The sequence below is a fragment of the Paraburkholderia nodosa DSM 21604 genome (assembly GCF_000519185.1).
Taxonomy (GTDB): Bacteria; Pseudomonadota; Gammaproteobacteria; order Burkholderiales; family Burkholderiaceae; genus Paraburkholderia; species Paraburkholderia nodosa.
On sequence record NZ_JAFA01000010.1, the window covers coordinates 226,814 to 282,769 of the forward strand.

The following is a 55,956-nucleotide window of genomic DNA, read 5'->3' on the forward strand; positions in this document are numbered from 1 at the left end:
CGAGCGGCACGTCGCATTCGCGCAGTTCGCTGATCGCGTGCTCGTAGCCGTGGCATGGAATGATGATCATGCCCGCCACCTGGCGCGAGAGGACGAAGCGGATGCGTTCCGCTTCGCGCTCCGGGTCCTCCTGGGCATGCGCGAGGATGAGCCGGTAACCGGATTCGAGGGCATGGTCTTCGAGCGCGCAGACCAGTTCGATGAAGAACGAATTGGTCAGGTCGGGCACGACAAAGCCAATCGACGTGGAGCGGCAACTGCGCAATTCGGCGGCCAGACTGTTGCGCCGGTAGCCGAGCTTGCGGGCCGCTTCCCAGACCTGGCGCTGGCGCGCTTCGCTCACGTTTGCGGCGCCCGCGAGCACCTTCGACGCCGTGCCCAGCGAGACTCCCGCCGCGTTCGCGACGTCCTTGAGTGTACTGGCACTTTTCTTGCGGTCGTCCATGCTGGTCTGTCCGCCCGAGGAGATGCGCTTGAGGTTACCCGCCCGAACTGAAACGTTTCATAGAGTAGGAAATGGTTTTTCAGGCTTCAAGGGAGGGTTTTTCCGGGTCGCCGGCAGAGAGAGCGCGGACTAGCGGTAATTCACGAAGTTGATGATGTCGTTGAGGAACCACGGAAGAATCAGTTGCGTGTCGGGATCGCTAACGCCCACGGTGAGCCTCGGCGGCTTCGAGGTGGGTGAGCCGGGCTTCGGGCCATCGGGGGTGTGCAGCATGTAGGTGTTGGTGTCGGCAGCGGGCGGCGGCGACGGCGAAGCACAACCGGCAACGAATAAGGCGAGGAACGCTGCGCAGCACAAGCGCTTCATGATAGGCAATCTCCAGCCACGTGATCTCGAGAAGCCCAAGCGTACCATTGGCCCCGCCGCAATCGTGCGGAGCTGTGCACACACCTTGCTTGCCTGACAGGCTATCAATAGCCGAATTGAGTTCGTTAAGAACCAGAATATTTGTCGCATGCCATCTCCCTGTTTTATGCAAAAGCCAATCAATCAAATGCGGCCGCGACCCGCGATTTTCGGCTTCGTTTTGACCTCCATTGACACGTATCAACGGGAACAACGCTTATTGACCCATGCACCTACGCGATCGAATGAGCACGAGATATTCTCTGCCGACTTATCCAGGCCACTATGGGAAGAGTCTTCCATGAGAATCAATCGCTTCGTTTTTATTCCCGCCGCAATAGTGATCGCGGGAACGGCATTTCCAGTTCTTGCGCAGCAAACCGTCGTGTACCCGTCGAAAGGCCAAAGCGCCCAGCAGCAAAGTTCCGACGAAGGTGCCTGCTATGCGTGGGCAAAACAGAAAACAGGCATTGACCCAGCGGTCGCGGCAAACGCTGCGCCGCAAGCTCAAGCGCCGAATGGCCAACGCGTCCGGGGCGCCGCCGGAGGCGCGGCCATTGGTGCCGCCGCTGGTGCAATCGGGGGCGACGCCGGCCACGGTGCGGCCATCGGCGCCGTGGCCGGCACGGTTGCCGGGGGCGTAGCGCACCGGCGCCAGGGGCGTGCCGCGGCGGCGCAGAACGCACAGATCGAATCGGCGCAACAACAGGCGCTCGCCAGCTATCGCCAGGCGTGGGAGGCTTGCATGCAGGGCCGGGGCTACTCGCTGCGTTAAGCGCTGACGATATCGAAGAGAAACGAAGAGAAGAATCGCGACGATGGAAAGGCCACGTTGCACGAAATGAATACGTGCAACGCAGCCCTCCCGAAAGCAAGAGGCGCGCTTAGCGGAAGCCGTAAACGAGAACCTTCTTTCCTTCGAATTGTTCCTGCACACCTTGATCGCAATTCGGCGGACACGTCGTGCCGTCGGCGGTAGGACCGGACGCGGGCGAATACGCCTTGTAGACAACGGATTCGATGAGCGTCCCGTCGTCGGAAACCACGATCTGCAGGTCGGTCTCGACGCCGGCCGGCACCGGTCCGCCGCTGCCATAAACCAGTTTCATGATCCCCGTGCAATCGGAGTTCACGGTGTACGTGCCGCTCTGGTACGGGTTGAAGGCAGTCTGCCCGCCTTTCGGCAAGCCATTGATCATGCCGAAGTCGGTGCGAGTGAATTTACCTGAGCCGTCAAACGTCACGATGGCCACGTCATCGAGTGTCGACGGTGAGGCAAACAGGTGCAGCTTGTTGTTGCTGTCCAGCAAGCCAAGAATTTCTCCATGACCGTGAAATCCGTAAGCTCCCCTTAACGTTGCGTTCGAGCAAAGGCCGCCGTCGGCCTGCGCGACGCCACTGAGCGAGAGAAGTGCAAAGGCTGTTGCCGACAAAATTCTTGAATGCTTGATCTTCATGGTCATCTCCTTGTCACCATAGCAGGCGTCTGGCTTCATGACGCGCAGCGGGCCGAAAGCAGTCGTCGACGGAGGCCCTGGCTCGTGCCGACTAGCGCTCCGCTTTCTAAGCCTATGGAACCGCGCACGCTTGCGCCTCCATCGTTTGATGGAGAGAGCGAGCCAGTGGGAGATTTCGTGTGCAGACAAATTCGATGAGAACGGCGTTACGGCTTCACTGCGTAACGCACCAGTTCGATTGCGTTCGTCGCGGGCGCGCCCCTTCCGGCCAGACGGCCCTGAAACTCTTCGCGCACCACGCGCTTGACGCTCGGGGCATACCAGAGCGTCTCCTCCATCGGCCCGCCGCCCGCGCCATACTGCGGCTGCCAGACACCGCTCATCGTGATCTTGATCGCGGAGAAAGCGCCCGCCTTCGTGTTAACCGTCTCCACGCCGTCCACTTCACATTGGGCCCGGCGCTGCACCCTCATGCCCGAAGGGGCGGTGGCCATGCAGTCCGCCTCATAACGCGCGCCGGCTCGCAGCGGAAAATGCAGCGCGATTCCGCAGGCACGCGCGTCGACGCCATTGGGAATCACATTGGCTTCGGAGGTGAGTTCGAGACGCCCGCCGCCGGGGCCGATCAGAAGCGATGCGCTGCCATCGGCGTGGACGGACGTCACGGTTTGCGTGAAGGTTCGCCGCTGACCGGACAACGGGTCGGACCGCTCGAAGGTCCAGTTGTCTCCCACCCTGTAGTGCGGCGCGTCCTGAGGCAGCACGACGGCAGCGGCGTCGAGCGCGAAACTGGCCCGGGCGCCCGCCCCCGCCGCCAGCACGCCCACGACGCCGATCACTACCGTGCGACAGAGTTGCGGCCTCATTGGCCCTGTTTCTGCAGATATTGCCGCACGTCGCTCATCGACACCCTGCCCGTATGCGCCGTGTCGATCTGATCGAAATGCTGCGCGATATACCCGAGCCCGTTGCTTTGCGCCTGAGCCTTCGTGATCGAAGCGCCGTTGCTCAATGCGGAATTCGCACCGAGGCGAGCCTCAACCCGCTGCTGCGCCTCTTGCTGCAATTGTGTACCGGTGGAGGGTGTGAGCGGCGCCGGCCGGCTCGACGGGAAAAATGGGCCATCCACACCGTGGCCGCCCTTCGGCAGCTGAACAGGCGCCACCGCTTGCGTTGCCGCCTGGGCATGGCCTGTCGTGACCGCAGCCATCGCGCAAAGCGTGAGCGGAGCTACGCACCACAGCTTTTTGAAAGTAGACATGATCGCTCGCCTTCAATGAGTGAGGAGTGGGCCTCAATCGGCTATCGATGATCGATGCTCGACGAAGGCCCCGGCCTGTGACGTTATTGACCCGCTGCCGCGACTGCCGTGGAGGTCGGCGTACCCGCGGGACTCTCGTCGGGCCACGGCTGCGGAAGCGTCCAGAGCGAAAGCGCCAATGGTATGGGTTGACCACCATAGTAGCTCACGAGATCGGCCTTCATCTTCGGGCGTGCCACGTCGTCCAGATAAATCATGTGTCCGCCCTGGAAGAAGTTGACCTGCAGATTCGGGCTCAAGCCGGCCACCGTTTGCAGACGGGCGAGTTGCTTCTCCGTATTGAAGAACGGCGTAGCGAGATCGTGAAAGCCGTTCTCCGCAAGCACCTTCAGCTGCGGATTGAGCTGGATCGCGCCGAGCAGGTCGGGCAGCGTATCGGGCAACGGCTGGCCGTCGTGCGAGAAGTCCCAGACTCCGATGATGTTGTCGTTCAGTGGCATATACGTCGCATTCGGCGCCGTGTAGCCGAGATAATCGGGCATCTGCGTAGCGAGTGCGGTCGTGAACGGCTGCGAGATGAGGATGTCCGACGGGTCGCCGTCGCTCTGCAAGCGCGGATCCGAATTCGGCAGCGACACGCGCCCGTCGTAACGGCCGATCGTCGTGCCCGGGATCAGTTCGTTACTGAACGGGTTCACGTTGAAATAGCCATTGAGCGCCTGCAATGTGAGGCTCGAAGGCCAGCGCCACGAATCCAGCGTCTTCTGGGGCGGAAAGACCGGCTTGCCCAGCGCGTCGGGAATACCGAGTTGACTCAGCACCCACGATTGCGCGTATTTGCGGAAATGCTGGTACTGGCCCGTCGCGAAGATCTCCGACTGCAACGCGAAGAGGCCTTGATCGATCAATGGCGGCGAAACCAGATTGAAGTAGGCAGCCACCTCGGCGTAGCCGGGGTAATAGCCCGCGAGTGTATCGGTATCGAGCACCAGGCCGGCCGTCGAATCCGTGATGGCCGTCGCTTCGATCGCATCGGCAAAGTAGTTCAGGATGGACGACTGAAGCACGATGCCGGTCAACTGCACGCCCGCCGCCTCGAGCGCGAGCGCAAGCATGTCGGTGCGCGGCGTGCCATACGATTCGCCGTAGAGATAGATCGGCGAACTACTGCGGTTATTCACGGCCAGATAGCGCTTGATGAAATCGCGCATTACGTTCACATCCGGATCACAGCCCCAGAACTTCTGGTTGGTGTTCGGCAGAATCGCCTCCGAGAGCCCCGTGCCCGGCGGGTCGATGAACACCATGTCCGTCGTATCGATCAGGCTCTCGGCATTGTTGACGAGCGGAAAGTTCGGCCAGTTGGTGAGCAGCGGATCGGGGGTGGCGACACGCGTTGGCGCAAACGAGCCGAGACGCAGCCAGATCGACGACGAACCGGGTCCGCCGTTATAGATGAACGTCACTGGCCGCGGCGAACCGTTCGTGGCCGGCGCAGTATAGGCGACATAGGACATCGTCGCCTCCGCATTGCCGCTTGCGTCCGAAGCGGTCAGATGGCCGGTTGTCGTCGTGTAGTTGAGCGTCGTTTTGCCTGAGGTCCACTGGTAATGCATGATCGCGGCTTTTTCGGCGGCCTGCGACGCGGCAAGGCCATCGTTGGCGTTCGGCGAGTAGGCGATCGGGTCCGTATAGGGCTGGTTGGCGTTTGGCGAGTTCGGCGTTTGCGCGGCGGCTTTCGCGCTCGCCGAAACCTGGTTCATTGCGCTCGCGGCAGGCGATGACGGGCTATCGCCACCACCGCAACCCGCGAGCATCAGCACGCCAATGGCGATTGCGCCTGCATGGCGCAGCTGGCACCGGCTGCGGCTCAAGCCCATGCTGGGTTTACTGTCCGGATGCATTGTTATACCCCTTCGAATGATGACGTCGCACTACGCGGGGACCGCGTTCGCCGGTAATAACGCCTTGAAAAAGGCATCGAAATTCAAATGCAATTACCGGCAGGAAACGGCTGACATTTAACTTTCCATTCCTGACAAAGTCGATTCAGTTCAAGCGTCATTTTTTACTATGGATGCCTAAATAATCCATAGAGCATGGGGCGAAACTGTTGAGTTTCGCCGACGAGATTGCGCTGGAAATATTTTGTAATGAAAGATGGCAGAGGAAAAATAGGAGGCGCCGCAGTACTTTGTCAAGGGATAGTTTCTGAACCTATGCGCGATGATTCGTTGCGCACGCAGCAATTGCTTCGCGCATGAAACGGTCGCGTGCATGCGGGTCGGCGATGCGAGATCTCGCTGCAACGCGACCGCGAGCGCAGGAAGAACGGGATGCCCGGCAATGCTCTACAGGTTGTCCGAATGATTGCAATCCGTGGCTTGCGCGCGTCGGCCGACGCACCCAATTGGGGACATACTTCTCGTGCGGTGCGTGACGGTTGAGAAGCACGTCCGCACATTTAGCTACTCTTATAAATAAAACCCTGCACGGTAAAAAATTCCGCAACTCGATCTTCGCCAGAACACAGCCAACACGCATATGTGCGCTGGGCAACAAGGGAGATTGACGCGCTGTGCGAAATCAACCATATTTTGACCAGACGGCTGCGCTCGGTCCGGCCCCGTCGCTTTCCTTCGCATGCAGATCGTGAGTTCCGCGAGGCCTTGCCCATCGCTTCAACGACGATTCTGAGCATGCCGAAATGGCTTTGCCATAACGGTGGGACGACATCATGTCCGCTCAGATTGGTCGCGACCATAATTTCCCCGCGGCGTGCAAGCGTTGCGGCGGACTGCTGTACGAAAACTTCGAGTTCTGCCCTTACTGCGGCACGGATTGTCCACTCGACAAAGTCGCGCTGGGCACCCATCCGAAAGCCACGTTGACACCCCTCGGCGCCACGGCGGCGGCGCCCCCCGCGCCCGCGGCCGCGAAACTCGTGCAGGCGGGCGTACCCGCGACTGACGGGCCGTCGCTGAACACCGACTACCAGCCCGCGCAGCACGCCTTAGCGCTTACACACGGGTTGCGGATTTCGCACATGGGGCAATGGATCTTTCCGAGGGGCCTGTTTGTTTTCGCTCTCATACTTGCGTTCGCGTACGGCACGTATCTGCTGTTCGGTACCAACCGCCAGCGGGAAGGCACAGCCAGCGAAGAGACCCTGCACTCTTCGGGCGGTTCGGTTTCGACCAATGCGTCTGCGCAACAGTCCGATGAGACGCCCCCCGCTGCCGGCAAGCAGACCCGCGCGCAGCCGCAATCGCCCCCGCCGAATGCACACGCCGCGCCGCAGTTCGCGGACGTGGCCGACGGTCTGCGTGTCGCGCGGACCAGCCTTGCGGAAAACAACCTGTTCGACGCGAAAGCCGCGGCTAATGCCGTGCTCGCGCGCGACGGGGACAACGAGGAGGCGCGCGCGCTTCAAAGCGAGATCGCGGCGCGCGAGCAGCGGCGCGATAGCGCGTTGCAAAACGCGGACCGCTGCGTCGCGCAGCGTGCCTGGGCCTGCGTGCAGCAACAGGCTTCGGAAGCGCTCGCGATCGATTCGAGCAGTCAAGCCGCGCAATCGTTGATGGAGCGCGCCATCGTATCGACGGCGTGGAAGCCGCTCAGCCCGCCCAATGGCGCCCCGCAAGTGAACGCGGCAGCGGCGTTGCCGCGCGGCGCGAACACCGTGCGGCTACCGTCGTCGCAGGACTGGAATACGAGCGCATCGCCGCCTCCACTGCCCGGCGCGATGAACACAGCGAACGCGACGAATGCCACGAATGCGACAAACGCGGCGAACGTCGCGACGGCCGCCAGTCCCGCCGGCGGCGACAACAGCGTCGACGCCCAGGAGCGCGCGATCGTGCAAAACGGCTGGAAGCATACCGCGCCGCCGGGCGCCACGCATTGAACAGGATTCCATAACATAACGAAGTCTGCCGTACATCGCAAACAAGGCGGGAGAGAGACCATGCTGAAATCGACTCTAGCGGGAGTGGCGGCGCTGATCGCGCTGCTTTTCTCAGTGCTCGCCGTCGCCGCCGAGGTCGACGCGCACTACCGCATCGTGACCGGCCCGGAGCGCGGGACGTACATTCAGATCGGCCAGGACCTGGCGAAATGGGTCGCGCAGCCGGCGGGCATCGACCTCGAAGTGATCCCATCGAAAGGCTCGGCCGAAAACGTGCAGCGCATGCGTTTCGAGCCCGGCGTGAAGCTCGCGCTCGTGCAGTCCGACGTCTACCAGGCCTACGTCGACATGGCCAATTCCGGCAACGAAGAGGCCGGCACGCTGATACGGCCACTGCGGCTCATCATGCCGCTCTATGACGAAGAGATTTACTTCGTGGTGCGTAACGACTCGCCGATGAAGGCGATCAACGAGATCAAGGACAAGGTGATCAGTGTCGGCCTGATCGGCAGCGGCACCGCGCAGTCCGCGACCACGCTGTACCGCCTCATGTTCGGCCAGCCGATTCCCGAGCAGAACGCGCAGCACCTGAGCAACGAAGACGCGTTGGCCGCGCTCATCGTCAAGAAGATCGATGTGGCGATCATCGTCGCCGGGCAGCCCGCCAAGCTCTTTACCGACATGAACCCCGAGCTGCTGCAGCAGATCCGCTTCCTGCACGTCGATCCGAACGCGCCGGAAACGGCGCGCGCAAAGCAGACCTACTATCCCGCGACGATTCACGTGTCGAGCTACCCGAACTGGCTCAAGGAAGACGTGCCGACGTGGACGGTCAAGGCCTTTCTCGTCACCTATGACTACAACCTGCGCGATACGGTCGGCAACCTGAAGCGCTTTGCCGATTCGCTCTGCGAGAACTTCGACAACCTGCAGGAGCATGGCCATCCGAAGTGGAAACAGGTGAAGCTCGAACTGCCGGGGCTTGGCAAAGGCTGGCAATACTATCCACCCGTCGAGCGGCGCCTGAAGGCGTGTTTCGCGCATCGCGCCGCGATGAAGGCCCCCACGGGTTCGACCGCGGCGCAAGGCGCCCCCGCCGCGCAACGAGCCGATGGGCGGCCATGCTCGGATCAGGAGCGCCTGCTCCTGCTCTGCAAATAAACCCGCAAGGAATCCGCCAGCCGAGCGCGGTCCCCACCGCGCGTGAACAGCAAGCAAGTGGGCCCTTCCATCGCCAGTACGAGGTGGAAGGCGATCCCCTTGTGCCCGCATGCAATCTCTCCTGGTATCTGCTTTCAGGATGTCCTAATGTCCATGGGTGCCGAGATGCCGGCACGTCGAAACGGTCTTCCCGATGCAGTGCGTCCTACCCTAACAACAAACAAGGAAACACCCATGAGAGATACCCCGTTCGCAGTCCGGCGTAGAACGGCACGCCTCAGCGTCGCGATCGCCATAGCAGGCGCGGCGCTCGTGCCCGGCGCACACGCTGCCGAGAACAACGCCAATCACTCAGCATTAAACAGACTGCCATCGTTCGTGGTGGCGAGCAGTCTGCAAACCACCAGCTACGATGGCGTCAGCGACGATCTGTTGACCGCCGGGCTCGGCAAAACCGGGCTTGCCGGGGCGCAACCGGCCATCGCGAACCCCGCGGCCCCGACGGCCGCGGAACTGCGCCGGCTCGCAATCTGGTCGAACTATCGCGCGCTCGTCGATATCAGCGCGAACGGCGGTTATGGCCGCTTCTGGGGGCCCAACGTCGATCTTTACGGCAACGACACACTGGGTGAAGGCAAAATCGCCGGCACCGAATATCTCGCGTTTGCCGACGACGGCAGCGGCCGCCAGAATGTCAGCCTGCTCGTGCAGGTGCCAACCAGCTTCGATCCGGCGAACCCGTGCATCGTGACAGCCACGTCGTCGGGTTCGCGCGGCGTGTACGGCGCGATCTCGGCGGCCGGCGAGTGGGGACTCAAGCGCGGCTGCGCGGTCGCCTATACCGACAAGGGCACAGGCAACGGCGCAGAAGAACTGATGAGCGGCCTCGTCACATTGATCGATGGCGTCACGGCCAACGCCGCAACGGCGGGACGCACGAGCATTTTCACCGCGAACGTGCCGGCGGGCGCGCTCGCCGCCTACAACCAGAAGTTTCCGAACCGTTATGCGTTCAAGCACGCGCATTCGCAGCTGAACCCCGAAGCGGACTGGGGCAAGGACACACTCGAGGCGGTCCAGTTCGCGTACTGGGTGCTCAACCAGCAGTTCGCGCCGCGCGTCGACGCATCGAATCGCGGCGTACGCTACGCGCCCGGCGACATCACGACGATCGCGGCTTCCGTGAGCAACGGCGGCGGCGCATCGCTCGCCGCAGCCGAAGAGGACACGGGCAAGTGGATCACGGCGGTGGTGGTCGGCGAACCGCAGATCAACGTGCGCATGCCCGGTGACGCGCAAGTCAGGGAAGGCGGTCAGCGCATTGCCGCGGCCGGCAAACCGCTGGCCGACTACATGACGCTCGCGAACCTGCTGCAACCCTGCGCCGCGCTCGCGGACGCCGCCGCCGGTGCGCCCTATCTCACGGCGCTGCCCGTGGCGACCACGACCGCGATTCGCCAGGCGCGCTGCACCTCGCTCGCGGCGGCAGGCTACATCCACGGCGGCGACACGCAGGCGCAGGCGAACGACGCGCTCGCGCGCCTGCATGAGGCCGGCTACGAAGCGGACTCCGATCTGCTGCACGCGCCGATGTGGGATTCACAGGCCGTGCCGGCTGTTGCGGTGACCTACGCCGATGCCTACACGCGGTCGAGCGTGCTCGACAACCTGTGCGGATTCAGCTTCGGCACGACGAACGCTTCGACGGGCGCCGCGGGCGTTGCGCCGGCCGTCTCGCCCATGCTGACGCTCTTTGGCGTGGGCAACGGCGTGCCACCGACCAATGGCGTCAATCTCGTCTACAACGTCACGCCGCCAGGCGGCGCCGACCATCGGCTCGCCACGCCCGATGCCAGCTTCGCGGGCGCGGCATGTCTGCGTGCGTTGTGGACGAAGGGCGATCCGCGCATGCGCCAGAGCGTCCAGGCGATCAGCGTGAACGCGAACCTGCACGGCAAGCCCGCGATCATCGTGCAAGGTCGCAGCGACGCGCTCGTGCCGATCAATCATGCTTCGCGCGCGTATCTTGCGGCAAACAGCGAGCGGGAAGGTTCGCGCAGCCACGTGTCGCTGTACGAGGTGCTGAACGGACAACACTTCGATGCGTTCCTCGCCGTGCCGGGCTTCGATACGCACTTCGTGCCGGTGCACTACTACAACATCGCGGCGCTCAATCTGATGTGGAGTCATCTGAAGAATGGCACGCCGCTGCCGCCTTCCCAGGTCATCCGCACGATCCCGCGCGGCGGCAGCCCGGGCGCCGCGCCGCCGCTGGGTCTCGCGAACCTGCCGGCCATCGTGGAGAACCCGGGCAGCAATGCGATTCGCGCGAACGACGGCGTCGTGAACGTGCCGCATTGAGGCGCGCAGCACGCCGGCGCGGCAGCCGCATCACACCAGCAGTTGCCGCGCCAGCACTTCCCTCGCTTGTGCCACGGTGTCCCGTTCGCCGGGATGCGGCGGCACGAGCGAGAACACCGCGTCGGGCAGGACCGGCAGCCGGTGCTTCGGGCCGAGCCGCACGAGGCCCTCGCCGATTGCCGATGCGCACAGGCATCCCACACCCAAACCGGCTGCGAGCATGGACTGCAGCCCGGCCACGCCCGACGCGCTGTGAACGAGCACGTAGGGTATGTCGCTTTCTTCGAGCGAGCGCACCGCGACCTGGTGCATCATGCAGTCGCCCGGCAGCAGCACGAGCGGCAACGCTTGCGGCAACTGCTCGGCGAGCGTCGGCGACGCGACCCAGTAGAGCGGTTCGCGCAGCAACTCCCAGCGCGCGTCCGCGTCGGTGGCCGCAGGCCGGAACGGGCCGCTCGACAGATGCATGACCACGCCGAGATCGACCTGCCGCTTCGCATACGCGACCTCGATATCGGCGCTCTTCATCGCGCTCACGTGCAAGCTCAGCTGCGGATAGCAGTCGCGCAGCCGCACGAGCAAACCGGCCACCTCGTTGGTGCGGAAGTACTCGGTGATCGCCACGCGCAGCTCGCCCTTGATGGCCTGGCCGCGCACGTCGTCGAAGGCGGCTTCGTTGAGCGCCACGAGACGCCGCGCATGTTCGAGCAGACGCGTGCCCGCGGGCGTAAGCTCCACGCCACGCTTGCTGCGCACGAAAAGCGGCATGCCTGCGCGCGCCTCGAGCTTGCGCACCTGCTCGCTGATCGTGGATTGCGAAAGATGCAGCAGCGGCGCCGCCGCCGAAAGGCTGCCCACGTTCGCCACGGCCGCGAACGTCTTCAACTGGTCGAATTCGAAGCCACGCATGACATTCCACTACCCATCGAGTAAGTCGATGGATAGTACCATCAATTCCCGCTTTTCCGTCAGATCGAGGTCGACCACAATGTCGACTGGACGCTCACGCTGCGCGTCCATTGGATAGCGCAGCCTGACGAAATCCGGCCCTTTATCGCTGAGCACACTCATGTCTGACAATACGTACGCGGCCTGCACCGTGGCGTCCCGCGCCACCATCGATGCCGATGCCAGCCACGGCCATCACGGCTGGGCGCTGGTCGTTTTGCTGGTGGGCGCGATTCTGCCGCCGCTCGACTACTTCATCGTGAACCTCGCGCTGCCCGCCATCCGCGACGGACTCGGCGCGAACGCGTCCGAACTCCAGCTGGTCGTCTCGGCCTACGCGTGCGCGAATGCCGTCATGCTGATCACGGGCGGGCGCCTCGGCGACCTGTACGGCCGCAAGCGCATCTTCATGGTGGGCATGGCGGGCTTCGTCGTCGCCTCCACGTTTTGCGGCCTCGCCACCAGCGGCACGGCGCTCGTCGCCGGGCGCATCCTGCAAGGCCTGTTCGCCGCGACCCTCGCGCCGCAGGTGCTGGCCACGATCCGCAGCGTATTCACGCCGCACGAGCAGGTGCGCCTGATGGGGCTTTATGCCTTCGTTTTCGGCGTGGCCGCCGTGATCGGCCAGCTGGGCGGCGGCGCGCTCATCAGCCTGCACCCGTTCGGTCTGGGCTGGCGCGCGATCTTTCTCGTCAACCTGCCTATCGGCGTGTTCGCGCTCATCGGCAGCTGGCGTTTCATCCCGGAAAGCCGGCCGCCGCGCGGCAAGCGCATCGACGTGCCGGGCACCCTGCTGCTGTCGCTGTTTCTGCTGATGCTCGTTTATCCGCTCACGCGCGGACGCGAGTCGGGCTGGCCGTTGTGGATGCTCGCCTGCCTCGCCGGCTCGCTGCCCATGCTCGGCCTGCTGCTGCGCGTGGAGTGGCGCAGCCTCGTCAATGGCAGGGATCCGCTGCTCGACGTGCGCCTTTTCCGCAATCCGGTCATTGCGCTCGGCCTCGTGCTGGCGTTCCTCTTCTATACGATGAGTGCGTTCTTCCTGACCTACGGCATTTATCTGCAAGGCGGCCTGCATTGGACGCCGCTCGCTTCGGGACTCGCGATCCTGCCGTTCGGCATCGGCTTCCTTTCCAGCCCGCTGTTGATGCCGCGCCTCGTGCACCGGTTCGGCGGCTACCGCGTGCTAACGCTGGGCTTCGTGATGCTCGCGGGCGGACTCGCGATTGCGGCTGCGCTCGCGGGCGTGGCGGAGCCCGGCGCCGGGTTCTATCTGGGACTCGCGGCGATCGGCATCGGCCAGGGGCTCGTTTTGCCTTCCGTCGTGCGCATCGTGCTGGCCGAAGTGGAGACCGAGCGCGCGGGCATCGCCTCGGGCATGGTCACGGCGACGCTGCAAATCGGCGCCGCCGTCGGCGCGGCGACGCTAGGCGGCCTGTTCTTCTCGACGCTCGGCGCGGCGCCCGGCGTCATCGACTACGCCCATGCGTTCAGGACGACGATGTTCGCACTCGTCGCGATCCTGCTGCCCTGCGCGCTGCTCTCCACCGCGCTGGGACCGCTGCATCGACGCACGCATGCGAACGATCCCCGCACGTAAACCAATGCGAGCGCTGGCTGGATTCCCTGCGTACCCTGGCTAATGCGCGACGGCCTTGATCGTCAGCGCATTGTTGACCATCGACACACCGGTCACGCCCTGAGCGACTCGCGTGGCGGCATCCACCTGGCCCTGCTCCGGCACCGAGCCGAGCAACGTCACGGCGCCGTTGCGCGCTCGCACGTTCACGTTGGTCACGTCCACGGCTTTGTCCTTGCCCAGCGCCTTGCGCACGGCCTTTTCAAGCGTGTGGTCCGCCTTGCGGACGGCCTTGGCCGATGATGCGGCGGCCGCTGGAACCAGGGAAGCGGCGGGCTGCGCCTGCACGTTGAGCGCAGCCAACGCCGCGGCAGCGCCGACAATAACGGCGAGCTTTTGAATACCCATGGTGGTCATGTTGCTCCGTTTTGGTTGTTGGGCGTCGCCCGGATCAAAAGGTCGTGCGAATGCCAACGTTGCCGCCGACCGTCGTGCCCGGCGGCAGGCCGAGACCTTCGGCAGCCAACCCGAGACCTTGCAGCCCCCCCACGCCACTGCCGCCGCTCTCGACGGAAAGACCCGAACCGAGGCACACACCGTTGTGCGCGCACGTGTTGTTGACGAGGCCAACCTGCGCATATAGCGCCGTGCGTTTCGAGAGGAAGAACTGAGAGCCGATCGCGCCCATCACCGAGTGCCCCCCGGAGTTCACGCGGTCCTGCTGGTAGTACACGCCGGCATTCAGATCGAGGTACGGCAGCGGGAAATAATCGAAGCCACCGCTATAGATGTTCACACTGGTATTAGTCGAATACATCAGTGCCGGGTTCACGGAGACCGGCACGCTGTTCGCCCTGAAGTTGGCGAACGCGGCCTTGGCAATCAGGCCGCCGAATTTGTAGCTCATCCCCGCGGTATAAGCGCGGACGTTGATCGGATAGAGTTCGCCGATGCTCGCGAGTGCACTATCGGCTGCGTTGTTGGCGCTGATGTACGCCGCCGCGGCGAGGAACGTGCCGTTGGTGTACCTCGCGCTGACCGACCACGCGCGGCCGGTCTGGAACGAACCCGCCACACCGCCCAGTGCGAACAGGCCCGCCGCCTGGAACCCGCCTATGTCGGGCGACGTATAAGACACCGCATTGGGCATGAAGACGGCGGCGATCAGACTGTTTTCGCTGACTGGAGTAAGAATGCTGCCGAATTCGCCGGCACCGCGCGGATCGAGGGCGTAAATGATGTTGAAGAACGGCGAGATCTGCAGGCCGGCCAAGACCGTACCAAAGCCGCCCGACACACCGACCTCGGCGATACGGTTGAACAGCCCGTTGTTGCCGCCCGGGTTATCGAAACCGCCGTTGGCCAGATTGATACCGCTTTCGAGCTTGAATTCCGCCTTGACGCCGCCGCCCAGATCTTCCTTGCCTGTCAAACCCCACAACGAAGGCGAGTAGCCCGCGTTGGTGAGCTGGAACACGTGGCCAGTCCCCGTCCCGCCATTGAATTCCGGAGTCGAATGACTCAGATACATCATGCCGACATCGGCGATACCGTACAGCGTCACGCTCCCGTCCGCATACGCCGCGCTTGCCGCGCAGAGTGACGCGGCGGCCACACCTGCCTTGAGTGGCCATTTCCATTGCTTCGCCATCTTCATGAGTCTCCTGCCTTTAGATAGGGTCTTTAAAATAGTTATTCGCGGTCTCGCTGATGACTAATCCGGAACATTAATTTCGGATTCCGTAACATCTATCATTTGAGCGTCGTAAGAGCCCGGCGTTTTATGTCCCCGCTACGCTTTCTGAATGCAACCTGGCGTCGTCTCTAAGCGGTTACGTCCGAATCACCTTCGGAAAGTCCGGCGACGGCCTGCCAGGCCACGACACGCATCTGCCCGAGAACCAACCCCTTCCATTCGTCGTTGTCGCAGTAGAACGCATCCTTCAGGTTTTGCCGGATCTGCGCGGCGGCGGCCCCGGTTTCCGGGTGACGGTGGAGCCAGTGATCGGCGCGCAGCGCCTGCAACACGTGCAAGGGTTCGTAAGTGCCGAATTCGAGGCCTAGCGTCGTCTTTTCGACGCCGGGGAACTCGTCGTACGAAAGCGTGATGATCGGGCCTTGCACGTCGGCCGAAATCGAACCCGGTTCATGGATCGGCTTCACGTCGTTGCCCCACCAGCGCCGTGCTCTCTGCAGTTCGGCGCGATCCGTGCTCATGAAGATCTTTTCACCGTGACCATACGGGCCCAGTCCCGTATGAAGATCGATCCACGCAAACCGGCGATAGCCGCCGGCGTGCGCGCGCAGCACCGAGTGAACGGTCTGCGTGCTCCAGCTCGTTTGCGCCCCGCCGTAGAACATCCCGTCCGGCACGGCGTACTGTCCCTTCGACACCGTATTGCGCAACGCCTCTTCCCCATGCGTCTGAATGTAAGCCCCGAGAGCGGCCTGGTTGGCCGCGTCGGGCGGCCAGGATGCCGGCAGCAACAAGGGATCGAGTTCTCCGTACCCGGGATTCGAATCGGCCAGCGCCGAATAGTCCGCGCTATTGCGATTCAGATCGACGTTGTCTTCGTTCACCCGGCGCAGATGCGCGAATCCGTAGGGGTTGACGCCGTGAATCATCAACAGCGCGACGCCGCGCCGTTTCGCTTCGGCAAGGAAGGCCGCATCCTCGAGCAATCCGACCTGACAACCCGATCCGCAGAAACCCTCGACCCCATGCGTGCCCGACGTGACGATGAGCAGCGCACGAGTGTCCGCAGGCGCGTGGATCGCGAGATCAATCGACAGGCTCCCGCCATCTGGACCGAGCGCCGTGGGATGCACGATCTGCTTCAGTTCGAACCCGCCAGCGCGCGCCGCCTCCGTGAATCTCTTGCGCGCCTGCGCATAGGAAGCGGAGAAATATTTTTTTATTACCATGCGGTGACCCCGATGAGATGCACGCGAGGCGTGCGTTCGGTCACAATGATCATGACTAACGCACACACGCACAAGGCAATAAAAAAACGGCCTTGATAACGTTTTTTTATCCCATGGAGCAGAATGAAACTTCGTCAATTGCGGGTATTCCTGAGTGTCGCCGAGCAGGGCAGCTTGCATGGCGCCGCGCGCGCGCTGCGTTTGACGCAACCCGCCGTCACGGTCACGATCCGCGAGCTGGAAAGGACACTAGGCGTGCCGCTCGTCGTGCGATCGGTCAACGGCGTCGCGCTCACCGAATATGGCGTCGTGTTTCAGCGCCGCGCGCGCATGCTGGTCAACGACGTGCGGCACATTCATGAAGAACTGTCGACCATGCTCAGCGGTGCGGGCGGTGAGGTCGCTGTGTCCGTCTCGTCGGCCGTTGCCTGTGCCTTGCTGCCCCAGGCGTTTGGGCAGTTTCGCGCGCAGAATCCCGATACATCGGTTACTGTTCGCGAATTGGCGCTGCCTGCCGCACTCCACGCGCTGCGTGACGGAGATACCGATTTCGCGGTCATCACGGCTGTCGCGGACACGCAATGGCCCGATTTCGTCGAGCGGCGAAAAATCATGTCGATGCCGCTGCTGGTCGTGGCGCGCCAAGGCCATCCCCTCGCGCAGGCACGCTCGATGTCGATGCTGCATACCGCGGAATGGCTCGTGCCTTGCGAGCCCGGCGACCAGATCGACAAGGGGTTCAGCGCCTACTTCCACTCGCTGGGTCTGTCCGCACCCAGCAGGATCATGCGCTGCCAGGCATTGGCGCCGTCCGTCGCCTTGATCGCGAAGACCGATGTGATTTGCGTGGCCACGTTGCCGACGTTCCAGCTCGAGATGAAGCGCCGCAGGATCCGTGAGCTGAAGATTAGCGAGTCGTTTCCCGACATGGACGTCTACGTCGTGCAAAGGCGCGAACGCCCGCTCACCTCGGCGGCCTCGCGCTTTCTCTCCTGCCTCGAGGAAGCGGCGATGCGGTGAAGCGCTTTCGTTTATATTGGATACCTAACTATATTTTCCGCCTCACTGCCCCTGGTCACCCACGGGAGGAAATACATTCCAGTAACCGTCGTCGTGCTGAAAGAAGAACAGCGCGTGAAATCCCGTTGTCTGGCGCGTCTCTACGCACACGTAGCGCGCCCTGCCCGAAGGGGTATGGCCAAACGCGGTGACATGCACCGGCGAGGTCGGTGCGAGCCATTTTTCGACCTGATAACGCAGTGACTGCGTCTTCGTGCGTCTCATCTGGTCCTCCCAGAGATCGGTTAGTTTTGCAGCCTCTTCGCCGGAAACCGCGAAAACACCCTGCACAAACCGAACGTTCTTGATGCAGGGCGCAATTCTTACCGCGTCGCATCAAGTGTTTGAGAAAGCACTTTAACTATAGCCAGAAAAGCCTTTCGCAACATCGATTTCAGCAAGATAGCAACAAAACAACAGAACCGGGAAACGCGCGTCCGGCCGCATCGGGCGACCCTGGCTGATGCGCCGCACCAGGCTGTGAAATGAATGGAAACGTATGCGACGTGTGAGGCGCGTCGTCCCGGCGTATCCTGATTCCATGGCAGCTGGCAACCGGGATCTTTTGACTGGCGATCGAAAAGATGAGACACGTGTACGTTGCGATTTACATCTTGTTGTTGATAGCCGTTGTCGTCGGCGTGGATATTATTTTCCTCAAAAATCTGTTCTGGCTACGACTGGCCGTGAACATCGGCATTGTCGTGGTGTTTGCCGCCGTCTACTTCGCACTATTAAAGAATCTGTAAGCCAGCGATCGCGGGTAGAGGAGGGAGACCCAGCACCGCGCCCCAGACACCAACGGCACACACAACCGCACCCACGAAAATAACGAGCCACAGATAAACCCCGCGAGGCCGATACCGTTGCGGGAGCGCGGTGAGGCTCAGGGCGACGAGCAACCCCAACACGAGCGGCAACATCAGCGTATTGACCACCTGCGCCGCAACGTTCAGGGAAACGAGGTCGGGCGCGAGCCAGACAGCCCAGGCACTGCCTGCAACGGCCAGCGCATACGCGCCGTAGAACCAGGGCGCGCGGTCGGGACGGTCCTCGAGCGAGGCCCGGTACCCGAACACATCGCCGAGACCCCATGCCAGCGCGAGTGAACTCACGATGGCTGCCACCAGCGCCGCACCGAGCACGCCCGCGCCAAATAGCAGACGGCCTGCAAACGGGCCCGTTACGGCAACGAGCGCATTGCTGATTTCGCCGATGCTGTCGAGGGAGCGCGGCTCGCCATGCGCCGAAAACGTCGCCGCCGCAGCGACGAGCACCGCTGCCGTCAGCAATTGCGTGAGGACCGCACCGACCGCCGTCTCGACTCTGGCCGACGCGAAGTCCTTCGCCGTGAGGCTGTCCGCGACCGCCGCCTGCTGATAGAACACCATCCACGGATTGAACGTCGCGCCAATGAGCGCCGCCGCCAGATAGCCGGACTCACGGCCGCCCGCCGCGAGGTGAGTCATTTGCGGGACCATGACCTGGAGTTTGTGGCGCGCACTCCATGCGACGGCGAAGAACGTCAGGTCGAATGCGCCGATGGCAATGGCGATCCGGTCCACGCGCTTGTGCGAGCCCGTGAGCACGATGCCGGTCAACAGGATGACCGCGAGCGGCAGCGTGACGGCGCGCGATACGCCATACATTTCCCCCACGCCCGCAACGCCCGTGAACTCCGTCACGAGCGACCCCAGCACGGCCACGACCAGCCCCGCCGCGGCCAGCGCCGCCCAAACCGGTCCGAAGCGCGAGCGGATGAGTTCGCCATAACCCCGCCCGGTGAATATGCCGAGGCGAACGGTCAGTTCCTGAACCATGTAGAGCAGCGGGACCAGCGCAAGCAGCACCGGCAAGAGCCGCAGCCCCGTTTGCGCGCCGGCCTGCGCGGCCGTCACGACGTTGCCGGCGTCGCAGTCGGCCAGCATCACGAGGAGCCCAGGGCCCCACAGGGCGAGCCGCCGTAGCCCTCGCGAAACGGTTTCTTTGAGCGTCGGGAGACGGGTCATGCGTCTGAAAGGATGCGCCTGTAGTATCTGTCGCGCGATTGTAGCGTGCGAGTCGGGACCCGCTGTTCCTGCGCGCAATCGACCACACTTTGGGGATACGACATGACGACGACCTGGCTCCTTCTGGGTTGCGGCTTTGGTGGGGGCCTTCTAATTGCAATCTGGGGGATCTGGAGCCTCAGGCAACCGGACGCCCACGACAATCGCGCGGACATAGCAGCGGTGGCGCCTGCCTCCCGATCGCAGCCTTGAGGCCGCGCTACCCCCATCAGCCGCAAGACCAGGCCTGACGTTTGTGCTCCGCAGCCCGTCCCGAGGGACGTTGAATTTCATTTTCCTTACCCATGGCCTCCATATCCGCGCGTTCATCCAGTCAAACTACAGACGTCCCTCCCGCCCTGATTCTGGGTGCCATAGGCGTGGTTTTCGGCGACATCGGAACCAGCCCGCTCTACACCTTGCGCGAATGCCTGAAAGCCGCCGGCGGAATTAGCCAGACCAACGTATTCGGGATCGTGTCGCTGATCCTCTGGTCGATCATCATTGTCGTGACGCTCAAGTACGTGAGCTTCGTCATGCGTGCGGACAACGACGGCGAAGGCGGCATTCTCGCGCTCACGGCACTGGCCGCTCGCGTGGCGCCCGTGCGTCTGCGCACCGTGCTTCTGACGCTCGGCGTGTTCGGCGCCGCGATGTTTTATGGCGACTCGATGATCACGCCGGCGATTTCGGTCATCTCGGCAGTGGAAGGCGTCGAACTCGTGGATCCTCATCTGGCCACGTGGGTCGTGCCTATCTCACTCGTTATCCTGACCGGCCTGTTCAAGCTTCAAAAACACGGCACGGCCACGGTCGGAAAAGTCTTTGGACCGGTCATGATCGTCTGGTTCCTGACGCTCGCCGTACTTGGCGTCGCTCATATCGCGCACAACCCCGGCATATTGCGCGGCGCAATGCCGTCTTACGCATTGAGCTTCGTGGCGCACGCACCCGGTACGGCATTCGTCGTCCTCGGTTCCGTGTTCCTTGCCTTGACGGGCGGCGAAGCGCTCTATGCGGACATGGGGCACTTCGGCAAGACGCCGATCCGGTTCGCGTGGCTGCTGCTCGTGCTGCCAAGCCTCGTTCTCAACTACTTTGGCCAGGCCGCGCTCGTCCTGTCGACCCCCTCGGCACTCACGCAGCCATTCTTCTCGCAGGCGCCGGGTTGGGCACTGCTTCCGTTGGTGCTGCTGGCAACAGCCGCGACGATCATCGCTTCGCAGGCCGTCATTTCCGGCGCGTTTTCCATGACGAAGCAGGCTGTCCAGCTTGGCTTGCTGCCGCGCATCCCCGTCATCCACACTTCGACGCACGAAGTCGGTCAGGTCTACGTACCGTTCATCAACATCTCGCTCTATGCGGCGGTCGTATTCCTCGTCGTGTTCTTCCGCTCTTCCGATAACCTCGCGGCCGCCTATGGCATTGCCGTCGCCTCGACGATGCTGCTCACGACGCTGCTCATGTACTTCATCACCCACTGCCTGTGGAACTGGAAACCGGTCGCAACGCTGGCGGTGATCGGGCCGCTGGCCGTCGTGGATGCGATATTCGTCGCGAGCAATGCGAGCAAGGTCCTCGACGGCGGATGGTTTCCGCTGCTGGCAGGCGGCGTGCTGTTCACCATCATGACGACATGGCATCGCGGGCGGGAAATGGTCGTCGAGCGTGTGAAAAGCGACAACCTGCCGCTTCCGGCATTCATTCACTCGTTGTGCGACGGATCGCACCCGCCTCCCCGCGTGGCCGGAACGGCGGTGTTTCCGGGCGGCGTGCCCGGCATGACGCCGAGCGCGTTCATGCACAATCTCAAGCATAACGGCGTGATGCACGAGACCAATATCTTTCTGGCCGGTACGACTGAGAACGTTCCGCATGTACCCGAAAGCGAGAAAGTCTCCGTTAGCGATCTTGGGCACGGTTGCTACGCGGTCGCAGCGCGTCACGGCTTCATGGAAATGCCCAACGTGCCGGCACTCCTCCTGCTCGTACAGAAGCAGATACCCGCATGGCAGTACGAGCCCGCAGCCACCTCGTTCTTCCTGGCCCGCGACACGATCCTCGCAACGGCACAGAGCAAAGGCATGTCGCTATGGCGCGAGAAGCTGTTCGCGTTCATGGCGCGCAACGCAGCGCAGGCGGCCGAGTACTACAGCCTGCCCGCGAACCGGGTCGTCGAGATGGGTGGACAAATCAACCTCTAACGCACACGGTCCGGCGCATCATTGGAGAAAGCAACGCATGGCGAATGACGACCGCACCACGATAATTGCCAGACGAACGCCGGAATCCGCGGCCATGACCGCCAACCTCAAACGCGCGATGGCGATCACCGCCAGGATCAACCGGTTGACCTTCGACGATGCCGATGAAGTCCGGGCCTTGTTCGGCGAACTCGTCGGCAAGAAGGTCGACGACAGCTTTCTGTTGATCCCACCGTTCTACACGAGCGGCGGGGTCGAGATCCGCGTCGGGCGCAACGTCTTCGTCAACCAGAATTGCACTTTCTATGACCTGGGCGGCCTCGACATTGCCGACGACGTGATGATCGGCCCGAACGTGAGCCTCATTACGTCCGGGCATCCCGTCGAACCTTCCCGGCGGCGCGAGGGCGTCGTCGCAAAGCCCATCGTGATCGAGAGGAACGTCTGGATCGCCGCCGGCGCGACCATCATCGGCGGCGTAACCGTCGGCGAGAACTCGGTGGTGGCGGCAGGGTCCGTGGTCACGAAAGACGTTCCCCCGAATACGCTCGCCGGCGGAAATCCGGCGCGCGTCATTCGTTCAATTGCGGAATAAGGAACGGCCCCCTCGGTTTGAAAATCCGCTATAGCAGCGGAATCGCCGCGCTCGCACTCGCGCAACTATGAATAGCTCAATTGCTTGTTTGTAGTGAGATAACCGATCGGCAAGAATGGCCCTGGCAAACTTTGGTCAGGACCACGATATGTCGAACGCGCCCAGCCTTCAACTCGATTCCGCCACGCTCGTCGAAAAATACGACCGGCTTGGCATTCGCCAGTTTCATCACGGTCTGCAACTGCTCGACGTGCTCGGCTTGCGCGAAGGCGAACGCGTGCTCGACGTGGGTTGCGGCACGGGCCGTCTCACCGGATCGGCGGCGCAGCGCGTGGGCGCACACGGTGAAGTGCTCGGCCTCGATCCGTTGCCGCTGCGCGTGCAACGCGCGCTCGAACGCGCGCAGGGCCGATTCGCCGCGCGCGTCGGCCGCGCCGAAGCGCTGGAAACGGTGCCCGCTGCGCACTACGACGTGGTGTATTTCAACAGTGTGATTCACTGGATCCCCGATCAGGCGCAGGCGCTGCGCGAAGCGTGGCGTGTGCTCAAGCCAGGCGGCCGGATCGGCTTCACGACCATGCCCGAAGAAGCCCCACACGATCTGCATGTGGTGCTGCACGCGCTATTTGCAGGCGAGCCCGAATGGCAGCGCGCCGGAATCGGCGCGCCGAACAAGCTCACGCGCGAGCGCTCGGCAGCCCTGCTCCGGGGCGCCGGCTTCGAGGTGACGCACAACGAGATTCGCACTTTCGGCGACACCTTCGACAACGTCGACGATGTGCTTGCCTTCAGCCGGTCCAGTTCGTTTGGCAATTTCCTCTCCTCGCTCACGCCTGAAGACATCGCTCACGTGCGCGCACGGCTCGCGAGCACGCTCGAAGCGCATCGCAGCGCGCGCGGCTATGCACTCACGCGGCGCATGATCATTGCGACGGCGCACAAGCCGCTCGCGCATTGAATCCTTGCCTTCCGTTCCGTAGCGAACGCCAACCACAATCGAGGAGCACACATGAGCGCAGCACCGCGACGCCAGGGACAGTTGAGCCTCGGCGCCTTCCTGATGGAGACGGGCCACCATATCGCCGCGTGGCGTCATCCCGATGCGCACGCCGCCGGCGGCCTCGATTTCGCGCACTACGCCGAACTGGCGCAAACGGCCGAGCGCGCCAAATTCGACGCCATCTTTTTCGCCGATAGCGTGAGCGTGCGCGACACCCATGTACCTTCGCTCTCGCGCACCGCACGCGCCGATCATTTCGAGCCGACCACGCTGCTCTCGGCGCTCTCGGTGGTCACGAAACACATCGGGCTCATCGCCACGGTGTCGACCTCGTTCAACGAGCCCTATAACGTGGCCCGCAAATTCGCCTCGCTCGACTATCTGAGCGGGGGCCGCTCGGGCTGGAATCTCGTAACGTCGAGCACGGAAACCGAAGCGCACAACTTCAGCCTCGACAAGCATCTCGATCACGCCGTGCGCTACGAGCGCGCGAAAGAGTTCTACGACGTGGTCTCCGGCCTTTGGGACAGCTGGGAAGACGACGCCTTCATTCGCGACAAGGCGAGCGGCATCTACTTCGACCCGCAGAAGCTGCACACGCTGGACTATCGCGGCAAGCACTTCAAGGTGCGCGGTCCGCTCAACGTCGCGCGTTCCCCGCAGGGCTGGCCCGTCGTGGTGCAGGCGGGCGCTTCGGAAGCCGGCAGGGAACTCGCGGCGCAAACCGCGGAAGTGATTTTCGTCGCGCATCAAACACTCGATGAAGCGAAGCAGTTCTATCGCGACGTGAAGGAGCGGCTCGCGCGTTACGGCCGCCGCCCCGAGCATCTCAAGATCATGCCGGGCATTTTCCCCGTGATCGGACGCACACAGGAAGAAGCGCAGGAGAAGTTCGACGCGCTGCAGGCGCTGATCCATCCGAGCGTGGGATTGCAACTGCTCGCGAACATGTCGGGCGGCCTCGACCTCTCGCAGTATCCCGTGGACGGCCCCGTGCCCGACCTGCCGGAGACCAACGGCGGCAAGAGCCGGCAACGCCTGCTGCTCGATCTCGCGCGGCGCGACAACCTCACGATACGCGATCTTTATCTGCGCATTGCGGGCGCGCGCGGGCATCAACAAGTGATCGGCACGCCGCAGAGCATAGCCGACCAGCTTCAGCAATGGTACGAGGAAGAGGGCGCCGACGGCTTCAATATCATGTCGCCGTGGCTGCCTGGCGGCCTCGACGAATTCGTGCAGTACGTGGTGCCCGAATTGCAGCGTCGCGGGCTCTTTCGCACGGAATATACGGGGCGCACGCTGCGCGAGCATCTTGGCTTGCCTCGTCCCGCGAACCGCTTCGCCACGCAGCGGGAAGACGCATTGCGCGTCGCATCCTGATTCTGTCCGTCGACAATCCACATTTCGTTCCAGGCCGAAATATTCGCACCGAAGATGCCCGCATACTGTCGATACACGCGCGATCCCTGGCGCGTGGAACCGTCATCTCACCTCGTCTGCGTGAAACCGGGCGCCCAGCATGCAAACATCGACCGCGAGCAAATCGGCCGGACTCGACCTGCTTTTGCTCCTCGCACTATCCACGCTTTGGGGAGCGTCCTATACGTTCATCAGAGTCGGCGTGACGACCATCCCGCCGCTCACGCTAATCGCCGCGAGAACGTCGATTGCCGGAACGCTCCTGCTGCTCTGGATGCTGTGGCAGCGCATTCCGATACCGCAAGACCCGGCCGTGTGGCGTCGCTTCGCCGTGCAGGCACTCCTGAATAGCGTGATTCCCTTTACCTTGATCGCATGGGCCGAGCGCTCGGTGGAAGCCGGTCTGGCGACCATCCTCAATTCGACTTCACCTGTCATGGCGTTCCTCGGCACGTGGCTAATCACGCGCCACGAACAGGTCACCGCGCGCAAGCTGTTCGGCGTCGCCGCGGGCCTGGCCGGGATATGCCTCGTGGTCGGCGTGAGCGCGTTCGAAGGACTCGGCCGGCAACTCGTCGCGCAGCTGGCGATCGTCGCCGCGACGATCTGCTATGCCGGCGCGGCGATCTACGGACGATCGTTCAAGGGACTCTCGCCGGTCGCACCCGCTGCGGGATCGCTCGTCGTGGGCGCGGTCCTGCTGGTCCCCGTGAGCCTGGTCGTCGACCGTCCGTGGACGCTTCATCCGTCGTTGCAATCGATCACAGCGCTGATCGGACTCGCCGTTTTTTCCACGGCGATCGCGTTCGTCATCTACTTCCGGCTCGTCCAGACGCTCGGCTCGGTCGGCACGACGGCGCAAGCCTATTTGCGCGTGCCGATCGGCGTGGCGATCGGCATTGCGTGGCTCGGCGAATCGCTCTCGACCTCGGCGTGGCTGGGACTCGGTTGCGTCGTTGCCGGTGTCGTCGCGATGACGCTGCCATCGGCCAGCCAATGCCGCGCGAGCGGCCACAGGCTGCGCTCGAATCGCGAGTGAAAAAACGCGAAGTGCCCGATGCTGCGCTCGCCAATTGAGGCGGGCGCGATGCGTACGTGTGTCGACTGGCTCTGTGTGAAATAGCGTAGCGTGCGTTCGATCGCGCGGATCGTGCCGAACGGATCATCGGGGAAGCTGACGGCGAGAATCGGCGCATGCATGTTGCCAAAACGAGCGACGATGCCCGCGCGCTGCTCGGGCGTGCGCGCAAGCGACCCTTTGCTGAGCGTGTCTTCAAAGCGGGCGCGGCCCCGGCTCCAGATCTTCGCGACGCCGCGCGGCGTGTCCTCCATCCATCCGAACCAGGATGCGGGGAAATACCCCATCAGGCCGGTCAAAACCGGCATCACGACATGCCATTTCCAGAGCATGAGCGGCATGCTGCGCGGCGCGTAATCGCGCCAATATGCGTACTGCGTGCCGACCGTGAAGACGCGGCGAATGAGACGATTCGACGGCGCGAGCCCGATCAGGAAGCCGCCGATGCTATGCCCCACGACGTCGATCGGCCGCCCCGGGAACATGCTTCGCGCGTAGCGCAGCACCGCTTCGAAATCGCATTCGCCCCATTCCAGCCAGCTCGCGTCGAGCGTTGCGAGCGCAACGGGCTGTGAAGCGCCAATGCCTCGGTAGTCGTAGACCAGCACGTCGAAACCTTGCTGGTGCAGCCATGCGGCAAAGCGGAAATAGTAATGGCAGCGCACCGACGTGGCCGAATTGACGATGACCACCGGACGCGACGCGTCCGCGTTCAGCCGGGCGTGACGACGCCACACATAAGCGCGAAGCGTAAAGCCATCGGCGGCGGTGATGGCGACGGCGAGAGGACGCGCCTCGCCCGGATCGGCTGAATCCATGAACGTGCTCCATGAAGAAACCTGAGTGTCGATTTCACTTGACCTTGGCCGCCCGTTCAATCAATCTTTGCGCTGCTTTCGCATGAGGAATACGCATGTCAGTGCCGCTCGTGAAACTCCCTCCTCTCGACCTCATTCGCGGCTTCGTCGCGGTGGGCCGGCGCATGAGCATCACGCTCGCCGCCGACGACCTGTGCGTGACCCAATCCGCCGTGAGCCGCCAGATCGCCGCGCTCGAAGAGGCGCTCGGCGTGCGCCTTTTCAACCGCGGCTATCGTTCGATCTCGCTCACAGCGGAGGGCGAGCGCCTGCTGCGCGTTGCGGACAGCGCGGTGCAGCAGCTGCAGGAAATCGTCGGCGCGCTGGCCGCGCGCGAGACGCGCCAGCCCGTGACGATCACCGCCAGCATCGGCATTGCCGGCCTGTGGCTGCTGCCGCGTATCGGCGAGCTGCAACGCCTGCTTCCCGATATCGATCTGCGCCTTGCAACCTCCGAGAAAGTGCTCGATCTGCGCGCCGAGGGCATCGACCTCGCTCTGCGTTACGCGCCGGCCCGCATTGCGCCGGAGGCGGCGAATCGCGCGGTACATCTGTACGACGAATATGTATTGCCGGTCGCGCATCCTTCGTTGAACGTGAAGAAGCTCGACGCGGCCACGCTCGCGCGCCACGTGCTGCTCGAATTCGAGGGCGTGCGCCGGCCGATGCTGCGCTGGGCAGATCATCTGGGCACACGCGGCCTCGCCAGCGCGCCGCTTCGCGGCGTGCTGCGTTTCAACCAGTACGACCAGGTCATTCAGGCTGCCATTGCCGGCCGCGGTATCGCACTCGGGCGCCTCGCCCTCGTGCAGCCGCTGCTTGCCGACGGCAGGCTCGCCGCGATCGGCAATGCGCCCGCCGAGGGCCCGACCGGCTATGCCTACTGGCTGCATCAGGCCGACGAAGCGCCGCGCGACGACGTGCGCGCCGTCATCGACTGGATCGTCGAGCAGGCTCGCCAAAGCCAAATCGCATGAGCAGAGCGCATGCGAAGCGTGCCAAAAACTCGCTTGAGCCGACTCGCCGTCCCGCGCTCTACTAGACGCAACACGGCGCAACTGCGAAGCGCCAGGCGCGAGGAGGCGAACGATGAGCGGGATGGACGATGCATGGCGCCGCCGCTGGCTGCTCGTGATCGCGGGTGGCGTAGTGATGGGCGCGGCGCTCGGCGTGCGCAACGTGCAAGGGCTTTTCCTGTTGCCGGTCACGCTCGAGCGCGGCTGGTCGCGCGAGACGTTCGGCCTCGCGCTCGCGCTGCAAAACCTGCTGTGGGGCGTTGCGCAACCGCTCACGGGCATGATCTCCGACCGCTTCGGCTCCGCGCGCGTGATCTTCGCGGGCGCCCTGCTCTACGCGCTTGGACTCGCGATGATGGCGCTGAGCGCGACGCCAGGCATCTACACGTTTGGCGTGGGCGTGGTGCTCGGCGTTGCACTGTCCGGAACCGCGTTCGGCGCCGTCTATGGCGCGCTCTCGCGGCTCTTCGCAGCCGACCAGCGTAGCTGGGCGCTGAGCGTGGCGGGCATGTTCGGCGGCCTGGGCCAGTTCTGCGTCGTGCCGCTCACGCAAGGGATGATCGGCAGATTCGGCTGGGTCACCGCCATTCTCGTGCTCGCCGCCGTCATGCTCGCCAGCGCGCCGCTCGCGGCATGGCTGCGCGATCGTCCGGCGGAGCGCAGCGGCGCGATCGATACGCACGACACACTGCGCCGTGCGATTGGCAAAGCGTTCGCGCATCGCGGGTTCTGGCTGCTCAATCTGGGCTTTTTGTCGTGCGGCTTCCAGCTTGCGTTCATCGGCGCGCACCTGCCGGCATATTTGCTCGACAAAGGCATGAGCGCGCGCGAAGCGAGTCTGGCGCTCGCGCTGATCGCGTTGGCCAACACCGCGGGTACGTTTTTATGCGGTTACGCGGGGGGATTTTTGCGCCGCAAGTATCTGCTCTCGGCAATCTATTTCGCACGGGCGGGCGTAATGGCACTGTTCCTCGCCTTGCCGCTCTCGCCCCTCACGCTCTATGTATTCGCGTTCGCGATGGGGTTCATGTGGCTCGGCACCGTGCCGCTGACGAGCGGGATCGTTTCGCAGATGTTCGGCGTGCGCTATATCTCGACGCTCTTCGGCTTCGTGTTTCTCGGCCATCAGATCGGCAGTTTCTTCGGCGTCTGGCTGGGCGGCGTGGTGTTCGACGCGACACATAGCTACGGTCCGCTCTGGCAGGGCTCGATTGCGCTCGGCATCATTGCAGGATTGATGCACTTGCCGATCGACGACGAGCGGGTCGTGCAGCGCGCCATGATCGCGGGCCAGCGTTCGTGAGCGAGGCGTTGGCCGTGCGCATCGTGCAGATCACGCTGGCTATTTCATTCGTAGCGCTTATTGTCTGGACGTTCGCGGAGTATCTCGCGCCGTCGACGATGCTTGCCTTGCTCACTGGCGCCGCGTTTTGCCGATGATCGAGCCGCTTTTGGCCGGCTGGTGGCCGCTTACTTGATCAACTGCAGTATGTCGCGGAATCGCGGGTGCTGGCTCGAGCGCAGCCATTCGAACGCGACCATCTCGACCGTCGCCACTTCGGCGCCCGCCTTGTTCAGCCGCGCAATGGCCGCGTCTTTGTCGACGGCTTTGCGCGAACCCATCGCATCGATAACGAGCGTGACCGATAGGCCGCGACGCAGCAAACCGATTGCCGTTTGCAACACGCAGACATGCGCCTCGCATCCCGCGACGATGGCTCGGGTTCGCCCTTCAGGCAGCGCTTCAAACAGACCATCGGCGGTAGCGTCGAAATGGTGCTTTGCAACAGTCATCGAGCACAGATCTTTTATTTCCTGCGCGTTTTCGCCGAGTGCGCCCGGATTCTGTTCTGTCCCGATGACCGGAACATCCAGACCTCGAGCAATCCGCCCGAGCCTGAGGGCTTGCGCGGTAACGGATGCGCCGTCGTGAATCGCAGGCATCAGTCTCGTTTGCAAGTCGATCAGAACTACGATCGATTCAGAAAGGCTATGCAGCATCACGAATCCTTTTCGCAGATTGCAGTGCGCAAAAGTGGCACCTGTCAGGGATATTACTAAGTATGCGACAAATGGTCGCCATGCGACTCTATGTCCCAATGCCATTCCCCATGGAGCCAGGCATGCAAGCAGAGACGCTAAAGAAAGCAAGAGCCGCCACTCTTCTCACCCGGTCGGCGCTGTGTCTGATGCTGTTGCCAGTTGCCTGTCTTGTCTGGGCGCTCCAGGCGTATCCGCCACAAGAAGCGATTTGGGTTTGCTTCTCGCTGGCAATCTATATCTGGCCATTCGCCGGAGTCCTGTTTGTGATCTCGGCGGGATTCCACGTCGGCACCCACGGTCGCCGGCTCGAAAAGGACGCCGGATTCCGCGAGGCGCATGGGCACTAACTAGCCTGCGCCGTTATGCCAGACGATCTGCTGTCGTTGCCCGTATAGAAGCCTGCTGGAAACAGCAGGCTTCTGAAGCGCGACCTGGCCGTTTGTCAGGACTGCCGATATGCATGGTTAGCTAACCTTATCGACGCCCCGGCTATCGCCATGGCGTCACTGACCTTTGGATTCGAGGCCAGTGAGCCGGTAGCCAACCTGCAATTCGGTGATCAGGAACTTCGGACGCGCAGGATCCTCTTCGAGCTTCTGCCGGATGCCGGCCATATACACGCGCAGGTATTGCGGCCGATCGACATAGGTCGGCCCCCAGACATCGAGCAGCAACTGCCGATACGTCAGCACCTTGCCATAGCCGCGAATGAGCGCGGCAAGCAGGCGGAACTCGGTTGGCGTGAGGTGGACCGGCGCGCCTGCGCGGGTCACTTCATACGTCGCCAGATTCACCCGGATTTCGCCGAACTGAACGGTCGCGTCGCCCGTGCCGGCGACGCTCACGAAACTCGCGCGCCGCAACTGCGCCTTCACGCGGGCGATGAGTTCGGGCACGCCGAATGGCTTCGTCAGATAGTCGTCGGCGCCGAGATTGAGCGCCTCGACCTTCTCGCTCTCGCGATCGCGCGCCGAAAGCACCACCACCGGCGTGCGCGACCAGCCACGCAAATCGCGGATCAGCGCCTTGCCGTCTTCGTCGGGCAGCCCGAGGTCCACGATCACGAGATCGGGCTGCCGCGTGCTGCACTCCACACGGCCCTGGGCTGCGTCCGCCGCCTCGAACACGCTCATCCCCTCGCGCTCGAGCGACATGCGCACGAAGCGCCGGATATCGGCCTCGTCTTCGACGATCAGCACACGGGGCTTGCTCATGCAGTGGGTTCCTCCAGAAAATCGGGTGGTGTGCGCATCGGCAGGCTGATGGTGAAGCGCGCGCCGCGCGGCTCGCGATTTTCGCATTCGATCGCACCGCCGTGCGCCTCGACGATGGTTCGGCATAGCGCGAGGCCGAGCCCCACACCCGTGATAGACGACTCCTTCACACCGCGCGCAAATGCCTCGAACAGGCGCTCGCTTTCGATGCGCGGCAAGCCCGGCCCGTCGTCCTCCACGACAACGTGCACACGGTCGCCCACAGCGTGCGCGCGAACGGTGACGGTGGAGCCGGGCGGCGTGTATTTCACGGCGTTGTCGATCAGATTCACGAGCACGCGCTCGAACGCAATGGCGTCGAGTTCGATGAGCGGCAGTCCGGCGGCGAGATCGGTACGGGTACGGTGCGCGTCGAGCGACGTGCCGAGCCGCGCGAACGCACTGCCGACGATTTCGTCGAGCGCGTGCCACTCCTTGTTCAGGCGCACGCCCTCGCCCTGCATGCGCGCGAGATCGAGCAGATTGGTCACCAGCCGATGCAATCCTTCGGTTTGCAAACGAATGGCGCGAGACACCACGCGGCGTTCTTCGTCGGGCAGCGCATCGGCGCGTTCGAGCGTTTCGGCGAGGCCGCCGATGGCGGTGAGCGGCGTCTTCAGGTCGTGCGAAACCGCCGCGAGCAAGGCGTTGCGCAAGCGCTCACCTTCGACGCGCAGTTGCGCCGACTGCGCGATTTCGATGAAGTGGCAGCGCTCCAGCGCCAGCGCGATCAGCGAGCAGCACGCTTCGAGCAGTCCGCGCGCACTGGCGTCGGCGAGCGGCGCGCCGTCGGAGCCGACCAGAGCGATCACGCCGCGCGTGGCAATCGGCCCGCGCAGAGGCAGATAGAGCGCCCGCGCCCCCGGCAACGCCGCCGTGCCCGCGCCCGCGGGCTGCAGATGCGCGAAACTCCAGTGTGCAATCGAGTCGTCGACGAAATCGGCCTCGCCGATCGTGCGCAGTGTGCCGCGCTCGCTCGCCACGACGAGCGCCACGCGCACCTGCACGAGCAGGGCGAGCGTTTGCGCGCACACGTGCGCGACCTCTTCCGCCGAGATCGCGCCCGAAAGCTCGCGCGCCACCCGCGCCAGCGCCGTGGCGCGGCGCTCGCCCGCCGTCGCCACCTGGGCCTTCTCGCGCAGGCCGGCGCCAAGCTGGCCCGTGACTAGCGCGACCACGAGTATCAGCGTGAACGTGAACAGATATTGCGTGTCGGAGACCGCGAAGGAAAAGCGCGGATCGACGAAGAAGAAGTCGAAGCTCCCCACGCTGAGCAGCGCCGACCACGCGCCGACGAGCCGCCCATATCGCAACGACAGCAGCACCACCACGAACAGGAACAGCATCACCACGTTCGAGGCCGCAAACACACGGAGCAGCTCGTTGGCCGCCAGCGTGGTCGCGCCGCAGGCGAGCAGCGCCGCGCCAAACCCGCCGGCTGGCGACGGGCTCTCCCGCGCATCGGCAAGCGCGCCTTCCCGCGCCAGCTTGCGCCGCCGCGCGCGCTTCGCGCTCATGCAGGCCATCAGTCTTTCAATTGGCGCGCGGTGGGCGCGCGCTTCGTCGTGCATGTCCATGAAACGAAAACCGGGGGCAATGCCCCCGTGTGTGGCTAATTCCGCTGTACGCGCCTCAGAGGAAAGGCGACACCAGCAGATCGATGAGCTTGATCCCGATGAACGGTGCGATGACACCGCCCACGCCGTAAATCAGCAGGTTTCGCGTGAGCAACGCCTGAGCCGGTTCGGCACGATAGCGCACGCCCTTCAACGCCAGCGGAATCAGCGCGACGATGATCAGCGCATTGAAGATGACCGCCGACATGATCGCCGATTCCGGGCTGTGCAGGCGCATCACGTTGAGCGCCGAAAGCGCCGGATACGTCGCGACGAATGCCGCCGGGATGATTGCAAAGTATTTTGCCAGATCATTCGCCACGCTGAAGGTGGTGAGCGCACCGCGCGTCATGATCATCTGCTTGCCGACCTCCACCACGCGCAGGAGCTTCGTGGGATTGCTGTCGAGGTCCACCATGTTGCCCGCTTCCTTGGCCGCCTGCGTACCGCTGTTCATGGCCACGGCCACATCCGCCTGGGCGAGCGCGGGCGCGTCGTTGGTGCCGTCGCCGGTCATGGCCACGAGGCGCCCTTCGCCCTGCAGCTTGCGGATGAGTGCGAGCTTGTCCTCCGGCGTCGCCTCGGCCAGGTAGTCGTCCACGCCCGCCTCCGCCGCGATCGCGGCGGCGGTGAGACGGTTGTCGCCCGTGATCATGACGGTCTGGATGCCCATGCCGCGCAGTTCGCTGAAGCGTTCCTTGATACCGCCCTTCACGATGTCCTTGAGCTCGACCACGCCCATCACGCGCTCGCCGTCGGCCACCACGAGCGGCGTGCTGCCGCGCCGCGCCACCTGCTCCACCGTCTGGCGGATTGCCGCGGGAAACGCGGCGCCGAGGCTCACGACGTGCTTTTCGACGGCGGACGCCGCGCCCTTGCGAATCTGCCGCTCGCCGATATCGACGCCGCTCATGCGCGACTGCGCACTGAACGGCACCGGCACGCTGCCGTGCAGCTCGCGCCCGCGCAAACCAAAGCGCTGCTTGGCGAGCACGACGATCGAGCGGCCTTCGGGCGTCTCGTCGGCGAGCGAGGCGAGTTGCGCCACATCCGCCAGCTCGTGCTCCTCGATGCCCGCGGCGGGCAGGAAGGTCGATGCCTGGCGATTGCCGAGCGTGATCGTGCCGGTCTTGTCGAGCAACAGCACGTCGACGTCGCCCGCGGCCTCGATTGCGCGGCCCGAGGTGGCGATCACGTTCGCGCGCATCATGCGGCTCATGCCGGCCACGCCGATTGCCGAGAGCAGCGCGCCGATGGTCGTCGGAATCAGGCAGACGAGCAACGCGATCAGCGCGGTGAGGCCGACGCGCGCGCCATGCCCGCTCAACGTGACGCTGAGCGACGAGAACGGCATCAAGGTCGCGCACACGAGCAGAAAAATCAGTGTGAGCGCAACGAGCAGGATGGTCAGTGCGATTTCATTGGGCGTTTTCGCGCGCCTGGCGCCTTCGATCATCGCGATCATGCGATCGAGGAACGCTTCGCCCGGATTGGCCGTGGTGCGGATGATGAGCCAGTCGGACAGCACGCGCGTGCCGCCCGTCACCGACGAAAAGTCGCCGCCCGACTCGCGAATGACCGGCGCCGATTCGCCGGTAATGGGCGATTCGTCGACGGACGCCACGCCGTCGATCACCGTGCCGTCCGCCGGAATCATCTCGCCCGCTTCCACGAGCACGATCTTGCCCGCCACGAGCTCGTCGCTCGGCACGAGATAAAAGGCGCTGGCGAATTCGGGTTTTTCGAGCACCCTCGCCATGACGCGCTTGCGCGCCGAACGCAACGCTGCCGCCTGCGCCTTCCCGCGCCCTTCCGCCAGCGCCTCCGCGCCGTTGGCGAACAGCACCGTGAACCAGAGCCAAACGGCCACGGCGAGAATGAAGCCGGGATGCACGTCGCCTCGCGCCGGGCCTTCGAACAGCGCCTGCACCCAGAGCAGCGTGGTCACGATACTGCCGACATAGACCACGAACATCACGGGGTTCTGCAACTGTGCGCGCGGCGAAAGTTTCGCAAACGCCTCGCCAATCACGCTGCCCCAGCGCGGGCGTTGTGCCGCCGGTGGCGCGGCCTCCTGCGCGGGAAGGCTGAATTCGTTCTGTACATTCATCGGGATACTCCGGTTACTGGATCGCTTGCGCCGTCGAGGACGACAGCGCGTCGAGCGCCAGATTGAGTTCGAGCACGTTCACGCGCGGGTCGCCCAGCACGCCGAGTTGCGGCGCCTTCGTGTGCTGCGCGACGAGCGCGCGCATCGGCTCCACGGGGAGGCCGCGAGCGCGCGCGACGCGCTGCGCCTGGAGAAGCGCGTTCGCCACCGAAATGTCGGGGTCCAGACCCGAGGCGGAGGCTGTCACCGCATCGACGGGAACCGGCGTGGTGCCGGCGAGCGCGTTTTCGCGCCGGTAGGCCGCGGCTCTCGACGCAACCTGTTCGATCAGCGCCTTGCTGGTCGGCGCGAGATTGCTGGCGCCGCTCGATTCCGAGTTGTACGGCTGCGCGACCGTCTGCGCGGGATTTTTTGGATCCGCGCCGAGCGTCGCGCTCGGGCGCGGATGGAAATAGCGCGCCTGCGTGAAGTCCTGGCCGATCTGCGCCGACCCGACCGCGCCGTGCTGCTTATCGATCAGACTGCCGTTGGCCTGCGAGGGCATTAGCACCTGAGCGATGCCCGTGGTCAGCAGTGGATAGGCCAGCCCCGTCAACAGCATGAAAAACACTGCCGACACCAGCGCCGGTCGCATCAACGCCCGTAGCGACGGCGCGGGTGACGCGGCGCCTTGCGCGGGTTCAGCGACCGCGCGCGCACTCTGCACATTCGAATTCATTCGGCATCCTTAAAACAAATGTCCATTGGTCAGCATCAGATGCTCGACCACGGGGCCGAGCGCGAGCGCCGGGAAGAAGGTCAGACCACCCACGAGCACCACCACGAACACGAGCAGCGCCGTGAATAGCGGCGTCGCGGTCGGCAGCGTGCCGGGCCCTTCCGGCACGGTCTTTTTCATCGCGAGGGAGCCCGCCACCGCGAGCATGGGCAGCAGCGTGAAATAGCGGCCGAACAGCATGGCGAAGGCAATCGTCGTATTGAAGAACGGCGTGTTCGAATTCAGGCCCGCGAACGCGGAACCGTTGTTCGCCGTGCCCGAGGTGTAGGCGTAGAGGATTTCGCTGAAGCCGTGCGGGCCGGGATTGTTCAGGCTCGCCTGCGTATCCGGCCAGATCGCCGCGAGCGCGGTCAGCACGAGAATCGACGCCGGGTGCGCCAGCACCGCGATCATCACGAGCTTCATCTCGCGCGCTTCGATCTTCTTGCCGAGAAACTCGGGCGTGCGCCCGATCATCATGCCCACCAGAAACACGGTGAGAATCGCGAACGTGATCAGGTTGATGAAGCCGACGCCGTCGCCCCCGAACACGTTGTTGAGCATCATCTCGACGATCGGGATCATGCCGCCGATGGGCATCAGCGAATCGTGCATGGCATCGACGGAGCCCGTCGTCGCGGCCGTCGTCACGCCGACGAACATGCTCGTCTGGGCGATGCCAAAGCGCAGTTCCTTCCCTTCCATGTTGCCGCCGGCCTGCAGTTGACTCGCCTGCTGGTCCACGTGCAACGGTGCGAAGTTCGGATTGCCGCCGTGCTCCGCCCCATAGATCAGCGCCACGCAAACCACGAACATCGCGCTGAACGCGGCAAAGAACGCCCAACCCTGGCGGCGGCGCAGCAGCATGCTGCCGAACGTATAGGTCAGCGCGGAGGGAATCAGCAGCATGCAGAGCATGTGCAGCGTGTTGGTGAGCGGCGTCGGGTTTTCGAACGGATGCGCCGCGTTCATGCCGAAGAAGCCGCCGCCGTTGGTGCCGAGATGCTTGATCGACTCGAGGCTGGCGACCGGCCCCAGCACGATGTGCTGCTGCGCGCCTTCGAGCGTCGTCGCGACCGTCTCGCTCGTGAGGGTCTGCGGCATGCCCTGCCAGACATAGACCAGCGCCATGAGCAGGGAAAGCGGCAGCAGCACGCGATAGAGCACGCGCGTGAAGTCGACCCAGTAGTTGCCGATATCCGCGGCGCTGCGGCGACCAAGGCCGCGTATGAAACCCGCGGCGGCGGCCACGCCGGTTGCGGCGCTGACCATCATCAGAAACGTGATGACAGCCATCTGCGAAAAGTTCGAGAGACTGCTTTCGCCGGAATACGACTGCCAGTTCGTGTTGGTGATAAACGACGCCGCCGTATTGAAGGCAAGATCGGGCGACTGCGCCGCGCGTTGCAGCGAATCGAACGGCAACAGTGCCTGCACGCGCAGCAGCAGGTAGCCGAGCAGCATCATGGCAGCGTTGCTGATGACGAGCGCCAGGCCGTAGTGCTTCCAGGACATCCTGGTATTGGCGTCTACACCGAGCAGGGCGTAGGTCCAGCGTTCCGGCGCAGCGTGACGTTCATGCGTGAACACGCGGGTGAGCCATTTGCCCATGACGACGGCGAGCGCCGTCATGAAGGCGAACAGCAGGATGAACTGCACAAGATCATGAAGCATTGGCGATCCCTCTCAGATCCGGTCCAGACCGATGGTGAACCCCGCGGTCAGTGCGAAGAACCCTGAAAACACCAGCAGGTAGATAAGGTCGTTCATGGCGTGAAATAGTGATTGACGACAGGTGGGTCTTGCCGGCGCGTGCGACGGTCAAAACCTCTCCGGTTTGACGAGTGCGTAGATCAGATAGACGAACAGGCCCGCGGCAAGCAGGCCGGCGAGAGCGGTCATGAGCGAAACCCTCCCGCAGGCAGGGACGCGCCGGCTCGCGGCGTTTGAGGGGGAACGCATCGCGCAGGACGGCGAGGCGTGGATCGGGGCTGGAATGGCATAGGTCGGGCTCACGTTGGAATCGTGGCCTGCACTCTATGCAAAATGATCTAAAGACGGCGCTGAGTTTTGACGGCCGATGTTAAGACCACGTTAAGAGGCCAACGTCGGCCGCGCGCCGTGGCGACGTCAGGCGCGCAATGTGCTTCGACCTATTGCGCCTGGTGAAAGGCGGGTTGATCGCTCTTTCGCCAATGGCGTTGTTTGCACTGCACCCAGGCCGAAATCACAAGGAGAGGAACGATGACCCTGCTCATCTATCTGATCGGATGGATCATTTTTATCGGCGGCGTGGCGTGGGCATTGATGGCGCTGCATGTTGCGCTGCACATCATCGAGATCGTGGCGGTGATACTGCTCGGCGTCGCAGTGATCACGGGCGCCACGCGCGCGCGCAATCGCGACCGGTCGACGTAGCCATAGAGGGCCGAGTCACGGGACTGTGCAGTCCGACTACGCCTCACACGGCCATGCCAAGATCGGCAAAGCTGGTGACTTTCGCTTCGCAAGCGCGCGCAAGCTGCAAATCGTGGCTCGAAAAGAAGACCGTGCTGTCTTTGGCCAGATTCCTGAACAGATCGATGAGAACCGCGCGCGCGGCGGCGTCGAGTCCGTTGCCCGGCTCGTCAGCAATGACGACGGCGGGCTCGCCCAGCATCGTCGCCGCCAGGAATATTTTCTTGCGGGTGCCGAGCGACATCTGCTCGAAGCGCTTCTCGAGGTGCGGAGCGAGGCCGAAGCGGTGCGCAAGATCGAGCGTGCGGGCGTCGACGACTGTCTTCTTTGTTGACGCCACGAGTTCGAGAAACGCCCGGCCCGTCTGGAACGGATACGCCATGCAGTCGTCGGGCACATAGGCCAGCGCGGATTTCGCCTTGAGCGCATCGGTACGCAGCGAATGACCGTCGAGCCAGACCTCTCCTTCGTCGGCGTCGATCGCGCCGGCAAGGATGCCGAGCAGCGTGGACTTGCCGCTGCCGTTTTCATCGCAGAGGGCCACGCATCCAGCGCCGCTGGCGTGATGCAGTCCCTGGAAGATAACGCGCTCGCCAAAGCGTTTGCTGAGGTTTTCGAATCGAAGCATGGTGGAATCAATCAAGTGAACAATGGCCAGACGACAGCGACCCAGACCGCGGCCGACATCGTACCGAGCAGGACGGATTGTCGGGGCGCGTACCGTTGCGGGAGATACAGCAAGGCGATAAGCGGCGCGCCCGAGCACAAGAGCGACGCTGCCGGCCACCACGGCAAAACGCCGTGTGCAACCAGCAGCAGCGGCGCAACGCATGCGAACGGCAGCGCCAGCGCGGCGACCGTCAGCATATCGGCACGAGGCTGCGCCGCCGCTGCAATCGGCAGCGATCGCATGAACTGCCCGGCGCGAAGGTGCGCCGCGCGCAAATCGCGATAGGTCGTCGCGGCGATCAGCGCGATCACGGCCTGCGAAATCAACGTCAGGGGAACGGTGCGCGCGTCGAAATTCCAGAGTCCAAGCAGGAAGCATGTAGAGGCCGTGACGGAACCCATCATCAGGTAGCGTGCGAAGACGCCTGCGGCGCGATCCCACACGATGCCGATCTGCAGCCTCATCACCGGCGAAAGCCCCTGCCCGACATTCGCGCGCACGCAACCCATGACGCGGCGTGAGAGTGCACCACGCCCTCCTGACCGTGAAGTCGAACCAGCCGGTGTATGGGCGATCGCAAACGCTGCGAGCACCAAGGGCATGACCAGCAGCGCGGGCCGGATCGGGTCGCTCGTCTGCAACGCGACGACGAGGATGAGATTGGCGACGACCAATGGAACCGCGTTGCGCGCGCTGCGCGACAGCACAGTCAATTGCCATCCAAGCGTAATCAGCAGCAGGTCGAGAACGAACAGATAGTTGGCGGCCTTCTGAGGCAGAAAGGCCAGCGCGACCGCGGCGGCGAGCACGGGCAAAAACAGCGGCGTACTCGCGACGAGGACGATCGCGATATCGACGGCGCGGCGGCGGCTATGGGAAGTGGGCAACGAATCGAGGAAGGTGGCGAACGCGCCGCCGGTGATGGCGCTACGTTGCGCGAGCACCCACAGCATGCCGACGGCTTCGAGCATGTGCACCCACATGAACCGCCATTCCATGCCATGCGAAGGCGCGAGCGCCGCGAGGACCGGCGCACCGAGAATCCGGGTCTGCGCGAACACAGGCATCGCCGGCAGCAACAGCAGGATTGAAAGCGTCAGCGCCTGCCAATGTCTGCGCAACAGACGAGACGTCGCGAGGGCGTACCAGCGCAGTCGGCAGGACAACATCATCTTTTCAGGTTCCCTTAACGCAGTCGCGAAATCGTGCACGAGGTGGACTCGATATCGTGCCACGCCGGCTGCGGTGCAACAACCGCACTCGCCTTTCGTCGGCACTCTCGCGTCGATTATTTAAAATAACCTACAAATAACTTTCATATTTATTTCTTTACCTGCTTTCGATTTTTTATCCAGTCAACTATGGCGGGATCTAAATGCAATGTTATATCATTTCATTTAGATCCCGCGGCAAGGCGAAGCTTTGTGAGGTACGCGCGGAAAACAATAACGCTTCCAGACCGCATCATGATCCACCGCACACTCATCGCCCGCGCGGCGCTAGTCTCGTTCGCCATGATCACGGCCAGTCAGGCGCAGGCCGCAGACGCCGACACCACACTCAACGGCACAGTGAAGGACACGACCGGGAAGCCGGTGGATCACGCCGCTGTCGTGCTCCAGGATGCGAGCGGCACTCAGGCAGGACAGACCACGACCGATGCGACTGGACACTTCGAACTCCTTCACGTTGCCACGGGCACTTATGCCGTGACCGTAACGGCGCCCGGTTTCGCTGCCGCTTCGCAGATCGCGACCACGGCGCCGGCGAGTCCGGCCAGCGTGGCCGTGGTTCTGGGCAAGGGCGACACGCTCGACGTGCAGGTCAATGCGAAGCGGCTCAACGAGGCACGCAACGGCCTGCTGCCGGAGACGGGCAGCAGCATCTACCGGATCACCCAGGCCGACATCCAGGCCATGCCGCAAGGCGAAAACACGCCGCTGAACCAGGTGCTGCTGCAGGCCCCAGGCGTCGCGGACGACTCATACGGCCAGCTGCATGTACGGGGCGACCACGCCGACCTGCAATACCGGATCAACGGCATTCTGATTCCCGAGCCGATCAGCGGTTTCGGGCAATCGCTCGATACGCGCATCATCGACCAGGTCAATCTCCTGACCGGCGCGCTGCCGGCCGAATACGGCTACCGCACAGCCGGCATCGTGGATATCCGCACCAAATCGGGCGATCTCGGCAATGGCGGCTCGATCGATGTCTATGGCGGCAGCCACCAGACCATTCAGACGAGCGCCGATGTCTACGGCAGCAAGGGCGATTTCAGCTATTTCTTCAGCGGCTCGCTGGGCGAAAACAATCTCGGCATCGAGGCGCCCACCGCGTCGCCGAGCCCGATTCACGATCACACGCGCCAGGGCAATGCCTTCGGGTATATGTCGTACATCATCAACCCGCTCACGCGCGTGAGCGTGATGTTCGGCACGACAGCCAACCAGTTCGAGATCCCGAATACGCCCGGCCTCACGCCAAACTTCATGCTCGCCGGCGTGCCGACGTTCGATTCCGCCAACCTGAACGAAACCCAGTCGGAGCTGAACAACTTCGCGGTCGTCGCGCTGCAGGGGACCAACGGCGGCGCCCTCGACTATCAGGTTGCGCTTTTCACGCGCTATACGCGCACCCAGTTCAACCCGGACCCGGTCGGCGACCTGATCTTCAACGGCGTCGCCTCGCAGGACTTCCACAGCGATACCGCCAACGGCCTGCAGGCCGATACCACGTACCGGCTGAACGACCACCACACGCTGCGCGCCGGCGTGCTCTTTCAGCAGGAGCATGCGAACTTCTGGGACAACGTGACCGTTTTCCCCGCTGACGCCAATGGCAATCAGACTTCGGATGTGCCCTTTACGCTTTCCGATTCGAGCAGCAAGACGGGCTACCTGTACAGCGCGTATCTCCAGGACGAGTGGAAGATCAACGACAGGCTGACCCTGAACTACGGCCTGCGCTATGACGGCATGGACGAATACGTGCAGGCGAACCAGTTGAGTCCGCGCATTGGCGCGGTGTTCAAGCTGACGCCCACCACGACATTTCATGCCGGCTACGCCCGCTACTTCACGCCGCCTTCGTTCGAACTGGTTTCCAGCTCCACCATCAGCCGCTTCAATGGCACGACTAATCAAAGCGAGGTCACACAGAACGATCCGGTGCAGCCCGAGCGCGCCGATTACTTCGATCTTGGCGTGACCCAGCAAATCGGCTCGGATCTCACGTTGGGGCTGGACGCTTACTACAAGAAAGCGCACAACCTGCTCGACCTCGGCCAGTTTGGCGCTGCGCTCATCTATACGCCGTTCAACTACCAGTACGGGCGTGTTTACGGCGTCGAATTCACGGCCAACTACAAGCATGAAAACGTGTCGGCGTATCTGAACCTCGCCTACAGCCGCGCGATGGGCAAGAACGTCACTTCCGCCCAGTTCAATTTCGGCGCGGACGAACTGGCCTATATCAGCAACAACTGGGTATTCCTCGATCACGACCAGCGCGTGACTGCGTCCTTCGGCGGCGCCTACAACTGGCATCGCACCACTTTCACGATGGACGGCACGGCAGGCAGCGGCCTGCGCAACGGCTTTGCCAACACCGGCAAGATGCCCTTCTATGCACAGATCAATCTGGCCGTCATCGAGCATTTCAACCTGCCCGTGGTCGGCAAGATGGATGGGCGTGTCGTGGTGATCAACGCTTTCGGCAGAACTTACGCGTTGCGCGACGGTTCCGGCATCGGCGTGTTCGCGCCGCAGTACGGTCCTTATCGCGCGTTCTATGCCGGCCTGACCAAATACTTTTGACAGAACCAGATAACCGGGTGTTTCCATGCAAGACTGGACAGGAATCATGCAGGCCGCGCGGGTTGGCGGATGGGTCGTTTATCCGCTCACGCTGCTCGCCATCGTTGCGCTCGTCATCACGCTCGATCGCGCCTGGGTGTTCTGGCGCTTCGCGGTCATTCCCGCTGCCCCGCAGGCGCAAGCCCATGCAGCGGACGATCCCGATCGTACCGCCGCGCTTCTGCGACTCCCCCCGCAGCACGCACTGCGCAGGCTGCTCGAACCGTTGATCGGTCACGCGGCAAAGCCCGCATGGTGGATCGAAGCGAGAGCGGGCGCGCTCGCACTCGACGTGCAGCGCGACATGTCGAGAGGCCTGTGGGTGCTCGAAACGATCGTGACAGCCGCACCGCTGCTCGGCCTGCTGGGGACGATCGTCGGCATGATGCATGCGTTCCGGCTGATCGGAAATAGCGGCCTCGTCAATCCCGGCGGCGTCACCGGCGGCGTGGCGCAGGCGCTGGTTGCAACGGCCATCGGTCTCGTGATCGCACTGGTCTCGCTGTTCGCCTTCAACTATTTTTCGAGGCGTATCGACCGGCTCATGGACGAGCTCGAAGCGATCGTCAGCACGTGGCTCAGCAACGTGAGACTCGCACAGGAACACGAGGCGCAAACGTCATGAAGCTGCGCCGTTCCCGGGCATCGAAGCGCGGTCGCATCGAGATCATTCCGATGATCGATGTGATGTTCTTCCTGCTCGCTACTTTCATGCTCGCGTCGCTCACGATGCAGCGGCTCGACGCAGTCAAACTCGATCTGCCGCGCGGCACGGCGCAACCGCTTGCCGCGCAGCAGCCCCTCACGCTCAGCGTAAGCCGCAGCGGACAGATCGCGGTGAACCGCCAGGACGTGCCGCTGAATGACGTAGCGGGAACGATAAAGCGCCTGCTCGCTGCCGATGGAAACGTCGTCGTCGCCGCGGATGCCGGGGCTCCGAACGGGCTGGTCGTGCAGGCCATGCTGCAGGCCCGCCTGGGCGGAGCCGGCCATTTCCTCATTGCGGTCCACCGTGACGAGCCGTAGCATCGCGCGCTTCGTCAGGCTGCTTGACGCGCGCGGCCCGCGAGCCGTGGCCGGATGCGCCGTGGCGCTCGCGGTGTGGACCGCATTCGTCAGTATCTTCGTGGCCGGTCTTGCGGAAAATCCGGAACCCGTCCGTCCGTTGACGCTCGATGCCCGCATGGTAGAGATCATTACGCCGGCGCCGCCTCATCCGCCTACCACGGTCGCACGCCCTGCTCCGAACATCGCAACACCATCGCGCCCTGCGCGCGTGGTTCGGCCGATGAATCGGCCTGCGGCACCGGCTCCCACGCCGTTGCCTGCGCATACCGGATCTCCATTGCCTGCGGCTGCCGCCGCGCCGCCGGCCACCACAACAGCGCATGCCAGCGCCGAAAACGCATCGGCTACCTCCGCCCCCTCTGACACCCGTTCTGCAGCGTCCGGCGATACCACAGCACATCCGCTCATCCAGCCGCTGCCGGTGCTTCCCGATGACCTGCGCGAGTCTGCGTACCAGGCCATCGCGCTAGCTCGCTTCACTATTCATCCGGACGGTTCGGTCGACGTCGCGCTCGTCAGACCCACCCAGAACCCGCGCCTGAACCAGCTGCTGCTGGAGACGCTTCGAAGCTGGCATTTTTTCCCTGCAATGAAGCAGGGGCATCCGGTCGAAAGCGAACAGGACATCCGCGTCCATTTCAATATCGAGTGAGGCCGGCAGCGCGGCTGCTGACATATACTCGTCGTGCCGCGCCGGAAAACGCCTCGAAAGCCTCGACGGCTCGAGTCTGGTGCGGCCCCTTAAATCTGCCGCAATAGTGACTTCGTGATTTGAAATGAGCGATGGCGTGGAGTACAAACGGCTCGTCGACCTTCCTGGACTGGTTCTTGGCACCGGGCGTTTCAAGGCGTTCAATTTCGACCGGCACTACCATCTTGACTATCACGTCGGGCTCGTGACCGAAGGGATTCAGCGCCAATGCGTGAACGGAGAGGCCGTGTTGCTCGGGCCGGGTCGCATCTCCTTGATGCCGCCCGGCGAGATGCATGACGGCGCTGCAGAAAGCGGCCATGCTTATACGCTGAGGACCTTCAGGCTGTCTCAGGACCTGCTGCAAGACGCCATGACCGAGGTAACGGACCCGGATCGCGGGCCCGAGCTGAAAGCCATGATGATCGAAGATCCGACGCTGGCCGCGCGCTTGTTGCAGCTCCACGATGCGATGCGATCGTCGCCGGATGCCTCCTCGCTGTCCGTGCAGTCAGAATGGCTTTCCCTGCTTTATGTCCTGTTTAACCGGTCGGGAGCTATCAAGCCGGTGGCCACTAAAAGCACGCTCTCGCCAATGCATCGGCAACGGCTCAAAGACTATTGCCTGTTCCATCTAGCCGAGAAAATCACGCTCGACGAATTGGCCACCTTGTGCGGTCTAGGGCGCTTTCATTTTTTGCGTCGATTCAAGCAGACGGTCGGCATGACGCCTCACGCCTGGCTGCTGCGTCTGCGACTGGAACACGCGTGCGCCTTGCTGGCACGCGGCAAGCCAACCATCGCCGAAGTCGCCCAGGGCGTCGGGTTCTACGATCAAAGCCATTTCAACCGGGCGTTCCGTCACGCGTTCGGCGTGGCCCCGTCCGCATACTGAGCCGATGGGCCTTCGATCGCCTCGCGCGTCAATTTTTTACAAGCCAGCCATCCCCTTCCTCTTTAGGATCAGCAGAAGTTCGGCAACGGTTGGTCCGATCGCAAACCTGGAAGCCCATCGCAATGAATCTGCACTTTGAAACCCCGTTGGTGGAGTCGCGCGCCTTGAGCGTCCCTGGTGAACACTCCGTGTGGCTGAAGCTCGACGCCTTGCAGCCATGTGGATCATTCAAGATCCGGGGCATCGGCCATGCTTGCGCTGTCCACCAAAGCCGTGGCGCGCAGCGTTTCGTTTCCTCGTCCGGGGGGAATGCGGGTCTTGCCGTGGCTTATGCGGGCCGGCGCCTGGGCATTCCAGTGCTTGTCGTGGTGCCGGAAACGACGACGGAGCGCGCCAAAGAGTTGCTCCGCCTCGAAGGCGCCGAGGTCGTGGTGCACGGCGGTTCCTGGCAAGAGGCAAACCAGTTCGCGCAGACTTTGCTGGGCGCGACGGACGCGTTTCTGCATCCCTTCGACGATCCGCTGCTGTGGCACGGCCATGCCTCGATGATCGATGAAGTGGCCCAGGCCCGCTTCAAGCCGGACGCCGTCGTGCTTTCCGTCGGCGGGGGCGGTCTGCTTTCTGGCGTGGTGGAAGGTCTGCAGCGCAATCGTTGGCACGACGTGCCGGTGTTGGCCGTCGAAACCGATGGCGCCGCGTCGCTCCATGCCGCTATCGAGGCGGGTCATACGGTGGCGTTGCCCTGTATCTCCAGCGTCGCCACTTCGCTCGGCGCGAAGCGGGTGTGCGAGCAGGCATTGCGCTGCGTGCGCGAGCACCCTGTCCACAGCCTCGTCGTGTCGGATTCCAGCGCACTCGCGGCCTGCGAGCGTTTTCTCGCGGATCACCGCATTCTGGTCGAACCGGCTTGCGGCGCAGCGCTGTCTGTCGCCTACGACAGGCATCCGGCATTGGCCAGATACAAGAAGATTCTGGTTGTCGTATGCGGCGGCGCTACGACCACCATCGATCAGATACGCGCGTGGGCTAGCGAGGCAGAAAGCCGATGACCTTGTGCCCGCAACGGCGGAAACGGTAGAATCTTCTCCGCCGAAAATAGAGTGGCAGGTTGGTATCTCCTGCGCCCAGTTGTTGGGTTCTAATTCCGCCGCGGCGTCAACCTTACTTTCACCAAGTTGAGGGGACGCGCTGTGGAGAAGACGCTGCGCACCCCTCAGAATGAGGAGTCTGCACAGATGCGCAGCAATACAAAAGACCCGTCAACCGGAGCCGGAGCGCTGTTCAGCGGATCGACCTTCGACCGCGAAGCGCTGACCCGCCTGCTTCGGGAATGCGGCGACGAACCGACGTTCGAGCATTGCAGTTTCGACGGCGAAGATCTCTCCGGTCTCGATCTCGGCGCCGCCCGATTCACACAGTGCACCTTCGAGCGCACCCTGCTCGAGCACTGCGAACTCGCAAGAAGCCGCTGGTTGGCGTGCAAATGCGCAGCCGCAAGATTTCGCTACGCCAATCTGAGTGACGCGCGTTTCTACCGCAGCGATCTAAACAATACCGATTGGACAGGCTCGAAGCTCGCCTCGGCGGCGTTTACCGAGGTGAAGCTCACCGGCGCCCGCTTTGTCGACGCTCGCACGCTAGGGCTTAGCTTTCACGATTCGCTGCTCGTCGGCGCAGACCTGAAGGGGCTCTCCTTCCGGAAACAAACGCTCGAGGCGCTCAATTTTGCCGACGCGGACCTGTCCGACTGCGACTTTCGCGACGCCGTGTTCGAAGGCGGCAGCCTGAGCAACGCACAGTTACGCAACAGCCGCTTTGACGGCGCAGACCTACGCTCTGTAGACCTAAGCGGTTTTCGACTCTCCGATGTGCTGCAGCATCTCAAGGGCACGATACTCTCCGTCGATCAAGCCGTGATGCTGGTTGGAGACTGCGGCGTGCGCGTGTTGTAGTTCGGCGAGGGCCAGCACGCGCTGGCCTTCGCTTGCGATCCCCACGGCAACGCCAGCCGGGAACTCCCATTGCGCTACGAAGAAACGCAACTTACAGGAGCTCGACATGCACTGGCGTCATTTAGCGCCTGGTTCGCTCATAGCCGCGGCACTCTCATTACCCATTGCGTGGGGTGCGAATGACGACCAGCACATGAATCGGCCGAACGACCTTCATACTGCCACCCCGATCAAGCACCTGGTCGTGATCTATGGCGAGAACGTCTCGTTCGATCACTACTTTGCGACCTATCCGCATGCGGCGAATCCCTCCGACGAACCGGCGTTCAACGCACTGCCCGGTACGCCCAGGGTGAATGGCCTCTCAGGGTCGCTCCTCTCCAGAAATCCGAATGCCACGAATCCGGCCAACGGGGCGGGCGCAGCGAACCCGTTCCGCATCGACCGTACGCAGGCGGCCACCGCCGACCAGGATCACGCCTATGCGGCAGAACAGCAAGCCTACGACAACGGCGCGGTCGACCTGTTCCCGAAGTACACGGGTAAAGGGACGAGCAACAGCGCCAGTGAGTCTGGAAGCAATCGCGAGGTGATGGGCTATTACGACGGCAACACGGTCACTGCGCTGTGGAACTACGCGCAGCGCTTCGCGATGAGCGACAACGCCTGGTCGTCGACCTATGGCCCCTCGACGCCGGGCGCCCTGGAGGTGGTCTCGGGTCAAACCAACGGCGTGAGACCCGTGCTGACGACGAAAAAGCCTTCGGCTCCAGGCTCCTACTACGTGAACGACGGACAGGGCGGCTTCACGCTGATCGACGACGTCGATCCCGCCTTCGACAAATGCTCGAGCAAGCGCGACACCGTCATGATGACGGGCAGGAATATCGGCGACCTCTTGAATGCGCGCAATATTTCGTGGGGCGGCTTCATGGGCGGCTTCAATCTCGAGACCGTGAACAGCAACGGCACGACCGCGTGCAGGCGCAGCACGCTATCGGAAGTCGTCGGTTCGGCCACCGTGGACTACGTGCCGCACCACAACTGGTTCCAGTACTACGCGTCGACGTCGAATCCAAAGCATTTGCGTCCGGGTTCTATCGAGGCGATCGGGCACACCCTGGAAAACGATGGACGGACCCCGGACCCCGCCAATCATCAGTACGATTCCGACGACTTCTTTGGCGCTGTGAGCGCCGGGAATTTTCCGGCCGTGAGCTTCCTCAAGGCCCCGTCGTTCCAGGACGGTCACGCCGGCTATTCGGATCCACTCGACGAGCAGGCTTTCGTCGCGAAGGTCGTCAACTTCCTGCAGCGCCAGCCGGACTGGACCCGCACCGCCATCGTCGTGACGTGGGATGACTCGGATGGCTGGTACGACCACGCTTATGCATTGCCAACGAGCGCGTCATACGATTCGTTCGCCGACCACCTCAACGGCCAGGGAAAATGCGGTAACGGCGCCGCGCAGGACGGCGTGAACGGCAAACCTGTGAACGGCCGCTGCGGCCCGGGTGCACGCATTCCGTTTCTCGTCATTTCGCCCTGGGCGAAGGAGAATTACGTCGACCATACGTTGATCGACCAGTCGTCGGTCGTTCGCTTCATCGAGGACAACTGGCTCGACGGAGAACGTATCGGCGGCGGATCGTTCGACAGCAAGGCAGGCAGCATCATGGGCATGTTCGATTTCAGCCGCCGTGGCGCCGAGCTCGCTCAGCGCAAGCTGTTTCTCGATCCGCCGACGGGGCTGCCAGTCGACCAGCCTGCGAAGGTCTGGCGCGAGGCAGCACGGAATTCGAGAGCTCTCACCATTGCAGTTTTGATTTCGATTCAAGACAAGGGTAAACGATGCAGTGCGCGCCATTTCTACACTGCCTTCTTGTAGATATGTCAACGCGCCTTTGCCCTTCTCTTCCCTGGTTTTTCGGCCTCTCGATAGTTCATATGGTTGATTTGGAATCCAAATCTGTCTTACCTTCATTTGCTCGCTGCTACGCGGCCGCCCCCGCGCGCCACCAACGCTATGGTTGATTGTGGCTTCGGTCACAGCGTGAGATAAAAACGTGGCGCTATGTATCAACCGAATAACGCCTCGTCTTTACACAGACCCTTGCAAATTTTTCTGGCGCAGGAGAGGGAACGACGATTGCACCACAAGCAATGCGCGTTGCCGTGAACGCCGATTGCCAGATGACCCACAGAGACCCAGACGGCTTTTGGAGATGCGCAACGCGATGCGGGACATTTTGCATGAGCGGGGGCTCTTCTATGTCGAACCGACACGAGACCTCTCCTGCCGAAACGGGGGAGGTCCTGGTACTGGTGGGCGCCGCCTTCGCTGTGCTTGGCGGCTGGCTCGTCGCAATGGGTTCCACGCCCTACTACGTCGTCACCGGCCTCGCGCTGATCGGCTCGGGTACCCTCATGGTGCGAAGCCGCTCGGCAGGCGTCTGGAGCATCTTTTTCACGCTCGTCGCGGCACTCGTCTGGTCGATCTCCGAAGTCGGGCGCAACGGCTGGAAGCCCATGCCGCGCCTGCTGTTGCTTGCTTTGCTCGGCATCTGGTTCTACCTCAACATCGTCGTCGGCAATTCGATGATCGCGCGTCCCGTACGCGTTGTGGCCAGCGTCGCGGCAGTTGTCTATGCGCTCACGATCGTCGGCATGTTCTCGCCCAAAGTGCCCATGTCGGTGGCGCAACACCTTCGCTACGGACCGCTATCGCCGCCCCACAACAGCAGCGCGTCGTCCGATCAGGGCAACTAGCACCGCCCGACATCTTTGCCGGGAACGATATAAGAATTGATTTCGATTCAATCGGCGAGATCATGATGCGCGTTCTTTCAGGCTTCATTAGACAAGTGGGGAACACCAGTTGCTTGAAGGCAGGTCCGGAAGTCACAGAGGTAAGCCATCGTGCTCATACAATTTCCAGATGAAGATGCCTTCTACCATTCGAGCGGCACAGTCCGCTATCGCGCCGTCGTCGACGGCACGCCGGTCATGTGCGAAATATCGCCGGAGGCCCTTGAAGACTGTTTTCATGCGCGCGCCGGTCGCGCTGGTCTGTTAGCGGCCTTCTCAGCACATAGGAAGGATATCGAATCAATTACAAGGCACATTCTTCCACACCGGATCTCTTCCGGACGCTGCCAGATTTTCTTGCGTGACTGCCTGCGCAAGCCAGCTACGATCGAAGCAGACGTCAGGCACAACAGGGGAATCGTGGAAGCTGCCCGACGCAATGCAGCGGTAATCGCGAGTGCATGCATAACCCCGGACATGAACGTACTCGAGGCCGGAAGTGCGTTGACTTGATGGCACGCTCTGCGATGCAAGGCCCTTGAATGCGAATGCCGCCAATGAGTCCTTGACGCACTGCAGTGTGATCGAAGGCACGCTATATGCGCACGTTCGAAGTTGCATCGCAGCAGCTCACCGCTGCGAACTGCTTTCACCGTGTGCGCTGGCTTGACAAGAAGATGAACAACGCCTTGCGTATGTGGCACGGAGGCGGTTGAGGATTCTGTTCGAGACCGCCCTTCTCACGAATTCATCAGCGGGATGGCCACAACAATGAACAGCTTCGATACCGTCATTCTGGGAGCCCTCACCCAACTGCAGCTTCCTCCCCAGGTCAATTACGCCATTGGGGTAATTGCCGACTTCTATACGTTCAAGGGCTATTTGTTGATCCCGCTGTTGTGGTGGATCTGGTTCCAGCCACACGAGCGGCGCGGCTGGCGCCGCGAGATCGTACTCGCGACGTTGGCAAGCGGCCTGATTGCGCTGGCGGTGGGACGCCTTCTTGCGCGCGCTCTGCCGTACCGGGAACGGCCGCTATTCACACCGGGCCTGAATCTGCATTTCGCCTCGTCGCCCGTGCAGCTCGCCGGGCTGATGCACTGGAGTTCCTTTCCAAGCGATCACGCCATGCTGTGGGCGGCGGTGGCGATGGGGATCTTCCTCGTCTGGCGAGGCATCGGCATTCTTGCGTTCTTGTCTGTCGCGGCATTCGTCTGCTTTCCGCGGGCCTATCTGGGTTATCATTACCCCACGGATTTGCTCGTCGGCGCCTTGATCGGCATCGTGATTACCTGGATCATGACGCGCAGAGCAGTGAGAAGGCGCACCGTCAAGCCCTTCATGCGCTACGTCATGCGCTACCCCGGGCCGATTGCGGCGCTCGGTTTTCTGCTCTGTTTCGAGCTGGTCACGCAGTTCGACGATCTTCTGCGGCTCGCCCATTCGGTACTGCACACGGTGACTTGACGGATGCCGGCGTCGAACCCACGCCAACCCTGGTTGCAGGCTTTCCCGCCCACCGCCTTCGCGATGGTAATGGCGACCGCCATCGTCTCGATCGCAGCGCATCTACTGGGCTACGACATTATTGGGTGGCTTCTTCTCGGCATCAATGCCGCGGCGTGGCCCGGATTGCTTGCCATCACGCTGTGCCGACTCGTACGTTATCCGCGCGCGGTGCATGCCGATATCGTCGATCACGGCCGCGGACCAGGCTTTCTCACGGTCGTTGCAGCGACGGCTGTGCTCGGCAGCCAACTTTCGGTCTATCACGTCCTGCCAGGCGCGGCACGGTGGTTCCTCGGTCTTGCGGCCGCGCTCTGGCTCGCTGTCGCGTATACGTTTCTCGCTGCCATGACCATTGGCCAACGAAAGCCCGGCCTGCACGCCGGGCTCAACGGAACGTGGCTGCTGCTGGTCGTTGCAACCGAATCGATCGCGGTCCTGGCCATTGCCGTCTCGCGCATGAACGGCGAGAGCGTGCCGCTGCTCGATCTGCTCGCGCTCGGGGCGTGGCTGCTCGGCGGCGTCCTGTACATGATCCTCATCACGCTCATTTTCTACCGGTGGTGCTTCGTGCCCATGACGGCTGCGGACCTCACGGAACCGTGGTGGATCAACATGGGAGCGATGGCCATTACCACGCTGGCTGGCAGCCGTCTCATTCTTGCCGGGCATACCCTCGCCGCGTGGCCCGGCGACGACCTGTTCGTGCTGCGGGTCCTGACCACGGCGTGCTGGTTCACGGCAACGTTCTGGATTCCCCTGCTTGCCGCTCTCTACATCGAGAAGCACGTCATCATCGGCGAGCCCGTTCGGTATACGGCGGCGGAATGGTCCGTCGTCTTTCCGCTCGGCATGTACTCTGCCGCGACCTGGTTGTTTGCCGAGGCCACCGGGTTTCACGTTCTTGCTTATGTGGCCTACGTCACCGTGCTCGCCGCCTTCGTCGCGTGGACGCTGGCTTTGTTCGGACTGCTGCGCGCTGCGATCCGGTCGGTCAAGGGAAGATGATGAAACTGGCAGTCACCTACTGCGAATCACTGCGGGCGTGTGTCGTGATCTGCACGAAATCGGCCACGATATGCCCTGCGCCATAGTGCGCTTCCATCTGCTTCAACTGCTGCCCGACCGCCGCAAGGTAAGCCGAGCGAGACTCCGAAGCCGGGCGCAGGCCATCGAACAACGGCGCTGGCGTGATCAGCAAAACGATCATCTCCGTGCCGAACGGCTTGTCCACTAACCAGTATCCCGATCCCCCGACCGTCGCCGAGAAGCCGGCCGGCGCCTGGTTGTCGCGCTCGACATTGCTGGGAACCAGATGCACGACACTGCCGTCGAGCGCGAAGTAATCCACGTTGACGTATGACTCGTAATGCGGCGTGGTGATATCGACGATGAGCGGCATGCCCTGCGTCAGGCGCGCGTCGAGTGGCCGGGTATGGATCGTCGCGCCGCCGCCGGCCAGATGGTTGGCGCGCCAATACGGCGCGAACGCGCTCACGACTTCGCAGTTGTGGTTCTCCACCGCGGTCACTTCGAGTTTCGCGGCCTGCCCGCCGGGCGTTTGCGCGAGCGCGTCGTGAACGTGCGCCATGTTCTCGCCCGTATTGGCGAAGCCGCGCACCTGGACCACGTGCTCGGGCAGCGACGCCGCAAGCGCCGAGCACGGAATGCGTGCGAGCGTCGTGTTCAGCGCGGCGATCGACGCCGCGTCGGCCACCGGCGCGCTCGATGCCGGAGCCGCTGCAACCGCGCTCGCGGCAGGCACGCTCGCGACAACCGCCGCTGGCACTGCGGCAAGCACCGGCGAGGCAGGCGCCTCCGAGGCCGCCTTCGTCGCGCTAGCGGGCGCCATGGCGGCCATGGAGGGCCTGGCGCCAGTTTGCCCGTGCCCGGAAAGCACGCGATACCCCACCCATAACCCCGCAGCCACGACGACCGCGCCCACGCCGATGGCGCCGACCCGCGCGCCCGGGAACGCCGGTGCATGCGTGAGCACGCCCATGCCCTCGAGAAACTGATTGACGCTCGCGGTGCGCGAGGCGCGGTCAAACGAAAGCGCCGCGCTCAAGGTGCGCCATTGACCACGATCGAGCCCAGGCGGCCGCTCGGCGCGCATCTTGTCGCTGCGTGCCTGCGTGGCCGATTTGCGGTTGAACGGATGCTTGCCCGTGAGCAGTTCGTAGGTCACACAGGCGAGCGCGTAGACATCGTCGCGCGGGTCCGGCTCCCGATGCTCGAACATCTCCGGGCTCGCATAGGCCGGCGTGATGCCGCCGAGCGTCGCGGGATCGAACACGGTGACGTCGGGATCTTCTTCGGGCCGCTGGAACACGCGCGCAATGCCGAAGTCGATCACTTTCACATCGCCGCCGTCGGTGAGGAAAACGTTGGCGGGCTTGAAGTCGCAATGCACGAAGCCGCGCTCGTGCGCGTAGGCCAGCGCCTGCCCCATCCCGGCAATGATGGGCCGCGCCTTTTCGAACGACATACCCGCGAAATCGGGCGCGCGCAGCAGTTTGCTGAGCGGCTTGCCCGACAGATATTCCATCGTGAGGTAGACGAGCGGCCCGTCGCGGTCGAAGTCGTACACCGTGACGATATTGCGGTGGGCCAGCGTCTGCGCCTTGCGGGCCTCGCGCTGCAGCGCGATCAGCGAAGTCGGCTGGCCGCGGAACTGCACGTTCAGCACCTTGATCGCGATATAAGGTTTTCGGTCCGAAGCTTCCAGCTTGCGCAAATCGAGCGCCTTGTAGACGGTGCCCATGCCGCCCACGCCCAGACATTCTTCGAGCACGAAGCGTCCGTTGAGCGTGTCGCCGATCCCCTTCAGGTGTTCCGCGTCGTCGCCCGTGGTCGCGGATCGCGCAGCGGCAAGGGCTTCGTGGATGCGAGTGGAGTCGTCGACGGCCGCCGCGTTGTCCTGGCTGTGTTCGATGCGGCGCAGGACCTCGGCATACACGGCATCGGGCAGCGGATGGACGGTTTGCGTCGCGTCCACCGCTTCGCGCAGGCGAGCGCAATTGGCCGCGTCGACCGCGAGCACGTGGTCGATCTCGGCGAAGAACGCCTCGCGTGAGAGCGCCCCGCTCTGGAATGTCTGGATCAGCTGCGCAAGGCTCATCATTCGTATGCCTTCAACTCAGCTTCAGGATGGCCGAGGCGCTTCGGGTCACACGTTCACGGCGCACGATCGCGCCGCGCGTGGCTGCTGCCGCGATCCCCGTCGAGTCCGCTGCAACGCGGTCCCGTCATCTTTAAAGCATACAGAGTCGCCGCCGGATCTGCGCGCACCGTGATCTCAGCCGGCGCACGCGCTTGCAACCATACAACAAGGTCTGATGAGAGATTAATCTGCGGCAACGCCCAGTGCAATCGGTGCCTGAGCCTGGCCTCAAGGCTCGCACGTGTTGCCACGAATCCAACGGCCGCGCCACGCGCTGTTGGGCTCGCCCCATCAGCGTTTTCACGCGGGAGCGCTGCCAGCTGTCCTGCACCCACCCGGCGGCTTGCCGCAAAGCCCCGTCGCACAAGGCGTCGAGCGGTTTGTGGCGTGCGCGCGAAGCCGCTGGCACACCCTGTGCATTAAGAGGAGCGAGCCCGCAAGATACTGCAGCTCAATCGCCAACTACCCCGTACTGCCCTCCTGGAGAACTGTCATGAGCAAGCTGATGATCGCCGACCTGAGCGTCGCGCAAGAACTCGACCGCAAAGCAATGAGCGCCGTTCGCGGCGGCGGCGGCCTGAGCCTCTGGCCCGGCTACTACCCGGCGCCGTCGTTCAAGTACGACACGACGAACTTCAACGCCCAGCAGTTGATCGGCCAGACGAACACCATCGAGAACAACGTGGGCAACGACGTCGCCTTCGCGCAGAACATCCACGCGACGGTCAACCCGGTGCAGACGGCCCACAACACGATCAACTTCTGATCGTCCCGCCGGCGGCGCGGCCGCGCCCTGCTTTCATGCGCGTGCCGTGCCCGCCCGGGTTCATCCGCCCTATTCATCAGCAACTGGAGGCTCATCATGAGTTCCCTCGTTATCCGCGAGCTGGCTCCCGGAACGGCACTCGACCGCCGCGCCATGACAGCCGTACGCGGCGGCAACAGCAGCTCCTACGGTGGCTACGGCCCGATTGCCAACATCACCGTCTCGCCGAACATCGTGCAGAACATCTCGCAGGTTCAGGTGGTCGACGTCGCCGCGCTCAACAACATCGGTTATATCGGCGCAGGCTTCGGGCCGCTGAATCTCAAGGTCAATCCCTCGCAATACGCGAACACCGGCGTGACGTTTTAGCCGCTGCCGCGAAGGGAAAATGCAGACGGCGCCGTGAGGCGCCGCCTGCTTGTTTACGTGCGCCGCGCGCCACCGCCTATACTCAAACGACACCCCTCTAGCCCAATCCGCTCTCGTGGAGCAGACCATGAGCATTATCGTCATCAAGGACCTTCCGGAAAGCGTGGAACTGGACAGGCAGGCAATGGCCGCGATCGTGGGCGGCGCCCGCGTCGCCTCGCAGCGCACGCTACTCGTGCCGCGGCCATTT

General features: G+C 63.3%; 53 protein-coding genes and 2 pseudogenes (2 of these 55 only partly in view). 31 read left to right on the forward strand and 24 right to left on the reverse strand.

Going from position 1 to position 55,956, the window contains the following annotated elements:
• Positions 1-445, reverse strand: partial view of a LacI family DNA-binding transcriptional regulator gene (locus A3CW_RS0117375; RefSeq protein WP_028204706.1) — the 5' end (the start) only. 623 nt of this gene lie to the left of the window's left edge; the window shows 445 of its 1,068 coding nt (coding positions 1-445); the start codon lies at positions 443-445; its stop codon lies off the left edge, out of view.
• 129 nt (positions 446-574) lie between these two features.
• On the reverse strand, positions 575-811 hold the full coding sequence (locus A3CW_RS0117380) for a hypothetical protein (protein WP_028204707.1): 237 nt from the start codon (positions 809-811) through the stop codon (positions 575-577).
• A 340-nt stretch (positions 812-1,151) separates the two neighbouring features.
• Here A3CW_RS0117380 and A3CW_RS0117385 point away from each other — a divergent pair, with 340 nt between their 5' ends.
• The gene (locus tag A3CW_RS0117385) at positions 1,152-1,625 is read left to right on the forward strand and encodes a YMGG-like glycine zipper-containing protein (RefSeq protein WP_028204708.1); all 474 of its coding nucleotides are present in this window, start codon (positions 1,152-1,154) and stop codon (positions 1,623-1,625) included.
• 109 nt (positions 1,626-1,734) lie between these two features.
• Here A3CW_RS0117385 and A3CW_RS0117390 read toward each other — a convergent pair whose 3' ends face one another.
• The 4 genes from A3CW_RS0117390 to A3CW_RS0117405 all read right to left on the reverse strand — a co-directional run bounded on the left by A3CW_RS0117390 (position 1,735) and on the right by A3CW_RS0117405 (position 5,472).
• Complete coding sequence (locus A3CW_RS0117390) at positions 1,735-2,307, reverse strand: hypothetical protein (protein WP_028204709.1); 573 nt, start codon at positions 2,305-2,307, stop codon at positions 1,735-1,737.
• A 206-nt stretch (positions 2,308-2,513) separates the two neighbouring features.
• The gene (locus tag A3CW_RS0117395) at positions 2,514-3,146 is read right to left on the reverse strand and encodes a hypothetical protein (RefSeq protein ID WP_028204710.1); all 633 of its coding nucleotides are present in this window, start codon (positions 3,144-3,146) and stop codon (positions 2,514-2,516) included.
• A gap of 23 nt (positions 3,147-3,169) precedes the next feature.
• A complete protein-coding gene (locus A3CW_RS0117400) occupies positions 3,170-3,517 on the reverse strand; it encodes a 2-oxoglutarate dehydrogenase (protein ID WP_407669751.1) in 348 nt (115 codons plus the stop codon).
• Between the two features lie 134 nt (positions 3,518-3,651).
• Entirely contained in the window at positions 3,652-5,472 is a 1,821-nt protein-coding gene (locus tag A3CW_RS0117405) for a S10 family serine carboxypeptidase-like protein (protein WP_028204712.1), read from the reverse strand.
• A gap of 833 nt (positions 5,473-6,305) precedes the next feature.
• Here A3CW_RS0117405 and A3CW_RS0117410 point away from each other — a divergent pair.
• The 3 genes from A3CW_RS0117410 to A3CW_RS0117420 all read left to right on the forward strand — a co-directional run bounded on the left by A3CW_RS0117410 (position 6,306) and on the right by A3CW_RS0117420 (position 10,997).
• On the forward strand, positions 6,306-7,475 hold the full coding sequence (locus A3CW_RS0117410; RefSeq protein ID WP_028204713.1) for a zinc ribbon domain-containing protein: 1,170 nt from the start codon (positions 6,306-6,308) through the stop codon (positions 7,473-7,475).
• Between the two features lie 60 nt (positions 7,476-7,535).
• A complete protein-coding gene (locus A3CW_RS0117415; RefSeq protein WP_028204714.1) occupies positions 7,536-8,636 on the forward strand; it encodes a TAXI family TRAP transporter solute-binding subunit in 1,101 nt (366 codons plus the stop codon).
• 234 nt (positions 8,637-8,870) lie between these two features.
• Complete coding sequence (locus tag A3CW_RS0117420) at positions 8,871-10,997, forward strand: D-(-)-3-hydroxybutyrate oligomer hydrolase (protein WP_028204715.1); 2,127 nt, start codon at positions 8,871-8,873, stop codon at positions 10,995-10,997.
• Between the two features lie 30 nt (positions 10,998-11,027).
• Here A3CW_RS0117420 and A3CW_RS0117425 read toward each other — a convergent pair whose 3' ends face one another.
• Both A3CW_RS0117425 and A3CW_RS52370 read right to left on the reverse strand, forming a co-directional pair.
• Entirely contained in the window at positions 11,028-11,906 is an 879-nt protein-coding gene (locus A3CW_RS0117425; RefSeq protein WP_028204716.1) for a LysR family transcriptional regulator, read from the reverse strand.
• Positions 11,907-11,915: 9 nt separating this feature from the next.
• Positions 11,916-12,068 (reverse strand): hypothetical protein, encoded by a 153-nt coding sequence (locus A3CW_RS52370; RefSeq protein ID WP_154677965.1) that lies wholly within the window; start codon positions 12,066-12,068, stop codon positions 11,916-11,918.
• Here A3CW_RS52370 and A3CW_RS0117435 point away from each other — a divergent pair.
• Positions 12,067-13,542 carry an MFS transporter gene (locus A3CW_RS0117435; protein ID WP_028204717.1) on the forward strand — a complete coding sequence of 492 codons (1,476 nt, stop codon included), beginning with the start codon at positions 12,067-12,069 and terminating at the stop codon, positions 13,540-13,542. The two genes, A3CW_RS52370 and A3CW_RS0117435, sit on opposite strands and share 2 nt — an antisense overlap.
• 39 nt (positions 13,543-13,581) lie before the next feature.
• On the opposite strand, the gene A3CW_RS0117440 is transcribed toward A3CW_RS0117435, so the two are convergent.
• The 3 genes from A3CW_RS0117440 to A3CW_RS0117450 all read right to left on the reverse strand — a co-directional run bounded on the left by A3CW_RS0117440 (position 13,582) and on the right by A3CW_RS0117450 (position 16,446).
• Positions 13,582-13,929, reverse strand: a complete 348-nt coding sequence (locus A3CW_RS0117440; protein WP_051481545.1) for a BON domain-containing protein — start codon at positions 13,927-13,929, stop codon at positions 13,582-13,584.
• Positions 13,930-13,972: 43 nt separating this feature from the next.
• A complete protein-coding gene (locus A3CW_RS0117445; protein WP_051481533.1) occupies positions 13,973-15,178 on the reverse strand; it encodes a porin in 1,206 nt (401 codons plus the stop codon).
• 167 nt (positions 15,179-15,345) lie between these two features.
• On the reverse strand, positions 15,346-16,446 hold the full coding sequence (locus tag A3CW_RS0117450; RefSeq protein WP_028204720.1) for a M14 family metallopeptidase: 1,101 nt from the start codon (positions 16,444-16,446) through the stop codon (positions 15,346-15,348).
• 123 nt (positions 16,447-16,569) lie between these two features.
• Between A3CW_RS0117450 and A3CW_RS0117455 the strand changes: the two genes are divergently transcribed.
• Positions 16,570-17,466, forward strand: coding sequence for a LysR substrate-binding domain-containing protein (locus A3CW_RS0117455; protein WP_028204721.1), 897 nt, complete (start codon positions 16,570-16,572; stop codon positions 17,464-17,466).
• A 42-nt stretch (positions 17,467-17,508) separates the two neighbouring features.
• On the opposite strand, the gene A3CW_RS0117460 is transcribed toward A3CW_RS0117455, so the two are convergent.
• On the reverse strand, positions 17,509-17,730 hold the full coding sequence (locus tag A3CW_RS0117460) for a hypothetical protein (protein WP_028204722.1): 222 nt from the start codon (positions 17,728-17,730) through the stop codon (positions 17,509-17,511).
• A 368-nt stretch (positions 17,731-18,098) separates the two neighbouring features.
• On the opposite strand from A3CW_RS0117460, the gene A3CW_RS53620 reads away from it, so the two are divergent.
• A complete protein-coding gene (locus A3CW_RS53620) occupies positions 18,099-18,254 on the forward strand; it encodes a hypothetical protein (protein ID WP_154677966.1) in 156 nt (51 codons plus the stop codon).
• Here the strand turns inward: A3CW_RS53620 and A3CW_RS0117470 are convergent.
• Positions 18,240-19,514, reverse strand: coding sequence for an NRAMP family divalent metal transporter (locus tag A3CW_RS0117470; RefSeq protein ID WP_035513191.1), 1,275 nt, complete (start codon positions 19,512-19,514; stop codon positions 18,240-18,242). The genes A3CW_RS53620 and A3CW_RS0117470 overlap by 15 nt on opposite strands.
• 344 nt (positions 19,515-19,858) lie before the next feature.
• Here A3CW_RS0117470 and A3CW_RS0117475 point away from each other — a divergent pair, with 344 nt between their 5' ends.
• The 5 genes from A3CW_RS0117475 to A3CW_RS0117495 all read left to right on the forward strand — a co-directional run bounded on the left by A3CW_RS0117475 (position 19,859) and on the right by A3CW_RS0117495 (position 25,813).
• Positions 19,859-21,757 (forward strand): potassium transporter Kup, encoded by a 1,899-nt coding sequence (locus tag A3CW_RS0117475; protein ID WP_051481534.1) that lies wholly within the window; start codon positions 19,859-19,861, stop codon positions 21,755-21,757.
• A gap of 37 nt (positions 21,758-21,794) precedes the next feature.
• On the forward strand, positions 21,795-22,352 hold the full coding sequence (locus tag A3CW_RS0117480) for a sugar O-acetyltransferase (RefSeq protein WP_028204725.1): 558 nt from the start codon (positions 21,795-21,797) through the stop codon (positions 22,350-22,352).
• Between the two features lie 148 nt (positions 22,353-22,500).
• Positions 22,501-23,310: a class I SAM-dependent methyltransferase gene (locus A3CW_RS0117485; protein ID WP_028204726.1), complete on the forward strand. Its 810-nt coding sequence runs from the start codon at positions 22,501-22,503 to the stop codon at positions 23,308-23,310.
• Between the two features lie 51 nt (positions 23,311-23,361).
• On the forward strand, positions 23,362-24,735 hold the full coding sequence (locus A3CW_RS0117490; protein ID WP_028204727.1) for an LLM class flavin-dependent oxidoreductase: 1,374 nt from the start codon (positions 23,362-23,364) through the stop codon (positions 24,733-24,735).
• A 139-nt stretch (positions 24,736-24,874) separates the two neighbouring features.
• A complete protein-coding gene (locus tag A3CW_RS0117495; protein WP_028204728.1) occupies positions 24,875-25,813 on the forward strand; it encodes a DMT family transporter in 939 nt (312 codons plus the stop codon).
• A 104-nt stretch (positions 25,814-25,917) separates the two neighbouring features.
• Here A3CW_RS0117495 and A3CW_RS53860 read toward each other — a convergent pair.
• Positions 25,918-26,670, reverse strand: a pseudogene (locus A3CW_RS53860) (alpha/beta hydrolase family protein); the annotation flags it as partial.
• 95 nt (positions 26,671-26,765) lie between these two features.
• Here A3CW_RS53860 and A3CW_RS0117505 point away from each other — a divergent pair.
• Both A3CW_RS0117505 and A3CW_RS0117510 read left to right on the forward strand, forming a co-directional pair.
• Positions 26,766-27,686 carry a LysR substrate-binding domain-containing protein gene (locus A3CW_RS0117505; protein WP_028204729.1) on the forward strand — a complete coding sequence of 307 codons (921 nt, stop codon included), beginning with the start codon at positions 26,766-26,768 and terminating at the stop codon, positions 27,684-27,686.
• Positions 27,687-27,798: 112 nt separating this feature from the next.
• The gene (locus A3CW_RS0117510) at positions 27,799-29,028 is read left to right on the forward strand and encodes an MFS transporter (RefSeq protein ID WP_028204730.1); all 1,230 of its coding nucleotides are present in this window, start codon (positions 27,799-27,801) and stop codon (positions 29,026-29,028) included.
• Between the two features lie 167 nt (positions 29,029-29,195).
• Here the strand turns inward: A3CW_RS0117510 and A3CW_RS0117520 are convergent, their stop codons facing one another.
• Complete coding sequence (locus tag A3CW_RS0117520) at positions 29,196-29,726, reverse strand: isochorismatase family protein (RefSeq protein ID WP_028204731.1); 531 nt, start codon at positions 29,724-29,726, stop codon at positions 29,196-29,198.
• 122 nt (positions 29,727-29,848) lie between these two features.
• Between A3CW_RS0117520 and A3CW_RS0117525 the strand changes: the two genes are divergently transcribed.
• Positions 29,849-30,115 carry a hypothetical protein gene (locus tag A3CW_RS0117525; RefSeq protein ID WP_028204732.1) on the forward strand — a complete coding sequence of 89 codons (267 nt, stop codon included), beginning with the start codon at positions 29,849-29,851 and terminating at the stop codon, positions 30,113-30,115.
• A 156-nt stretch (positions 30,116-30,271) separates the two neighbouring features.
• On the opposite strand, the gene A3CW_RS0117530 is transcribed toward A3CW_RS0117525, so the two are convergent.
• From A3CW_RS0117530 to kdpF, 6 genes are all read right to left on the reverse strand, one after another.
• Positions 30,272-30,982: a response regulator gene (locus A3CW_RS0117530; protein ID WP_028204733.1), complete on the reverse strand. Its 711-nt coding sequence runs from the start codon at positions 30,980-30,982 to the stop codon at positions 30,272-30,274.
• Positions 30,979-32,598, reverse strand: coding sequence for an ATP-binding protein (locus A3CW_RS46665; RefSeq protein ID WP_081771705.1), 1,620 nt, complete (start codon positions 32,596-32,598; stop codon positions 30,979-30,981). The genes A3CW_RS0117530 and A3CW_RS46665 overlap by 4 nt, the downstream gene beginning before the upstream one ends.
• 55 nt (positions 32,599-32,653) lie before the next feature.
• On the reverse strand, positions 32,654-34,747 hold the full coding sequence (kdpB, locus tag A3CW_RS46670) for a potassium-transporting ATPase subunit KdpB (protein WP_035513193.1): 2,094 nt from the start codon (positions 34,745-34,747) through the stop codon (positions 32,654-32,656).
• A gap of 13 nt (positions 34,748-34,760) precedes the next feature.
• Entirely contained in the window at positions 34,761-35,465 is a 705-nt protein-coding gene (gene kdpC, locus A3CW_RS0117545; RefSeq protein ID WP_028204734.1) for a K(+)-transporting ATPase subunit C, read from the reverse strand.
• Positions 35,466-35,474: 9 nt separating this feature from the next.
• The gene (gene kdpA / locus A3CW_RS0117550) at positions 35,475-37,178 is read right to left on the reverse strand and encodes a potassium-transporting ATPase subunit KdpA (protein ID WP_028204735.1); all 1,704 of its coding nucleotides are present in this window, start codon (positions 37,176-37,178) and stop codon (positions 35,475-35,477) included.
• 147 nt (positions 37,179-37,325) lie between these two features.
• A complete protein-coding gene (kdpF, locus tag A3CW_RS53325; protein WP_081771706.1) occupies positions 37,326-37,520 on the reverse strand; it encodes a K(+)-transporting ATPase subunit F in 195 nt (64 codons plus the stop codon).
• A gap of 228 nt (positions 37,521-37,748) precedes the next feature.
• Here kdpF and A3CW_RS53330 point away from each other — a divergent pair, with 228 nt between their 5' ends.
• Positions 37,749-37,922: a hypothetical protein gene (locus A3CW_RS53330; protein ID WP_169739108.1), complete on the forward strand. Its 174-nt coding sequence runs from the start codon at positions 37,749-37,751 to the stop codon at positions 37,920-37,922.
• A gap of 43 nt (positions 37,923-37,965) precedes the next feature.
• On the opposite strand, the gene A3CW_RS0117575 is transcribed toward A3CW_RS53330, so the two are convergent.
• Together A3CW_RS0117575 and A3CW_RS0117580 are read right to left on the reverse strand one after the other, a co-directional pair.
• Entirely contained in the window at positions 37,966-38,589 is a 624-nt protein-coding gene (locus A3CW_RS0117575; RefSeq protein WP_028204736.1) for an ABC transporter ATP-binding protein, read from the reverse strand.
• 11 nt (positions 38,590-38,600) lie between these two features.
• Entirely contained in the window at positions 38,601-39,803 is a 1,203-nt protein-coding gene (locus A3CW_RS0117580; protein WP_028204737.1) for a DUF6136 family protein, read from the reverse strand.
• 294 nt (positions 39,804-40,097) lie between these two features.
• On the opposite strand from A3CW_RS0117580, the gene A3CW_RS0117585 reads away from it, so the two are divergent.
• The 12 genes and pseudogenes from A3CW_RS0117585 to A3CW_RS0117640 all read left to right on the forward strand — a co-directional run bounded on the left by A3CW_RS0117585 (position 40,098) and on the right by A3CW_RS0117640 (position 52,416).
• Positions 40,098-42,449, forward strand: a complete 2,352-nt coding sequence (locus A3CW_RS0117585) for a TonB-dependent receptor (protein WP_028204738.1) — start codon at positions 40,098-40,100, stop codon at positions 42,447-42,449.
• A 25-nt stretch (positions 42,450-42,474) separates the two neighbouring features.
• A complete protein-coding gene (locus A3CW_RS0117590) occupies positions 42,475-43,113 on the forward strand; it encodes a MotA/TolQ/ExbB proton channel family protein (RefSeq protein ID WP_028204739.1) in 639 nt (212 codons plus the stop codon).
• On the forward strand, positions 43,110-43,514 hold the full coding sequence (locus A3CW_RS0117595; RefSeq protein ID WP_028204740.1) for an ExbD/TolR family protein: 405 nt from the start codon (positions 43,110-43,112) through the stop codon (positions 43,512-43,514). The genes A3CW_RS0117590 and A3CW_RS0117595 overlap by 4 nt, the downstream gene beginning before the upstream one ends.
• A 73-nt stretch (positions 43,515-43,587) precedes the next feature.
• Positions 43,588-44,208, forward strand: a complete 621-nt coding sequence (locus tag A3CW_RS50585) for an energy transducer TonB (RefSeq protein ID WP_245623675.1) — start codon at positions 43,588-43,590, stop codon at positions 44,206-44,208.
• A gap of 124 nt (positions 44,209-44,332) precedes the next feature.
• A complete protein-coding gene (locus tag A3CW_RS0117605) occupies positions 44,333-45,142 on the forward strand; it encodes a helix-turn-helix transcriptional regulator (RefSeq protein ID WP_028204742.1) in 810 nt (269 codons plus the stop codon).
• A gap of 122 nt (positions 45,143-45,264) precedes the next feature.
• A complete protein-coding gene (locus A3CW_RS0117610; RefSeq protein ID WP_028204743.1) occupies positions 45,265-46,191 on the forward strand; it encodes a pyridoxal-phosphate dependent enzyme in 927 nt (308 codons plus the stop codon).
• 141 nt (positions 46,192-46,332) lie between these two features.
• Entirely contained in the window at positions 46,333-47,094 is a 762-nt protein-coding gene (locus A3CW_RS0117615; RefSeq protein ID WP_245623676.1) for a pentapeptide repeat-containing protein, read from the forward strand.
• 106 nt (positions 47,095-47,200) lie between these two features.
• Positions 47,201-48,844, forward strand: a pseudogene (locus A3CW_RS46680) (phospholipase C); the annotation flags it as partial.
• Between the two features lie 521 nt (positions 48,845-49,365).
• Entirely contained in the window at positions 49,366-49,863 is a 498-nt protein-coding gene (locus tag A3CW_RS0117625; RefSeq protein WP_028204745.1) for a hypothetical protein, read from the forward strand.
• A 150-nt stretch (positions 49,864-50,013) separates the two neighbouring features.
• Entirely contained in the window at positions 50,014-50,415 is a 402-nt protein-coding gene (locus A3CW_RS51040) for a DUF1488 family protein (RefSeq protein WP_154677967.1), read from the forward strand.
• 258 nt (positions 50,416-50,673) lie between these two features.
• Positions 50,674-51,369 carry a phosphatase PAP2 family protein gene (locus tag A3CW_RS0117635; RefSeq protein WP_028204746.1) on the forward strand — a complete coding sequence of 232 codons (696 nt, stop codon included), beginning with the start codon at positions 50,674-50,676 and terminating at the stop codon, positions 51,367-51,369.
• A gap of 3 nt (positions 51,370-51,372) precedes the next feature.
• Positions 51,373-52,416, forward strand: a complete 1,044-nt coding sequence (locus A3CW_RS0117640) for a tellurite resistance/C4-dicarboxylate transporter family protein (protein WP_028204747.1) — start codon at positions 51,373-51,375, stop codon at positions 52,414-52,416.
• 16 nt (positions 52,417-52,432) lie between these two features.
• Here the strand turns inward: A3CW_RS0117640 and A3CW_RS0117645 are convergent, their stop codons facing one another.
• Entirely contained in the window at positions 52,433-54,532 is a 2,100-nt protein-coding gene (locus tag A3CW_RS0117645; protein WP_028204748.1) for a serine/threonine protein kinase, read from the reverse strand.
• A gap of 532 nt (positions 54,533-55,064) precedes the next feature.
• Here A3CW_RS0117645 and A3CW_RS0117650 point away from each other — a divergent pair.
• The 3 genes from A3CW_RS0117650 to A3CW_RS53335 form a co-directional block, all read left to right on the forward strand.
• On the forward strand, positions 55,065-55,337 hold the full coding sequence (locus A3CW_RS0117650) for a hypothetical protein (RefSeq protein ID WP_028204749.1): 273 nt from the start codon (positions 55,065-55,067) through the stop codon (positions 55,335-55,337).
• A gap of 96 nt (positions 55,338-55,433) precedes the next feature.
• A complete protein-coding gene (locus tag A3CW_RS0117655; RefSeq protein WP_028204750.1) occupies positions 55,434-55,706 on the forward strand; it encodes a hypothetical protein in 273 nt (90 codons plus the stop codon).
• Between the two features lie 127 nt (positions 55,707-55,833).
• Positions 55,834-55,956 carry the 5' portion of a hypothetical protein gene (locus A3CW_RS53335; RefSeq protein WP_051481539.1) on the forward strand. The gene runs 93 nt beyond the window's last position, so the window shows 123 of its 216 coding nt (coding positions 1-123); it begins with the start codon at positions 55,834-55,836; its stop codon lies beyond the right edge, outside the window.

Bases quoted from the DNA above. Each gene is read 5' to 3' on its own strand.
- A3CW_RS0117650 (WP_028204749.1), top strand. From the start codon at position 55,065: ATGAGCAAGCTGATGATCGCCGACCTGAGCGTCGCGCAAGAACTCGAC.
- A3CW_RS0117575 (WP_028204736.1), bottom strand. From the start codon at position 38,589: ATGCTTCGATTCGAAAACCTCAGCAAACGCTTTGGCGAGCGCGTTATC.
- A3CW_RS0117485 (WP_028204726.1), top strand. From the start codon at position 22,501: ATGTCGAACGCGCCCAGCCTTCAACTCGATTCCGCCACGCTCGTCGAA.
- A3CW_RS0117460 (WP_028204722.1), bottom strand. From the start codon at position 17,730: ATGAGACGCACGAAGACGCAGTCACTGCGTTATCAGGTCGAAAAATGG.
- A3CW_RS0117440 (WP_051481545.1), bottom strand. From the start codon at position 13,929: ATGGGTATTCAAAAGCTCGCCGTTATTGTCGGCGCTGCCGCGGCGTTG.
- A3CW_RS0117450 (WP_028204720.1), bottom strand. From the start codon at position 16,446: ATGGTAATAAAAAAATATTTCTCCGCTTCCTATGCGCAGGCGCGCAAG.
- A3CW_RS0117405 (WP_028204712.1), bottom strand. From the start codon at position 5,472: ATGCATCCGGACAGTAAACCCAGCATGGGCTTGAGCCGCAGCCGGTGC.
- A3CW_RS0117425 (WP_028204716.1), bottom strand. From the start codon at position 11,906: ATGCGTGGCTTCGAATTCGACCAGTTGAAGACGTTCGCGGCCGTGGCG.
- A3CW_RS0117410 (WP_028204713.1), top strand. From the start codon at position 6,306: ATGTCCGCTCAGATTGGTCGCGACCATAATTTCCCCGCGGCGTGCAAG.
- A3CW_RS0117520 (WP_028204731.1), bottom strand. From the start codon at position 29,726: ATGCTGCATAGCCTTTCTGAATCGATCGTAGTTCTGATCGACTTGCAA.
- A3CW_RS0117580 (WP_028204737.1), bottom strand. From the start codon at position 39,803: ATGATGTTGTCCTGCCGACTGCGCTGGTACGCCCTCGCGACGTCTCGT.
- A3CW_RS53330 (WP_169739108.1), top strand. From the start codon at position 37,749: ATGACCCTGCTCATCTATCTGATCGGATGGATCATTTTTATCGGCGGC.
- A3CW_RS0117605 (WP_028204742.1), top strand. From the start codon at position 44,333: ATGAGCGATGGCGTGGAGTACAAACGGCTCGTCGACCTTCCTGGACTG.
- A3CW_RS0117530 (WP_028204733.1), bottom strand. From the start codon at position 30,982: ATGAGCAAGCCCCGTGTGCTGATCGTCGAAGACGAGGCCGATATCCGG.
- A3CW_RS0117385 (WP_028204708.1), top strand. From the start codon at position 1,152: ATGAGAATCAATCGCTTCGTTTTTATTCCCGCCGCAATAGTGATCGCG.
- A3CW_RS0117475 (WP_051481534.1), top strand. From the start codon at position 19,859: ATGGCCTCCATATCCGCGCGTTCATCCAGTCAAACTACAGACGTCCCT.
- kdpB (WP_035513193.1), bottom strand. From the start codon at position 34,747: ATGAATGTACAGAACGAATTCAGCCTTCCCGCGCAGGAGGCCGCGCCA.
- A3CW_RS0117470 (WP_035513191.1), bottom strand. From the start codon at position 19,514: ATGACCCGTCTCCCGACGCTCAAAGAAACCGTTTCGCGAGGGCTACGG.
- A3CW_RS0117480 (WP_028204725.1), top strand. From the start codon at position 21,795: ATGGCGAATGACGACCGCACCACGATAATTGCCAGACGAACGCCGGAA.
- A3CW_RS0117380 (WP_028204707.1), bottom strand. From the start codon at position 811: ATGAAGCGCTTGTGCTGCGCAGCGTTCCTCGCCTTATTCGTTGCCGGT.
- A3CW_RS52370 (WP_154677965.1), bottom strand. From the start codon at position 12,068: ATGAGTGTGCTCAGCGATAAAGGGCCGGATTTCGTCAGGCTGCGCTAT.
- A3CW_RS0117645 (WP_028204748.1), bottom strand. From the start codon at position 54,532: ATGATGAGCCTTGCGCAGCTGATCCAGACATTCCAGAGCGGGGCGCTC.
- A3CW_RS0117420 (WP_028204715.1), top strand. From the start codon at position 8,871: ATGAGAGATACCCCGTTCGCAGTCCGGCGTAGAACGGCACGCCTCAGC.
- A3CW_RS0117525 (WP_028204732.1), top strand. From the start codon at position 29,849: ATGCAAGCAGAGACGCTAAAGAAAGCAAGAGCCGCCACTCTTCTCACC.
- kdpA (WP_028204735.1), bottom strand. From the start codon at position 37,178: ATGCTTCATGATCTTGTGCAGTTCATCCTGCTGTTCGCCTTCATGACG.
- A3CW_RS0117640 (WP_028204747.1), top strand. From the start codon at position 51,373: ATGCCGGCGTCGAACCCACGCCAACCCTGGTTGCAGGCTTTCCCGCCC.
- A3CW_RS0117415 (WP_028204714.1), top strand. From the start codon at position 7,536: ATGCTGAAATCGACTCTAGCGGGAGTGGCGGCGCTGATCGCGCTGCTT.
- A3CW_RS0117435 (WP_028204717.1), top strand. From the start codon at position 12,067: ATGTCTGACAATACGTACGCGGCCTGCACCGTGGCGTCCCGCGCCACC.
- A3CW_RS0117625 (WP_028204745.1), top strand. From the start codon at position 49,366: ATGTCGAACCGACACGAGACCTCTCCTGCCGAAACGGGGGAGGTCCTG.
- A3CW_RS0117655 (WP_028204750.1), top strand. From the start codon at position 55,434: ATGAGTTCCCTCGTTATCCGCGAGCTGGCTCCCGGAACGGCACTCGAC.
- A3CW_RS0117635 (WP_028204746.1), top strand. From the start codon at position 50,674: ATGAACAGCTTCGATACCGTCATTCTGGGAGCCCTCACCCAACTGCAG.
- A3CW_RS0117390 (WP_028204709.1), bottom strand. From the start codon at position 2,307: ATGAAGATCAAGCATTCAAGAATTTTGTCGGCAACAGCCTTTGCACTT.
- A3CW_RS0117490 (WP_028204727.1), top strand. From the start codon at position 23,362: ATGAGCGCAGCACCGCGACGCCAGGGACAGTTGAGCCTCGGCGCCTTC.
- A3CW_RS0117455 (WP_028204721.1), top strand. From the start codon at position 16,570: ATGAAACTTCGTCAATTGCGGGTATTCCTGAGTGTCGCCGAGCAGGGC.
- A3CW_RS0117445 (WP_051481533.1), bottom strand. From the start codon at position 15,178: ATGAAGATGGCGAAGCAATGGAAATGGCCACTCAAGGCAGGTGTGGCC.
- A3CW_RS46665 (WP_081771705.1), bottom strand. From the start codon at position 32,598: ATGGACATGCACGACGAAGCGCGCGCCCACCGCGCGCCAATTGAAAGA.
- A3CW_RS0117585 (WP_028204738.1), top strand. From the start codon at position 40,098: ATGATCCACCGCACACTCATCGCCCGCGCGGCGCTAGTCTCGTTCGCC.
- A3CW_RS0117595 (WP_028204740.1), top strand. From the start codon at position 43,110: ATGAAGCTGCGCCGTTCCCGGGCATCGAAGCGCGGTCGCATCGAGATC.
- A3CW_RS0117590 (WP_028204739.1), top strand. From the start codon at position 42,475: ATGCAAGACTGGACAGGAATCATGCAGGCCGCGCGGGTTGGCGGATGG.
- A3CW_RS0117495 (WP_028204728.1), top strand. From the start codon at position 24,875: ATGCAAACATCGACCGCGAGCAAATCGGCCGGACTCGACCTGCTTTTG.
- A3CW_RS0117610 (WP_028204743.1), top strand. From the start codon at position 45,265: ATGAATCTGCACTTTGAAACCCCGTTGGTGGAGTCGCGCGCCTTGAGC.
- A3CW_RS0117400 (WP_407669751.1), bottom strand. From the start codon at position 3,517: ATGGCTGCGGTCACGACAGGCCATGCCCAGGCGGCAACGCAAGCGGTG.
- A3CW_RS0117510 (WP_028204730.1), top strand. From the start codon at position 27,799: ATGAGCGGGATGGACGATGCATGGCGCCGCCGCTGGCTGCTCGTGATC.
- kdpC (WP_028204734.1), bottom strand. From the start codon at position 35,465: ATGAATTCGAATGTGCAGAGTGCGCGCGCGGTCGCTGAACCCGCGCAA.
- A3CW_RS0117505 (WP_028204729.1), top strand. From the start codon at position 26,766: ATGTCAGTGCCGCTCGTGAAACTCCCTCCTCTCGACCTCATTCGCGGC.